The sequence below is a fragment of the uncultured Roseibium sp. genome (genome assembly GCF_947494555.1).
GTDB lineage: Bacteria > Pseudomonadota > Alphaproteobacteria > Rhizobiales > Stappiaceae > Roseibium.
The window spans coordinates 288,230-345,900 of the sequence record NZ_CANLVF010000001.1; the positions used below are offsets into that span (position 1 = coordinate 288,230).

The following is a 57,671-nucleotide window of genomic DNA, read 5'->3' on the forward strand; positions in this document are numbered from 1 at the left end:
AGGGCTTTTCGGCTGAGTTCGAGGGCGTCGTCAATATTTCCGTTTTCGAGATGCTTGCGCGCCGCTCCCACCAGTTCCGTGACGTCTGCCATGTCTTGAAGCCTCGCTTGCTCGAAACGACATTGTTTTGAGATGTTCTATCCGACGTTGACCCGTTCGCCGTTCAGCCGGAGATCGGATTCCGTGTTGATAACCGCCGTCTTCGATTGAACCACCATTCCGCCATTGACCGTCTGGCTGAACTCCGCAGCCTTTTGAACGTCCGACTGATGCACGACAGTCAACCGGCTGCCGGTGGTCTGTGTGGCCGAAGCAGAGGAGCTGCGATCCAAGCCTGCGATCCGGTTGCTTTCCTTGAACAGCGAATGGAAGAGACCGGCCACGAAAGAAATCGCACCGGCAGCCAGTTCGAAGACGGGCGTTTCGAATGATATCCTGGGCGCTTTCATGCGGATCGGGCCCTCGCTGGTGAGAGCGAGAGGCGCCTGGTCAGAGGAGGGTGGACGCTCCAGGATGGCCAGCACATAGGTTGTGCCGGCATTTTCAGCCGTAAGGACGATATCACCCGGTTCCGGATGGGCAAGGCAGCTGAAGGCTTTCACGCTTTTCTGCACGGAGCCGTCTTCACGCCTTGTGAGGATGTCTCGTCCTTCGAGCCGCTCGACGCGCATGCTCGCCGTGGGAAACCCACTTGATATCTGCAAATCCACGGCCGGCAGTGTCTTAAGATCGTGTTCGCTCATTTGCCTTCTTCGCCACCATTTGTGTTCCGACAGCAACAAATCACAGGTCCGCCTAATAGCTCAGCGAGTCATGCCTGATGACATCGATATTTGAAGAGTCGATACTGATCTTTGCGGAGCTCATTTCCGCCTTGTAGTTTCCGAATTCCGCGAGACCGTCGTCGAATTGCGCAGCTTCGACCGCGTTCTTCATAATCAGGAATTCCTCATCGAGAAACGTGCGCTTGTGATACTGGACGTAGTAGGAAATCCTGGAGTTCAAAACGAACGTCCGGGACGTTCCGCCATAGGAGAATGCGACTTCTTTCCAATCAAGCGCAGCGCTGAGATTTGTGCTCAGGCTGAACGTGCTAATTTTGACGTCAAAGCTCAAGTTCACTTCTCGACTGTGTCCCAGCAGTCCCGTGAGCGCAGCACCCAGAACAAACTTGAACTTGTTTCCCTTTGTAATCGAGGTCCTGTCCTCGGTCGTCTCGCTGTCATAGTTTTTCTGGGCAAAACGGACGTTCTTGTTGCCGGCGTCAATCACAAAACTCTCGTTCTCATTACCACCGCGTCCGCTTGCAACAATCAAAACCGCTTTGTCGGATTTGTCGGCCGCTTTCTCGGCCCTGATCAAGACACCGCGCCCGACCTCGACTTCGAGATCGGAGTCTTCGTTCTCATAGACAAAGTCGCCCTGCTTAACCGTTCTGTGCACCGGGCCTGAAACGGTTTCATAATACTTGCCGGTCGCCTTCAGAGTGTAGTGATCCGGGCTGTAGCAATAGAGCCCCTCCGGAGCCTCACTCGCGGTACTTTCCGGTTCATAAACGGGATCATATGCACCCAATCTGAAGAAAAACATGTTATCCTTCAGCTTGGGGTCGCTTTTGTCTTTGGGCAGAAAGTATTCAACAGCTGGCGCCGAAGAGTTTTTCAGGTTTGTCATCACCAATAGTCACTCCAGGAATAGCCGCGCTCCCGCTTTTGCGGAGCAAGTCCGGGAACCGTGGTCAGCAAGCCTCTATAGGTTTGCACAGTCGCTGATTTGAGGCACCATTTGATATTTTTGTACCTATACGTACGTGCCCTTTTGAGGCTCATGCTTGAACCCGTTTTGACGGTCCAGGTGTCAAGTTGAACAGCGCGGTATTCGAGATAAAGGTAACAGTGGAGCGTATCAGTCGACAGGAAGTCCTCGCTCAGACGTGTCCAGTTGAAGGCAAACAAACTCACGGAAATGGGCACGAGTGCCAGGCTCATTGTCATCATGGGATAAAGCCTGACTGACGATATGCTGAGCGAAAACTCAGTTGCGGCAATCATTTTCAGGTTTGCGCCGACGTTTATGTTGGTGTTCGTTCCGCTGACTTCCGTCGACGACTTCGCATGGACTCTTTTGATGTAACTTCCCGTCGTAATCTTGTTTATTTTTTTTGCTCTGGTCACGAGCGTTCCATTCAAGGCCTTCAGCACGACATCGTCTGAAGCGGCCGTGACCTCGAAACTTGAGGTTCCGGTGATATTGATGTCGCCCTTCAAGACGGAAACAGAAATGTTGCCGTCATGGATCGTGGTCCCCAGATCGTTTCCTGTGCCTGTTACGTGCTCACTGATACCGGCACCAAATTCCATGACGCCTTGTTTTTCTGTTTCAACCACGTAGCTGCCGCGCGTCGAAAACAGGATGCCCTCGCTTCCCTCAAGTGCCTGGTCCCTGTCGTCGGTTTTTACGTCCTGAAGATACTCGTACGGGAGCACTACGCGCTCATCCATGTTGAGCCGCGGGTCGTCGGAATAGGTTCCCATACGAAGATAGGTGCCTTTGGATATGTCGAACGCCGACCCGCGATCACGCGGAATACCCCACAGTACATTTGCCATGAAGATCTCCCTACGCGTTGAACACTTTCAAGCCCGCCCATCCCTGCTCAAGCGCGACACTGCGTGCCTCTGCGATACGCGTATCCATTTGTGTCACATCATTGGACAAGCTGAGTTCAGCGCTTCTGGCCTCATTCAAGACTTTGCTTATGTTTACGTGGCAGAACTTGTTAAAAACAAAGGCTCTTTCTGAACTGATCATGTAACAGGATCTGTTTACCAACCCCATGTTCACAGAAAACAGGCTGTAATTATTCTCGAAAGTGAAAGATGTTGCCTCAACCGCTGTGCCGGATATGGATGCCGAGGCAAAGGCCGATATCTCGGTATAGCGGTTCAGTTTAAAGCTCAGTCCATAGTATTCGTTGTTGTTCGTGCCATGGGTCCAGGACAATTCCGCCCCCAAAATGTAGTTTAAATAGTCGCCTTTCGAGACGCTGACTTCACCGTTTTGAGATGTCTTTGTGGAGCCTTTTTCTGCTTTCAAAAAAATGTTCGAGTCCCCGGATCTCAGCGTAATCTTACCGTTTGGATAGGTCGCCTTCGTTGAGATATCGATTGCGCCGTTTTGTGAAATCAATTTCCAGTCGCCATCATCGACCTGAATCTTGTGGTCACCATGGCGGACGGTTTCAGTGAGCGCGGTCCCGAATGTTTCCTTCAACTGCTGATCTGCCTTCAGGACGTATACTCCCTTGGCTGATATCGTTGCCGACTTGAAATCCGTCTCCTTTGCGAGCGCCGGCAGCGGCGTCTTGCCGGAAAAGACAGCTTCAGGAATATGTTGCTTCTCGTCGTGTCCAATTCCTGAATAGAGCCTCAGGTACTGCCCGCTAAAAGGATCCTTCGAGCCCTTGCCCGGAATGGCGAAGTAGAGCCATTTTTTTTGCTCATCTTCCTCCGGTTTCGGCGGGCCATTTTTGTCATCTGACATTGCATGCTCCAGTGCTGGTGTCAGGTTTTTGCTGAAGTTGCCAAGCGAAGGTCAGCCCATCGGGTTGAGCAAAGTTGCCTGAGAGGGTGAGGAGACGCCGATCGAATTCGCCGTCAGACCGTTTTCCTGGGATGGGTCCATCCCCGCGCGTGCCAATTGCTGACCCATCACAATCACATTCGTCGATCCCTTTGCGGAACGACATGCGCTCATCGGCATGCCGGAAACAACGCCGGGTCCAGGACCTGCGGTGCATGTCGGGATCATCGTCATGGAGGTGTGAACGGGAAAACCGGCGTACAAAAAACACATCTGCGTCGGCACGGCGGAAGCCCGCATACCTGTTGCCGGCATCACCGCCGGAACAGGCCCTGCCGGTGTCGGTTGCAGATATGCGTCCAACGGCGAGACGTCCATCGCCGGCGTCGGGCCCGAGCTCAATACGTTTGCCATTCTTCCTCCCAATCATTGGCGCCTGGCGTTCAACAAAGTATCTCATGCCGGGTCCGGGCGCGTTATGTGCACCTTGTCTGGATCATAGGCTTCCGCCAACAGACGTTCCTGATCACTCGCGAGCCTGCTTCCAGTTGAACCAGTGTCGTTGATGCCGTCCGTTTTCGTTCCATGGAACTTGCTCATGTTGAAGTCCGCCTCAACAAAGCCGCCCTCGCGGCAGTCTGCGTGTGTGAAATCCGCCGATTTCAGATCCGCCCTGTCGAAGCGCGCTTGCCTGCAATCAGCGCTGTCGAATACCCCCATCTGTAGCTGTGCGGAAACAAAGGAGGCTTTCGTTGCCGTCGCATTTGCGAATACGGCATTTTGCAGGTTAGCCTGATTGAACCTGGCTTCAGAGACGTTAGATCCCGCAAACATGGCGTAAGGCGCACTTGCTCTCTCAAAAGACGCTGTCTCGAGACTGCAATTCACAAACTGGCTTCGCGCAAGATCCGCTTCGTCAAATCGAACACCGGCAAGTTTGCTGTCAGACAAGGTGTTTCCCTGGAAACGTCCGCCTGAAAAGTCTCTTTGTGACAGGTTGCTTTGTGCGAACAGTACCTCTTCGAACGTGGCAGCGGTGAGGTCCGACGCTCTCAGGTCCGCTTTTGTGAATGTGGACCTGTACCAGGAGGTGCCCGAGAGACCGATCCCGTCAACAGTGCTTTCCAGCAGGGCGCAGCGATCCAAATCGCTGCCTGCAATGCTGGCCTGTTCCAAGGCGGAACCGATCAGGTTGCATCCCGTCATGTCGCAACGTTCGAACGTTGCCTGTTGGAGATTTGTCGTGATGAAATTTGAATCTTCGAAGCTGCAGTTCTGAAAGATGCAAAGAGGTGCCGTGCAGCGCATGAAGATGGTCGATGCAATCCGGCAACCGGCAAATGATGTCTTTTTGAAAACGCATTTGATGAAAGTGCAGTCCGAAATGACGCAGTCACTGAAGTCAGTGCCCTCAAATACGCAATTCACAAATCTGCCTTCCGAGAGGTCACGGGAGGATGCGTGAAGGCCGACGAAGGTCTTGCCTTCGATTGTAAGGCCGCCCTCGATCCTCAGGAGAAGTTCCTCAATCAACATGGCTCGGCAACTCCAAAATGGTCCGGCCGGTGTACGCGCCGGTCAGATCCGCCGCCGCCAGCGTCAATCCCGACAGGTTTGCGCCATAAAGGCTGGCAGACCTGAAATTCGCCGCGGTTGCATCACAACCGTCGAACTGGGCCTCCAGAAGGTTTGCAGCGACAAGGTTGGCGTGCCTGAGATCCACGCCGGTAAACATTGATCGTTTGCCGTCAAACGCACGGCAATCACTGTGGGAGAAGTCACAGTTTAGGAAACTGCATTCGCGCATCTTCGATTTGACAAACCGTCCGCGCCGCAAGGATGTCCCGAAAAAGCAGACATGATGCGCCGATATGCTATCGAATGCAGCACCGCTCAAATCGGTCTTTCCCGCGAAGTTGGATTTGGAGATGGTCATGTTCGACCAGTTCGAGCCAGGTGCTTGAAGGTCAGTGAACAGGACTTTCTCAAGGTGGCTCGAAGACCAGGATGTTTCCGGTGCTGTACATTCAATGAATGTGCAGTCGCGCAGTTTCGAATTGTCGAACTTTCCGCCGGTAAGGTCGCAATTCAGGAACGTGCAGTCTTCAAAGAAACAGTTGCTCAGGTTCGCGCCGGCAAGGTCTGCCCTTGAAAGGATTAATCCGGAAAACCTGGATCCCTCGAAATCCGCGCCTCGGAAGGACGGTTCCAGCCAGTAGCGTTCGGAGAAATTGCAGTGCCGAAAACTGGCATCTGGTGCGGTACATTTCGACAGGTTTGCGCGCGAAAGTTCCGCGTGGTCGAACTGCGCCCCTTCCATTCTCGCATCGGTGAGGGCGCTGGCCGTCAGTATTGCGTGACGGAGATTGGCCTGGGTCAGCAGGGCCGTCTCCAACAAGGTGCCGGAAAAGTCCAGACCGCCCCCAAGATCTCTTCCGCTCAGGTTTGCGCCGGCAATATCCCTGCGCGAAAAGCTCTCCCCTGCCGCAAGTCGCTCAGCGACCAATGCGCCCAACCGCGTACGAACATCTTCAGAATAATCCTCGAGCGGATAGATCGCCTGGGGGAGTTGCGAACGCTCATGATCCTGTCCTGCCAGAAGCTCGCGCTCGTCCTTGTCGAGCTCGGCGTAGAAGTCTTCGACGGTCGTCGTGAGAGCCTTGCTTGTCTCACCGAGCAATGAATGCGCATCGAAAGCTTCCTGATGCTGTCTCGCGAGACGCTCGGCTTCGGCTGCCACAATCTGGTTTGGAGGAGCTTTTTTTCCGGCAGAACCAGGCAGGAGATCGGCGAGCGCCGCGTCTACTTTGTCGAGTACGGCTTTGGTGTCTGCGTTCATATCTTCGATGATTGCCGCAGCGTCCTCAAACGTTTCGGTTTTTTTTGAACCCTGTGAGCTGTCATCTCCGAAAGCATCCAAAGCACCTTGTGGAACAAGGGATTTGGGATCCGGGATCGAAAGGTCAGGTGCATCGAGATTTTCAAGCTGTTGCTTCAGTTTGTAAAACGGGTCGGCTTCCGGCAACGAGAGCGCCCGCGCCCGGGCCCTTTGAAATACCTCGTCGTCACCACCTGATGCTGTTGCGATGTTCAGCTTTTGCAGGATGTCATCAACCGCCTCGCTTACGACGGTCTCCGGCGCGGCCGTTTTTTCTTGTCCTGCCTGCGGTTCTTTCAAACCCGTTTCTGCGGAGGCCATCATTTTCGCATTTGCCGCGAGAAGGGACGGGTCGGTCAGATCCTTCATGGTGGACTTGAAAAGTTCCCCGGTCTGCGGATCTCCGGACTTGATCGCGTCTTCAAGTGCCCTTGCCGGCAGCTGCGGAAAAGAGAGGCCTGATTGCTCGATGAAGGCTTGGGCCGCTGTTCCTCCGTCTGAGGCTGACAACGCGTCCATTGCCTGAAAAGTCTCCTTCAATGCACCGGCCATATCGACACGCCCGGCGACAAGATCATCCGGGTCCGGAAGCGGTATGCGTGGCACATCGGGCAATTTCATGCCAGGAAGCAGAGCCTCGGGCAGACCGCTCTTCGACTTCATGTCCTCAAGGGAGGCATGGAGATGCCGCTCGGTCTTTCGGGCAACCTTTTCCGTGTAGTCCCTGGATCTCGCTTCAACGGCCTGACGCTCCGTTTCGGATAGCACAGGCATGAGCTGTTGTTCGTTCAGCGCGTGGAGCGGTCCGTCGACGGGGTCGGTTCTCAAGCGGAAGACCTCGGCATAGTGCTCCGCCGAGCGCGGCTCTTCGGACAGGCGTTCAAGACCTGCAACAAACCCGGCAAGCGAATGAATCATCGCATCCGTGACTTCCAGCAGGCCTCCGAAGTAAACGCCTGCCAAGGCGTCGGATCCGAAGATCCAGAGTGTGTCGAACTTCAATCCGATTTCAGTAAGGGTTTCTGCTTTATCGTCATGGACGGCAAACAGGCGCGGAACGAGGCCGGGCAAATGGCCTCTTAATTCCGGAACGTCGGCCTGCATTCCTTTCACTACTACTTTCTCATCGCCGGACAGCGGTTCCGCCAATCGCTGGTCCTGGGGTGCCACGTTGAAATAATCGAATTTGAAACCGGGTGGAGGCCCTGGGAACGTTGTATGCATCCAGGCACCGTCAACCTGACCCAGGCAGGACTTTCGAAGCGGGTGCTCAGCGTCGAGCGGACCGAAGAGCACGGGTTCGGGAGCATCGGCCGGATGCAGCACAAGGTCCTTGGGGTTTTCGATATTCGGCAGCGGTGCATAGCCGAATTGCTGCATCACATGGTCAATCTGAAAGCCCTTGCCCAGCTTGTTGACCGCATGGGTTTCGCCGCCAAATGCATGTCTTGGGTCAAGTGGCAGACTTTCAAAGGCTTCGGCATGCGTCAGGGTGAAGTCATCGCGGTGCTGCCGGGTCCAAAAGCGCTTTCCGAAGACCAGTGCTGCCTTGCGAAAGTCGCCGACCGATACGGAAACCTCAACCGACTGTGCCGGAATGCCGCCCGGTGCCTGTGCTTCACCGGCAATGAGGACTTCAGGCTGTCCCTTGGGGAATCCAAGGTCGGCAACGGTTCCTGCCGGCATCCGTCCACTTGAAATCGAGAGATACTGATCCTCTGAAACCAGCGTGTCGGTTTGAGAAAGATCCGCTCCATAATACAAGGTTGCGACAAGGTACTTCGCGCTTCCGAACGTTTGAACGTTCTGAACGCAGGAAAGTTTCGTCGGTTTGATTACCTTCACCATGAGCGAAAACTGGCCGATATCTGTCGCGTCGAAAGACCAACTTAACACCTGATGCGGATTTGTTGAGTTTCAAATGTGTAATGATGGCTTGGGCCACTTTGCGTCTTTTCGTTGAAGCGTGTAGGAAGGCAACTTTCCGGGCGGGTCACAATTGGCCATCAGGAGGGGAGCGCAAATCCCCGGTGGAGCGCACCGCAATCCTTAATGATCAAAACGGATCCTGGCGCGAATTGAACCGGCATGTTTGGTCATGACACGGTCGTTGGCGCTAATCGACCGTGATCAATTCCAGGAATTGCTGCAAGACGGCCGATTGATGGCGGTCGCCACGCCAGATGGCGCAGATCGGCGAAGAATATCGAAAGATATCCGGGCGCAGCTCCTTGAAATCGTAGAGTGCCTGACTGGTGCAATGCGTTGGAAAAAAGCCGAGATAAACGCCGGCACCCACCAAGGCCAGAACGGCTTCGGTTTGAAAAACGATCGTTCCCACTGGGAATTTCTGTTTGAGATTTCGGAGCATGCTGCTTTCAAAATAGCCGCGATAAACCAGCGCGTGCTCTAGTATTTCCGCTTCGCTCAAGGGCTCTCCGGCACTGAGTGCAATCGACATCGGATGTTCGCCGGCGCAAAAAAGTCCGACTTCTTCGTCATAGAGACGACGGTATTTCAAACTCGGGTGGCGCTGGTAATCCGGGACAATTCCGAAATGCAGTTTTCCGTCGATGACAGCCCGCTCCACTTCGGCGGGTGTTCCGGTCATCAGGCTCACGTCAACCTCCGGCGCATCGTCCTTAAAGCGACGTATGGCTGAGACAAGGGGATTGCGTTCATCCGACAAGGTGTAGTCGATCATGCCTATGTCAATCTTGCCGACAAGCTGCCGGTTTATGGACGCGACGCTGGTCGCAAACTCATCAGCCGCAGCAAGCAGACGTTCGATATGTTCCAGTGCAATTTCACCTTGCTGGGTGAGTGAAAAGCCGCTTCGCCCGCGATGACAGAGCCGGATGCCGAGGCGCGTTTCCAGATCGGAAATCTGCCTTGATATCGTTGAGGCCCCGACGCCAAGTTCTGTCTGGGCCGCTGAAAGGCCCGAACACTCTATTACCGTTTTAAAGACCCGCATCAGACGGATATCCGCGCCGCTTACGGTTCCTGAAAAAGCATTCTTTCGCCGGGCCATGGATCAACAACACCTCAAAATTTCGCATGCATGTTTATGCAAGTGTTCTTTGGATTGTTCAACTTTGTGACGATTAAAAACCGCCTTATTCAAGTCCAAACGTGTTTTTGAGGAGCGACATATGGCGGACGCAAAACTCGCGGCCCTTAGGGAAAAATTCGGCAATGCCGATGGCGGAACACTGTTCACACCGAAATATCGGAAGATCGCCTCGAAAATATTTGCCGAAGGTGGAAAACGTCCGGCGCCATATTCCGGGATACCGACACTGCTCGACGCTCCGCAATCGACTTTGGAGAGGGCAGGGGAGTTGCAAGTAGCGCTTTATGGCGCGCCAATGGATCTGGGTGTCACAAATCGCAACGGCGCCCGTTTTGGTCCGCGAGCCTTGCGTTCAATCGAACGCGTAGGGCCTTACAACGATGCGCTTGAGACGGCGCCTTTGCACGAAATGCGCGTTGCGGATCTTGGCGATGTGCCCTTCAGCAGCCGGTTCGATCTTGCGCAGAGCCACAAGGAAATCGAAGACTACGTGGCTCAGATCGTATCGGCGGGTGCGATCCCGATCGGGGTCGGCGGCGATCATTCCATCACCCATCCGATCTTGCGCGCGGTCGGGCGGAAAGAGCCTTTGGGAATGGTGCATATCGATGCCCATTGCGACACCGGCGGCGCCTACGAAAACGAGAAGTTTCACCACGGGGGACCTTTCCGCAACGCCGTTCTCGACGGCGTTCTGGCGCCGGAGCGGACGATCCAGATCGGCATTCGGGGTGCCGCCGGGTACATCTGGGAGTTTTCTGAAATGTCCGGCATGACCGTTGTCGAGGCCAAAGACATCACCGATGCGAGTTTTCCGGGTTTGATCGAAAAGGCCCGTCAGGTCGTGGGAAGCGGCCCGACCTATCTTTCCTTTGACATCGACAGTCTTGATCCGGCTTTCGCGCCCGGTACAGGCACACCGGAAATCGGCGGCCTGACGACCCGGGAGGCGCTACGTCTGATCCGCGGCCTCAAGGGGCTCAATTTTGTCGGCGGCGATGTTGTTGAAGTCGCGCCAGCCTATGACCAAACAACAAATACTGCGCATGCAGGGGCTCAAATGCTCTTTGAAATCTTGAGCCTGATGCAGTTCTCTCCCTCCCTTCCCGAAACAGAAAGTGAAACCAAATGACGATCGAACGCCTCGAAAAAGGCAGCCGCATGAGCCAGGCAGTGGTTCACGGCAACACGGTGTATCTGGCCGGACAGGTTGGCGAGGGCCCGGATATGGAAAGCCAGACCCGATCCATGCTTGCGGAGGTGGATCGTCTGCTGGCATCTGCAGGAAGCAGCAAATCGGACATCTTGTCAGCTCAGATCTGGGTTGCCGACATGGCGGATGTCGGCGCCATGAACACAGTTTGGGACGCATGGATAGATCCGCAAAATCCTCCGGCCCGGGCCTGTGTGGAAAGCAAGCTGGTTCTTCCCGAGTTCCTGGTCGAAGTCATGATCGTCGCAGCCAAGAAATAGTCGATAGATGGCAACTCCAGAACGAGCAATTTGCTGACCTGATGGCGTGGGAACTGTTCAACGCCGCGAGCAATTATCTGAATTGCGGCGTTGAAGAAATGCGTGCGCGCGTGCACCCGCTTTGCCGGGTCCACGCTCCAGAAAGTTTTGAATTTGGGGACGCGCGGAACAGGCAGTCGGAGCGGCATACGAGACGCATGACTGGTTGTCGGGTCAGCGAAACACCTTAACTGGCGGCAAAGACCGAAATGCGCGCTGGATCGACAGTCAGGGTTACCAGGTCGCCCACCTGAAATTCGATTTCATCGGAAGCGGAACCGCGCACCCGGATTTCCTGATCCTCAAAGCTGACCAGCCATTCCTTGAAGGCTCCGAGATCGCGGGCAAAGACGACACGTCCTGCTGCTTCCTGATCGGCTTGAGCTGAGCGCAGCGAGATGTTTTCAGCGCGCACAGCAACGTTGACGGCTGTGCCGGGGTCATGATCAACGGCCATTTCCACGGTATTGCCGAAGAGCACAAGCCGGCCATTCTCACCGACCCTGGTCCGGACGAGATTTGCAGCGCCAATGAAATCTGCAACAAGGCTGTTGGCCGGCTGGCGGTAAACGCTGGTTGGCGTTGCTGCTTGCTGGACCTTGCCGTGATCCAGCACGACAAGTTCGTCAGCCAGCATCATTGCCTCGGTCTGGTCATGCGTGACCAGCACGGTCGTGACGCCGAATTTCTGCTGCAGTCGTCGCAGTTCGATCTGCATATTGTCGCGAAGTTTTGCATCCAGCGCAGACAAGGGTTCGTCCAGAAGAAAAAGCTTCGGTTTGATCGCAAGCGCTCTGGCAATTGCCACCCTTTGACGCTGTCCTCCGGACAAGGCCGATACGGCACGATCCGCAATATCTGGAAGCTCAATCACGGTTAGAAGTTCTTCGACACGTTCGCGTTGTTCTTTTGCCGAAGCCTTGCGAAGCTTCAGCCCGTAGGCGATGTTTTGGGCAACGCTCATGTGCGGGAACAGCGCCAGCGACTGGAAGACCATTCCGAAGCCGCGTTTGTGCGGAGGGATATCCGAGATATCGGCACCATCCAGCAACAGGCGCCCTTTTGTGGGCTTTTCAAATCCCGCGATGATGCGCAGCAATGTGGTCTTGCCGCAGCCGGACGGCCCCAACAGACACACAAAAGAGCCTCGCTCGATCTTCAAGTCGATTTGGGTGAGTGCCGTTACCGGTCCGAAGGACTTTGAAACGGCTTCGATGTTCAAATGCGTGTTGGTCACCATGAGCCTTTGTCAGAACAGATTGCCGCGTCCGGCGATCAGCTTGTCGACAAGCACCACCAGGAAGACATCCACCACAATTATGAAGACGGAAAGCGCGAGGGTCGCGGGATCCAGCGACGACACCGTTCGACTGTACATCCATATCGGCAACGTGCTGAGGTCGATTGTGTACATGAAAAAGGTGACGGTAAATTCGTTGAAGCTGATAATCAGCGCAAAGATCAAACCGGCCAGAATGCCGGCTTTCATCAACGGAATGACGACATCCCAAATCGCGCGCAGCGGTGATGCGCCGAGCGAAATTGCAGCTTCCTCGATTTCCACGCTGATGCCGTTCATGGCGCTCAGACAGTTGCGCAAAACAAACGGCAGAACCAGGGCAATGTGCGGAATTGCAATGCGCCAGATGCCGAGGTCGAATTGCAGACTTTCGGCAATCAACAGGAAGGCGATACCAAGCATAACCAGCGGAAACACCAGTGGCAGCGTGAACAGAAGTTCCATGCCTTCGCGCAAATTCCGGTTGCTGCGTGCCAGCGCATAGGCAAGCGGAATACAGACCAGCGTTGATATGACCATGACCAGGAAGGCAACCAGCAGGCTGGTGAAGGTGCTGTCGACGACCGATTGCGCGCTGGATGGATCTTCACTTGTGAACAGCTGCAGGACTTCAACATACCAGCGGAGCGAAAACTCCGTGGGTGGAAAGCTCGAATACTCCGAAGCGGAAAACGACATGATCGTCACAACGATCACGGGCAGCGAGGATATCAGAATTCCGATTGTTGCAAGAAACAGGATGACGAACCGGTAGGTTCCGCCACCTTCCCTTGGGAGAAGGCCGACCCGCATCACCGCGTCTCCTTCGTTGTTGTCGTCAGACGGACCAGCCAGGAGGAGGCAGCGAGTACGAAGATCGTCAGGGCAATCAGGATCATGCCGGCCGCAGCCGCGCCAGACCAGTTGAACAGTGGAGAAATCATATCCCTGATCACCAGACCCATCATCTGTACGCGGCGTCCGCCAAGAAGCAGGGGAATGGCAAACGCGCTGGCGTTGAACGCAAAGACAATGGAGGCGGCTCCGACAAGGCCCGGCCGCAACAGCGGTACCGTGACATCCCTGAAGGTGCGCCAATGCCCGGCGCCCAGGGAACTTGCCGCTTCCAGGTATTCCGGAGAAATGGCTCTCACGGCGCCGACGATCGGAAAGACCGCAAGCGGCAGGGACGTCTGCACCAGTCCCAGCAAGACACCGGTCTCGTTGAACAGCAGGAACAGAGGTCGTTCGATGATCCCCATTGCCTTCAAGGTCGAGTTCAGGACACCGGACGGGCCAAGCAGCAGGATCCAGCCGTAGGCCTGGACCAAAAGGTTCAGGATAAGCGGTAACAGAATGGAAATTGTGAGCAAGCGCCTGAAGAACGAACTGCGCAGCGACGTCATGACAAACGCCAGCGGAACTGCCAGGACCATAACAATAAGCGTTGCGACAAACGCCAGCTTCAGCGTCAGCCAGACGGACCTGCCGAAGAACGGGGTCATCAAGTCGCGATAGGCCTGGATCGACAATCCTTCGATTGTTCCCTGTTCAGAAGACAGGGAAAAACGCAAGATGAAAAAGCATGCCGCCAAAAACGGCAGAATGGCTATAAAAGCAGGCGCTGCGAACAGCAGCGCCTGTTTCCTTGGAAGAAGCTCAGTCGACACGATCGATTGTCACTTGATCCTTGCCTATCAAGACAGGGTCTGCTGGTAGGTCGCAATCCAGTTTTCGCGAACATCGGCGATAAAGGACTTGTCATGAACGACAGCTTTTTCGCTGAGCTGCTCCGGCTTGATGATAAACGGACTTGCCTTGGCAGCCTCACTCATCACCGCCTGCTGGTTGATCGGCCCGTTCAGAACGGCTTCGGCCATCACGCCCTGGACCTTGTCATCAAGCGTGAAGTCGATGAAAGCATGTACGACATCGTCGTCACCAGGCTTGGATTTCGGCACGATCGTGTACATCAGATCCGCGAAGAAACCTTCGTCAAGATCGTAGGTCGCGCCCATGTTGGACTCTGCAGGGTTGGCAAGTTCCTTCGCGAAAAAGGCCGGAGCATAGACGCCGCCGATGTCGAGTGCGTCGGATCTGAAGAGCTCCGAAATCTGGCCCGGGTTCTCTCCAAAGGTCAAAATACCATTGCGCAGTTCGGCAAGCTTCGCAAAGGCAGCTTCTGAATTGGTTCCGTCGCCGCCGATCATCTTGCCGGTCGCGAAGATCGTGTCCAGCGCGTCCGTCCAGGTTGCCGGCGGCAGGAAGAGACGTCCGGAATGCGCAGCGTCCCACATTTCCGCGTAAGACTTCGGCGGCTCCTTGAATGTCTTGGTGTTGTAGATCATTCCGCCGGTCCAAAGCAGATAGCCGATACCGTGACCTTCCGCGCCCGAGCGGAAGCGCGGATCCACTTTTTCAAGATTGGGCAGCATGTTCAGGTCGGGCTTCGCCAGCAAACCGTCTCCGGCAAGTTCAACCGCGCCAACGCCGGCAAGGGTGATGACATCATATTGGGCCTTTCCACCGGACGCCCTGAGTTTGGCAACCATTTCCGAGGTGGAGCCAGTGCGGTCGGCGATGACCTTGGCGCCGGTCATCTCCTCGAAGGGTTTTGCAATATTTTCCAGGATTGCCAGACCCGTATTGTCGGACCAGGTTAAAAGCCGGATTTCCTTGCCGCTGAAATCGCTTTTACCGGCAGCTGTTACGATTGAAGGCATTGCGAGCGTTGCTGCAGATGCTGCACCAGCCTTCAGGATACCACGTCGGGTCAGTTTGAAAGTCACCGTTCCACCTCTGAATTTCGGCCGAATGCGACCGTTTGGAATTGTCAGGGGTAAGCTCCGGCGTTGTTGTTTGCATTACCACTTCATTGAATCGAATAATTCTTGCAAAAAAATACAAGTTTTACGATTTGGATGAAAAATTATGCATGACTGACCGATTTTTTATCAGTCTGGGTCAGAAGTAGCCATTTGGGCGGGAAATCAGAAGCTTGTTTCAAGGTGAAGTGGTCACCCGAAAACCTGCAGAACCCCAGACAATCAGGCGCTCAGGCAAATGAAATTGGAGATTTTGGTCTGTTGGCACCGGATTTGTTTCATCAACGGAAACCGTTACATTCATATTTATCAATGTTTTGATTGATAAGTATCCATTTTAAGGGGGCTTGAGTGATCTATCGTCGGTTTTTGTGCGTGAACAACAAGTGCGCGCGCGCAAATTTCTCAATGCAAACGTGGCAATTTCGAACTTGAATCCGAACCTCATCGACACGGCCACGCCTCCGATCCCGGAGGCGGAAGATTGGTTGTTGGCCTATGACGGCCGGTTTGGCCCGGCGCTCAATCTTAGCCAGGCGGTTCCTGGTGATCCGCCCCCGTCAGAATTTATGGCGAAGATCGCGTCTTCTGCTGGAACCACAGAAGCAACGCGATACGGCGACATTTTCGGCGACCATGGGCTGCGTGCCGCATACGCCGCTGATTGCTCGGAATTGTTTCAGGCTTCGATTGATCCGGCTGAGATCGCAATCACAGCAGGCTGTAATCAGGCCTTTTTCGTTTCAATCATGGCTCTTGCCGCTGCGGGCGATGCGATCATTTTGCCAGCCCCCTGGTATTTCAATCACAAAATGACCCTCGACATGTTGGGCGTCGAGGCAAGACCGATGCCGCTTCTGGCCGAAAACAGTTTCCTTCCGGATGTAGCCGATACCGCCAAACTGATCGATGACAAGGTCAAGGCAATCGTTCTGGTAACGCCCAACAATCCAACGGGTGCCATCTATCCGCCTGATTTGATTACGTCTTTCTTCGAGCTCGCTCATGAACAGGGCATCAAACTGATCCTGGACGAAACGTATCGCGATTTCCTGCACGAAAAGGCTGCACCCCACGGGCTCTTCAGCGATCCGTGCTGGCAGGATACGGTTATCAGCCTCTACAGCTTTTCAAAAAGCTACGCCATTCCCGGACACCGCCTCGGTGCGGTGACCGCATCGCCGCAGGTTCTGAGTGAATTAGGCAAGGTTCTCGATTGCATCCAGATATGCCCCGCACGCGCCGCGCAACTGGCGCTGCCCTGGGCAATGGCAAATCTGAGTGGCTGGCGAATGGAGACCAATGCTCAGATTTCAGAAAGGGCGGGCGCATTCCGCAAGGCTCTGACGCCGCATCCGGCATGGCGTATTGATCAAATGGGCGCTTACTTCGCCTATGTGCGCCATCCGTTTCCCGGTGTTTCAGCTGTCGCAGTCGCAGAGCGGCTCGCAAGTGATTGCGGGCTGCTTGCTTTGCCGGGCAGTTATTTCGGTCCCGGACAGGAGCAGCATCTGAGATTTGCGTTTGCCAATGTTGGCTGTCATGCCATCGCTCAGGTCACGGACCGGCTTGCGGGTTTTCATGAAGCGTCACTCGAAGCTGCTCGGAAATAGGTGTGCAGCATTCTTTTTCGGAGCGCCAATTTCCGTGTTGTGCCGGGGGACAGGCAGGGCACCCTGTTGGCCGTCAGACCTCAGCGGTTGAAAACTGAAGCAACCAGACTGCTCCCGGCTGTTGCGAACAATCCGGCTACGACGCTGTCAATCCAACGGCGCAGACGCAAATAGGCCGTCATGAAGCCGGGATGCGAAAACGCGAGAGCATGCCCGAAGTAATTGAGAAAGCCGATCATAGCGCACAGGACCAGGGGCGCAGCCAGCTGTTCGATCGGGGCTTCTATATCCAGTCCCACAGAAAGAGCAGCCATCCATGCCACAACTGCTTTGGGATTGGAAAGGTTCAGGACCAGTCCCCGGACGAACCACTTTCCACGCGAAACATTCTCTGTGACGGGTTTTACGGAGGCTGCTGCCGCGCGAGCAGATTGGAACGCGAGCCAAAGCAGATAGCAGCCACCGAAGAACTTGAATATGTAAAGAACTGTCTCTGAGGCCTGCAGTACAGCTCCCAATCCCGACGCTGCAACCATCCCCCAAAACGCCAGCCCGACGCCGAGTCCGAAGCCAAACTGAAGCCCAAGTTTTCGCCCGCTCCGCATTGCCACGGTTGCCACGGCTATGTTTGCGGGCCCAGGTGAAATTGTTACGACCAGGAAGGCCGCAAGGATAGTTGTAAGGTCTGCAATGTCCATCGTGCACCTGCCGCATCGTTTGTGTGCCGGAAAAGATAGCTTCTAACTCAGGGCCAAATGGATCTAAGGTCACGGTGAACCGGGACATGGTGCCCGGAAATTGACCTGATGAGGTGCAGTTTGCCCAGAACACTTGATAAGCTTGATAGGCAAATTCTGGAGCATCTGCAGGCAGGAGGAGCGGCGGCAGCACGCGAAACCGCCGAGGCGGTAGGGTCTTCAAAATCCGTGGTGCAACGGCGCATCAAACGGCTGGAGGAAGAAGGGGTCATCCTGGAGCGGGTTGCGGTTGTCGATCCGCAAAAATGCGGACCGCTCATGACTTTCCTCGTTGAGGTCGAGATCGAACACGAGCGGGTCGATCTTCTCGACGACTTTCGAAAAACAGTTTTGCGGCTGGAAGAAGTTCAGCAATGCTACTATGTGACCGGCGCGACTGATTTCATGCTTGTGGTCGTCACAAAGGACATGGAGAGCTTCGAGGCGCTCAGCCGGCAGGTTTCACCGAAAATCCGAATATCAGACGGTTCGAGACCAAGGTCGTTGTCGGCCAGGTAAAGGCCAGCCTGAGGGTCCCGTTGTTTGCCGATTGACCAGATTTGGAGCCGACTATCATGCCTTGCTGCATCCGGTCTGTTCACCGCATGCCTGCTGGAATGGCAACGCCATAAGTGCAGCGCCTGCGAGTTGATGCCGGCGCGTTCTTTTGAATGCTCGCACATTCGACAGGCGTTGGATTTAAACGGCTAGTGTGCGCCAGTCCGGCAAACAGCATGAAAAAGTGAAAAGCTAAAGCCCAAGCGCGCGCATCTGCTGGGACATTTGCGTGAAGGAACCGGCCACGTGCTTGTTGATTGCGGCCTCCGCCCGGACAGCGTCATGGGTTCGGAATGCTTCCAGCAGCTCTTGATGTTCTTCCATGATTGTCTGGTATCTCACCGGGCTGATGCGAAGTTTCGCGCCGTGAACATTCAGTGCCTTGCGCAGCTTTTTCCAAAGATCGGCGGCGACCTGATTGTAGTGACGGCGGCAGATGGCCCAGTGAAACTCGAAATCCAGCTTTCTGAACTCGATGAGATTACCGGAAGGCACCTCTTCTATCTTGCGCTGGATCTCTTCCATTTCCTCGATCATTTCGGGCTGTGCATAGTCGGCGAACCACGAAACGAAGTAAGGTTCCAGAAGTTGCAGCACCTCGAATATGTTCTGGATCGTATTCGCATCGCCTTGCTTGACGACTGCCCCCCGATTGGGATGGATCTCTACGAAGCCTTCCCCCTGCAGTAGCCTTAGAACTTCCCGGATCGGACTGGTGCTGACGCCGAATCTCGTCGCCAGTTCAGACACTTTCAGTCGCTGCCCCGCTTCCAGACGACCGCTCGAGATTTCCTCCAGGACCGCCTCATATAGGGTTTCTTCCTGATCGTTCGCCTTGTTAAACGCGTTCATACTTTCCTCTCGCGCATTTGCCTGGCGGATCCGTCAGGTTGCCGGGGCATTTCAAAAGCAGAAACCGGGCCGTGATACAGGACCTTTTTTCTGTCGCGATGCGTACCTGCACCACACAAGCTCCCGTTTTCAAAGACTATCTGGTAGCAGTCTCGCACATTCTCCACAATCAATCCTTTTGTTTTTTCATTGGTTTCGTTCGATAATACTCTTATTAAAAAGCATTAAATCAATCAAAAAATCTATAAAAAGAAAAAAATAGTCGACGATCTTGAAAGGATCGTGTAGCTTTTCAAGAGTGCATTCGGAAGGAGCAGGACATGCCGGAGATGTCGGAGACTGTTGCATTGGAGGCGGTGCCGGTCTCGAAAGGGTGGGAAGACAAGGCCGCCCGCATCACAACAATTACCCCTGTTCTGGCGCGCGTTGGAAAGCGCAATCAGCTGCTTGTAAAGCTGGTGACGGAAGACGGGTTGACCGGATGGGGCGAGAGCGGTCTTTCGGGCCGTGAACGCGCGGTTTCGGCGGCCGTGGATCACTTTGCAGCCTTTCTGGAAGGTCAGGATTCAAGAAAGATCGGACGCATTTGGCAGGAATGCTATCGAAGCCAGTATTTCGAAGGCGGGCGCGTCCTGACAGCTGCCATCTCGGCGATCGACATCGCGCTTCACGATGTTCTCGGCAAAAGGCTGGGCGTTCCCGTCTATCAGCTTCTGGGAGGCCGGCAGCGCGATGTAATACCCACTTTCGCAAGCACGATGGGTCAGGATCGGCAGGAGCTGCTTGAGCACACACATAAGCTCATCCATGCCGGTTGGGACTGTGTTCGGATTTATCCGTCGAATTTCGACAGGGGTGAGGTTTACAGTCCCAGGACCAGCCTTCCCGAAATTGCGGACGATCTGAAAGCGATGCGCGAGGCCATCGGGCACACGGTGACGCTTGGCATCGACCTTCATCACCGGCTTAGCGTCGCGGAGGCCGCGAGTTTCTGCAACATGCTTCCGTCCGGGACACTTGATTTCTTAGAGGAGCCCATCAGGAGCGAAGCGCCTGATGCCTATGCCGTATTGCGCGGCATGACCGACATTCCCTTTGCGGTCGGTGAGGAGTTTTCATCCAAGTGGCAGGCGGCGCCGTTTCTGGAAAAGGGCCTTACCCAATTCATGCGCCTGGATATCTGCAACATTGGCGGGTTCACGGAGGCAATGAAAGTTGCCGGATGGTCTGAACGTTTTTACGTCGATCTCATGCCGCACAATCCGCTCGGGCCGGTCTGCACGGCTGCGACCGTTCATCTTGCGGCGGCCACACCCAATTTCAGCTGGCTCGAAACGCGTCAGTCGCCCGTCGAAAATCTTGGTTTCCACGACACCGGAATTTTCCCGGAACAGGTTCAGCTGGAGGGCCCGGTCTATGTGGTGCCGGACAGCCCCGGTCTCGGTGTCGAGGTCGATGAAGATGCCATTACGAAACAGGATCCAACACATGTAGAAGCGCCGCATCTAAGGCGCCCGGACGGCTCGGTCACCAACTGGTGAGCGGGTGACTGTCGTTCAGGAAAGAGGAGGAATGAATGAGCAGCCGGAGAAATCTGAAAGCGTTTCTTGCAAGCGGCGTAGCGGGGACCTGCCTGGCATTGTCCGTCGCTGGAAGCGCTTGGTCCGCCGACTATAACGAGGCTCCAAACCTTGCAGAGCGCGTCAAGGCCGGCGACCTGCCCGCGGTGGATGAGCGCCTTCCAAAATCTCCGATGGTCATGCAGCCGCTGGAAAAGGTTGGTGAATACGGCGGTACGCTCCGGCGCGCCATCCTTGGAGGAGGGGATCAGCACAACATTGTTCGCCTCATCGGTTCGGAGAACCTCATCCGGTGGAGCCCGGACTGGTCCTCGATCGAACCGAACATAGCGGAGAGTTTCGAGGTCTCGGACGACGCAACGACCTTCACGTTCAAGCTGCGCGAGGGAATGCGCTGGTCGGATGGCGAGCCTTTCACCGCTGACGACATTCTGTTCTGGTATGACGTACTTCTCGACGAGCGTCTGACACCTTCGAAACACCCGAATTTCGTGGAAGCGGCCGGACCGGTCAAAGTCACGAAAATCGACGATACGACTGTCGAGTTCAAATTCCAGGAACCCAACGGCCTGTTCCTACAGAACCTGGCCTATGGCTTCGGATACTACGTCGTGAACTATCCGAAGCATTATCTCTCGCAATTCCACATCGAGCATAATCCCGACGTTCAAAAACTCGTGGACGAGGAACCAGCGGCGGCGGACTGGGTTCAACTCTTCAACCTGAAGGCCGGGCCGATGCACACGCCGATTTTCTGGCAGAACCCGGACCGGCCGACACTGCACCCATGGCATCTGACCAATGCCTACGGATCAACGGAGCGGGTCGTCGCCGAACGCAATCCCTATTTCTGGAAGGTCGATCCGGACGGCAATCAGCTGCCCTATATCGACAGGATAACCTGGGATCAGGTTGAGGATGCCGAATCCATTCTCCTGAAGGCCTTCAACGGTGAAATCGACTATATGGCGCGCCATATCGGACGCCCGGTCAACCTGGCTGCGCTGACCGATAACAAGGAACGCGGCAAGTATGATTTTTACCAGGTCGGTGACATTCCAGGTAGCCAGACCACGGTGATGCTCAACCTGAACAACGCCGATCCGGTCAAGAACGAAATCGTCAATAATCTCGATTTCCGCAAAGCCGTCAGCCACATGATCGACCGGGAAGAGATCAACGATATCGTCTACCTGGGCGCCGGCCGGCCCGTGCAGACAGCACCCCATCCTCTGTCGCCGTTTTATAACGAGGAGTGGGCGACGCGGGACACCGAGTTTGATCCGGAGCTTGCAGGCCAACTGCTCGACAGCATTGGCCTCGACAAGAAAGACGCGGACGGATACCGCCTCGGACCGGATGGCGAAAGGTTTACACTGGTCTTTCTCATCGCCGATGTCTTCGGCTGGCAGTATCCGGACGTCATGGAACTCGTTTCCGGTTACGCCAAGGATGTCGGTCTCGATTTCCAGGTGCGTGCAAGCGACAGGTCGCGGTTGTTCGAAATCGTCAGTTCGGGTGAACACGACGCCTATATCTGGAATTGTCCGGGAGGGCTTGTCGACGCATATGCCAACCCGGACTGCTATCTGCCAAGAGGGCAGGCAGTCTTCTGGGCGCCTAAATGGGCAGCCTGGGGAGCGGATCCGAGCACTGGTGAAGAACCACCGGAGCATATCAAGAAACTGTTCGAAATCTACAAGGGTGTGACGTCGACCGCCGATCCTGAATTGCAGGAAAAGGCTCTTGTGGAACTGATCGACAATGCAAGCAAACAGCTGCTGACGGTTGGCCTGATCCAGAGCAACGGGGCGTTCGGTATCGCGCGTCAAAACCTGCACAATTTCGCGGATCCGATGCCAATCGCAGGGCAACTTTGGACACCTGCGCCCTATACCGCACAGTTCTTCTTCGAAGGCGGGGACAACCTTCCCTGACGCGGTTCGTGATCCGGTCTGCTATCCTGTACGGCCGGATACACTCGTCGCGGGGCCCGCCCAGTCCTCCGGGCAGAGCCCCGCGGCTCTTTCTTTTCGTCAACCAGCGCCTTGATCGGCAGTGCAGGTAATGCTCGGTTTTTTATATCGCAGGCTTCTCTACATGATCCCGACCGTCTTTCTGATTTCGGTCGTGACGTTTGCAATCATCCAGCTGCCACCTGGAGACTATCTTGACACCCTGGCTGCCGAATTGAACGATTCCGGCGGGCTTGATGAAGGCACCATGCAGGCCCTGAGGGACCAGTACGGTCTGGGCCAGCCGATGTATGTCCAGTACATCAAATGGATGTCCCAGATTGTTCTGCACGGCGATTTTGGCATCTCCTTTGAAAAGAATGTGCCGGTGAACGATCTGATCTGGGACCGGCTCGCCTGGACCTTCGGTATTTCGCTGATGACGCTTTTGTTCATCTGGATGACCGCCTTGCCGATCGGCATTTATTCCGCTGTTCGCAAATATTCCTTCGGCGACTATGTCGCGACCTTCTTTGGCTTTGTCGGCCTGGCGGTGCCGAATTTTCTGCTTGCCCTGGTGATGATGTATCTTGCGTTCAAATATTTCGGGCAGAGCGTCGGGGGGCTGGTCAGTCCGCAATATCTCGAACAGCCCTGGACCTGGGACAAGTTCATTGATCTGCTGGCGCATATCTGGATGCCGATCGTGGTCGTCGGAACTTCCGGCGCCGCCGCGCTGATCCGCATCATGCGCGCCAACCTGCTGGACGAATTGTACCGCCCCTACGTGGTGACGGCCCGGGCCAAGGGAATGTCGGAGTTTCAACTCCTGCTTAAATACCCTGTCCGGGTTGCGCTCAATCCGTTCATCTCGACGATCGGCTGGATCTTGCCAACGCTTGTGTCCGGAGAAATCATCGTCGCCGTCGTGATGAACCTGCCGACGACGGGACCGCTGCTGCTGCGGGCTCTCCTGGTGCAGGACATGTATCTCGCCGGCTCCCTCATCCTTCTTGTCAGTATCCTGACGGTGTTCGGCACGCTGATTTCCGACCTGTTGCTGGCCTGGATCGATCCGAGGATCCGATATCAATGACTGTAGAAACCGTGAGCCAGCCCGTTGAAAATGCCGAGGAGAGAGCCCCACAGCTTCTGGGGCCATGGGCGCTCATGTGGCGCAAGTTCAAGCGTCACAGGGTTGCTTATGCCAGCTTGTGGGTGACCGGCCTGATCTACTTCATGGCGCTTTTCGGCGATTTTCTTGCGCCCGAGCAGATCGATGAGACCAATCGGCGCGGCATCTTCGTGCCGCCGCAGGGCATACACTTCTTTGTCACCGAAAAGGACGGATCGAGCAGGTTCCTCCTGCATGCCAAGTCGCTCAAGATGCAGGTGGACAGTGCGACCATGCGGCGAAGCTATGTCGAACGTCCGGACAAGGTGATCCCGCTTGGGTTCTTCGTGAAGGGCTACCCTTACAAGATCCTCGAACTGATCCCGGCCGATACCCACTTTTTCGGGCCGGTCGCCGAAAAAGACGTTGTTTATTTCCTCGGTTCCGACCGGCTTGGCAGGGATATACTGAGCCGGATCATCATAGGCACCAAAGTGTCCATGTCCATCGGCCTTGTGGGCATTGCGGTGTCCCTTGTGATTGGCGTGTCTCTGGGGGGGCTGTCGGGGTACTATGGCGGCTGGGTCGACACGCTCATACAGCGCCTTGTCGAGTTTTTGAGATCGATCCCGACCATTCCACTGTGGATGGGGCTAGCAGCTGCGATACCACTCGGCTGGCCTCCGCTCCGGACCTACTTCGTCGTTACCCTGATTGTCTCGATGATTGGCTGGACAAGTCTTGCAAGAGAAGTCCGGGGCAAGTTTCTGTCGCTCAGAAACGAAGACTTCATTGTTGCCGCCAGGCTGGACGGTCTCACGGACTGGGAGATCATTCGCAAGCACATGGTTCCCTCCTTCTCCAGTCACATTATCGCATCGCTTACGCTGGCCGTGCCTCTGATGATCCTGGCCGAGACGTCGCTTTCGTTTCTGGGTATCGGTCTGCAGCCGCCAATCGTTTCCTGGGGCACATTGCTGAAGGAAGCCCAGAATATCCGCACGATTATCGAAGCGCCGTGGCTCCTGATCGCGCCCGGTTCGATGATCATTGTCGCCGTGCTGGCACTCAACTTCCTTGGAGACGGCCTTCGAGATGCCGCAGATCCGCATGCTCACTGATCTTACGGAAAACGATCGCCAGGACGCGTCGCCGCAAGAATTACCGCTTGTGGAGATCCGTGGCCTTAAGACGCACTTTCACACCCATGACGGCATCGTCAAGGCGGTTGAAGGGGTGGATCTCGATATCCACGCGAACAGAACCCTGTGCATTTTAGGGGAATCTGGATGCGGCAAATCCATCATGGCGCGATCGATCCTGAGGATTGTCGACACTCCGGGTAAAATCGTTGAGGGAAGCATTCTCTACCGGCCCGGCGACGGCCGTTCCGTGGACCTGGCAAGGATGCGGGCTGGCTCTCGGGACTTGCGCGACATTCGCGGCCAGGACATCGCAATGATCTTCCAGGAACCGATGTCTTCGCTGGGACCGATCACCAAGGTCGGCAAGCAGATTGTCGAGACGATCCTGCTGCACCGGAAGGTGTCGAAATCCGAGGCAAAGGAGCAGGCAATCGAACTTCTGGACAAGGTCGGCATTCCGCGCCCTTCGGAACGTTTCGAAGCCTATCCTTTCGAGCTTTCCGGCGGCATGCGGCAGCGGGTGATGATTGCAATGGCGCTGTCCTGCCAGCCGCGGCTTCTGATTGCCGACGAACCGACAACGGCACTCGACGTGACGACACAGGCACAGATCCTGGACCTGATTGCGGAACTGAAGGATGAACTCCAGATGGCGGTCCTCCTGATCACACATGATCTCGGAGTGGTGGCGGAAGTCGCCGAAGATGTGGCGGTCATGTATATGGGCAAGATCGTTGAGAAGGGCGATGTGTTTTCAATCTTCGAAAACCCTCTGCATCCCTACACACGCGCCCTCCTGAATTCGGTTCCCAAGATCGGTCAGGCGAAACAGCATCGGCTTCCGGCTATTCGAGGGATGGTTCCGCACCCCCTTGCAAGACCCAGCGGCTGTGCTTTCCGCACGAGGTGTGACGCGAGTATTCCCGGACTTTGCGATGTGAAGGAGCCTTCGCTGGAGCGCTGCGGACCGGCAGAGGTTGCCTGTTTCCTGAAACAGGAGGAGGTCGGAGGTGACTGATACGATCCTGCAAGTCCGTGACCTTGATATGCATTTCCCGATTGGTGGCAGCTTCTTCGGAAAACCGTCCGATATTGTCCGTGCGGTGGACAATGTCAGTTTCGATGTCAAACGTCGGGAGACATTCGGGATCGTCGGTGAAAGCGGCAGCGGCAAGACCACGCTTGGCCGCTGTATCATGCGTGTCCTCAATCCGTCCGGCGGCAGCATCCTTTTAAACCGGAACGAGAGCGCGAGCGTTGAGCTTTGCGCGGCGAGCAGACCGCAGCTGCGCGAAGTGTGGAAAGACATGCGAATGGTTTTTCAGGACCCGCAGTCGTCACTTAATCCACGGCTTCGCGTCTTGGAGCTGGTCGGGCAGTGCATCCGGAAATCCGAGGGTCTGGGCGGCCGGGAGCTTGCCGACCGCGTCGCCGATTTGCTCCGGCAGGTCGGTCTGAGGCCCGAGTTCTTAATGCGGTATCCGAACGCGTTTTCCGGAGGCCAGCGACAGCGATTGGGAATTGCGCGCGCGCTGGCGACAAATCCGGAACTGATCATCGCGGATGAAGCGGTCTCCGCGCTGGATGTCTCCATTCAGGCACAGATCCTCAACCTTCTTCAGGACCTGCAGGATCAGTTCGATCTGACTTATGTTTTCATTGCTCACGATCTTGCTGTGGTGGAACATATCTGCGATCGGATTGCCGTGATGTATCTGGGTCAGATCGTCGAACTGGCCGAGACAGACGAGCTGTTTCGCGCGCCGAAACACCCTTATACACGCGCCCTTTTGAATGCCGTTCCCGTTCCCGACCCCCGGCTGCGGCGGAAGACGAAAGTGTTGGCCGGCAAGCCCGCAGATGACCCGGATGCGCACACTGGGTGCCGGTTTGCCGCGCGCTGCGCGCACGCAACAGACCTTTGCAGAACAAAGACACCGCCCCGCAAAAAACTCGGGACCACCGACGTACTTTGCCACTTTGCGGGAGAGATCTAAGGAGCACCTTTTGCAGGACACCGATCCAAAAACGAAGAAACCGAACGTCATCCTGATTTCAACAGACCAGCAACGCGGTGATTGCATCGGTCTGGACAAGCGGCATGTCAGAACGCCCAATATCGACAGGATCGGCAAGACAGGCGTGATGTTTTCCAAATGCATTACGCCGCATCCCATGTGCCAGCCCGCCCGCGCGTCCATCCTGACCGGCAAGCTGCCCTATTCGCATGGTGTACGCGACAATGGCCGCAATCTGGCGCAGGAGTTCGGTGTTGAGGGCCTAGGCAGCATTTTTCAAAATGCCGGCTACGAAACGCGCTTTATCGGCAAGGCTCATTTTGCAAGCAACGAGACGTTCGCTCCGACCGGTACGCCGGAGTGCTATCACAGCACTGCGGACTTCTCCGCGGACTGGGGAGGGCCTTATTTCGGGTTTCAGCATGTTGAGCTGATGTTGCGGCCCCATCATCATTGTGTGTGGCAAGACGCGCCGTACACCTTGCATTATGAAAACCATCTGGACGGAGACGGATTGGGCCGCGTGCGGTGGGAGCGGGCCAAGAAAACCGTGCCGCCGCAGTCATCCCACTTTCAGGCCTGGCGTTCGGCGCTCGAACAAAAATGGCACTCTTCACCATGGATCGGCGACCGGACCGTCGATATGATCCAGAAGAAGGAAGAAAAACCCGTTTTTGCCTGGGTTTCGTTCCCCGATCCCCATCCTCCCTTTCTTGTGCCGTCTCCCTGGAGCGATCTCCATCATCCTGACGAAGTCGATATTCCGATCCACCGGGACCTCGATCTTGAGAACCGTCCCTGGTGGCATCGTGCATTTCTGGAAAGCCCCGTCCGGCGCAACACCAAGCGGGAGCATGCACAGGATGGCAAGAACTGGGGCGTGACAGAACCTTTGAGCGAACGTCAGCTGAGGGACATTACAGCGATCTATTACGGGATGATCGCCTGGGTCGACGAACAGGTCGGAAGGATCCTAGATGCGCTGGAGGAAACGGGCGAAATGGAAAACACGATTATCGTCTTCATCAGCGATCACGGCGAATGGCTCGGTGACCATGGCCTCCTGCTGAAGGGGCCGATGCTCTATGACGGGTTGCTGCGCGTGCCCTGCCTCATGTGCGGGCCTTCGATTGCTCAGAACCGCCGCATTGACGATCCGGTCTCAACGGTCGATCTCAGGCAGACACTTGCCGATCTGTGCGGGTTTGAGGTTTCCGGCGACAATGGAAAGTCGCTGTGTCCGCTCATGGATGAGAGCGAAAACCGGGACTTTGCCTTGAACGAATGGGAGGTTGATCCGAGTAGAAGCGGCGTCGACATGGACCTGATGACGGTGCGCAGTCATCGCTATCGCATGTCCGTGGACCTGAAATCGGGTGCAGGTGAACTCTATGATTTCGAGTGTGATCCAGCCGAAATGCAAAACCGTTTCGACGACCCGGCCTACAAGGCTGTTCGGCGCGAGCATATGGACATGATCAGATCCCGTCCGGGCGATCAGGTTCCCGTTGCCAGAAGGGTCGGATGGCACTGAAGGCCGCGGTCTTTGCAGTGACGCAATTCGTCAGGTGCCGCGAATTATAAGTTGGGCTTCAAATTCAAACGTTCGTTCAGCGGCGCTGTCGTTGCCATTGTAACGCAGGACTTGAAGGGTCTGTTCCGCAAGGGGGGTGACAGGGACGCTGATTGTGGATATGCCGCCCTCGATCCAGGTATAGAATGACGGATCGCCGTAACCTATGAAGGCGATCGCTTCGCCGGGTTTCTTGCCGGACGTAAGGAGCGCATTCAGAGCGCCGTTGGAAATCTCAAACCCCCCGCACACAATGGCCGTCGCCCTTTCTTTGCGGATCAGCGCGTTGGCCGAGGCGCCTCCCATACTGAATGATGGTGGCGCGGTTTTGACAAGATCCGGATCCATTTCGAGACGGCATTTTTCAAGCCCGCTCAAATAGGCTTTCAACCGGTTCCGCCCCGAGGAAAGGCTGGAATGCGCACCGATATAGGCGATGTGTTTGTGGCCTTGGCCGTAAAGGTGTTCAACGGCATCTGAAATCGCGCGTGTATCATCTACGAGAATGGCACTCTCGCTGCCATTCATCGGCCGTTGCCGGATCAGTTGAATGACGTTGATGCCGTCGAGATGGACCGGTGTTTGAGTTTCCTCCGCCTTTGCGACAGGGGCAGGAACCACAACAACGGCTTTGGCCTGAACCTCGCGAAGTTGCTGTAATGCGTGCTGTTCCGTGACGAAGTCGTCATTTGTCAGATGAATGATAAGCTGAAACGCAAACGTTTCGCAGATGCTGGCAAGTTCGTTGGCAAACCGCGCATAAAACTCGTTGACAATATTGGGTAGCAACAGCCCGATGATCTTGGTGCCGTCGCCGCGCATGGCCATCGCCGCAGCGTTTTTCACATAGCCCAGTTCCGCAGCTCTTTTTCTGACAAGGTCACGCGTTTCCTTCTGGACGTTCGGGTGGTCCGAGAGCGCCCTGGACACGGTCATGTGCGAAATGCCGAGATCCCTGGCAATGGTTTTGATTGTTACCCGAGCCGCCACGGGGAGGTTCTCCATTTTTCTTGGTTGCGCAAACTATGGCTTGACAGAGCCGATAGTGCAATGGCAAATGTTCACGTGAACATTGATTGCTGACGAGGCGACAGAAACGGAAAATGCCGGCAGACCTGCGAAACAGATGCGAACGATTGGCAGCGGAGATCGGTTTGGTGGAACCTTCCGCGATTACCGAGGTGTTGCCGCTGACCGGCGGAGTTGCCTCGGACATCGCGATGGTAGACGCAGGCGACAAACGGTTCTGCATCAAGTTCGCGTTGCCGAAGCTCAAGGTGGCGGAAGACTGGCATGCGCCCGTTCACAGAAACAGGGCGGAATACGAGTGGCTTCGGACGGCAGCACAAATTGCGCCGGAGTGTGCTGTGAAGACGTTTGGCCGTTCCGATGACCTGCACGGTTTCGCCATGGAATTTATCTCAGGAGACGCAGTTTCACTCTGGAAAAAAGATCTCCTGGAAGGAAAGTCGGACAGTGCCAGACCGGCAGCCGTCGGAGGTCTCGTCGGCAGGATACACGCGGCATCCAGCAGGCCGGACTTCGACACCGCGCCCTTCCAGAACAGGGATGACTTTCACGCGCTTCGCATCGAGCCTTATCTTGTGTTCACGGCCGGAAAACATGCTGAAGTTTCTTCCGAGCTGCGGCGGATCGCGGAGAGCCTTTATAAGACTTCCAAGGTTCTCGTGCATGGAGACGTCAGTCCGAAGAATATTCTGTTCAGGGCAGGAAAGCCGATCATTCTGGACGCTGAATGCGCGACCATGGGAGCGCCGGAATTCGATGTTGCTTTCTGCCTGAACCATCTTGTCCTCAAGGCGCAGCACGTTTCCTCCCTTCGCGCCGACCTTGCCACGCACGTAAATGCGCTCTGGTCCGCCTACGCGGAGACAGTCAGCTGGGAGCCGGAAACCGAGCTGGAAGCAAGGGTCAGCCGTCTTTTGCCGGCCCTTTTGCTGGCGCGGGTCGATGGAAAGTCTCCGGTCGAATACCTCGATGAAGGTTCGCAAGGCGTTATCCGCGACGTATCGCTGAGACTTCTGATGACCCCCAAATCCACCATCGTTGGCGTTGTTGACGAACTGCTTGATACATGGAAGGGCGATAATCCGTGACTGCAATTCACTCGGTCAAAGGACGGCGCGTATGGGATTCGCGCGGCAATCCGACAATCGAAGTCGACGTGCGCCTGAAAGACGGTTCTCTCGGCCGGGCGATTGCGCCGGCCGGGGCGAGCAGGGGGACGCGCGAAGCGCTTGACCTGCGCGATGGTGGAAACCGGCTGCAGGGCAAGGGCGTTGCAAACGCATTGCGCGGCCTCAACGAAACAATCGCACCGGTTCTGATCGGAATGAATGCAGCCGACCAGTTGTCGATCGATCAGAAACTCATCGCCCTCGACCCGACGCCGATCAAGCAAAACCTCGGGGGCAACGCAATGGTCGCCACGTCCCTGGCGGTACTTCATGCCGCGGCCGCGAGCGCTGGCAAATCGCTCTGGCAATACGTTGCCGATCACTATGGTTGCGCTGCGTCGCTGCCCCTGCCTGAGATCCAGATTTTCGGTGGCGGTGCGCATGCAGGACGGCGGGTCGACATCCAGGATTTCATGATCATGGTGCCGGGGGCAAAGAGCTTCGACGAGGTCATGGAAGTGACCAACGAGGTTTATTTTGCCGCCGGTGACCTTATGTCGTCGCGTGGCGGTCTTGCCGGCGTGGCGGACGAGGGCGGTTGGTGGCCCGAGTTCAAGAGCAATGAGGAAGCCCTGGAAACGCTGGTTCTTGCCATTGAGAAGGCTGGCGAGAAACCGGGCGATCGTGTGGTGATCTCTCTCGACGTTGCCGCCTCGGAGTTCGGTCGGGAGGGCCGTTACCGTCTGGCGCTCGAAGATCGGGAAATGGACAGCGGAGAGCTGATCGATCTGCTGGGAAACTGGCTTGATACCTATCCGATTGTCTCGATCGAAGACCCGCTTGGCGAGGACGATACGCCGGGCATGGTCGAATTCACGAAGAGGCACGGTGAAAGCGTGCAGATCATCGGAGATGACTACCTGGTCACGAACGCCAATCTCGTCGAACAGGCCAAGGCCGATCGAGCCTGCAATGCCGTTCTGGTCAAGGTGAACCAGGCGGGAACGGTCAGCGAGGCCGTTCAGGCCTTCTCGGCAGCCAAGCAGGCCGGTTGGGGCGCGATTGTGTCGGCTCGTTCCGGCGAGACCGAAGATGTCTCGATCTCTCACCTTGCAACCGGTCTTGGATGCGATCAGCTCAAAGTCGGATCCTTCACGCGATCGGAACGCATGGTGAAATGGAACGAGTGCCTGCGCATACAGGAAGAACTGGGAACGGATACGTTCGCCGCCGGCCGCGCATTGCGTGGAACATGGTGGGGCACGAAGCAAACGGGAATGAATAGATGAAGTTCATGAGACTGGGCGACCCCGGTAAGGAGACCCCTTGCGTTCTGGATAAGGAAGGCGCGGCCAGAGACATTTCGGGCATGGTTCCCGATATTTCGCCCGAAACCATTTCAGGACTGATGGAGGCTGTCTCGCGCTATGATCTGAGCGCACTACCGTCCGTTGGCCAGGACGGTGTCCGGATCGCGGCACCTGTCAGTCAGCCGCGCAATATTTACTGTATCGGGCTGAACTACAGCGACCATGCCCGGGAAGCGGGAATGGATATTCCTGAAGAACCGATCCTGTTCAACAAGGCCTCCGGAACCTATTGCGGCCCCAACGATCCGATCCTCTATTCGCCGAAAATGACCAAACTCGACTGGGAAGTCGAGCTTGGCATCGTAATCGGGCGTCCGACACTCAATGTGTCGAAGACCGAAGCGCTTGATTGCATACTGGGTTACACGCTCGTCAATGATGTGTCGGAGCGTTCCTGGCAGCTTGAGCGCGGCGGTCAGTGGGCCAAGGGCAAGAGTTTCCCGAATTTCTGTCCGACAGGCCCCTGGATCGTCAGCGGAGACGAGGTCGGCGATGCGCGTGAACTGCCGATGTGGCTGGATGTCAACGGCACCAGAATGCAGAGCGGCAACACGGCAACGATGATTTTTGATCCGGCAACGATCGTCAGTTACCTGAGCGAGTTCCTGCGTCTGGAACCGGGAGACCTCATTTGCACGGGGACGCCGCCTGGTGTCGGGGCAGGCATGAAACCGCCTGTCTGGCTGAAAGTTGGCGACACGGTTTCTCTCGGGATCGAGGGGCTGGGAAGCCAGCAACAGTCAGTCGAGGAGCTTTAGGAGAAGGCGATGACGGGCAGGTTGAATGGCAAAATGGCGGTTGTCACAGCAGCAGGGCAGGGCATAGGCCGCGCGGTCGCCGAGCGTCTGCACGCTGATGGCGCAACCGTCTTTGCCAGTGATCTTGACGAAGCACTGCTGAAAAGCCTGTCCTGTGCCGGGACCAGGCAGCTTGACGCGACCGATGGTGCCGCTGTCGAGGCGTATTTCGAAGACTTCGACCGCGTCGATATTCTGGTTCACTGTGTCGGCTATGTGCACCAGGGAACAATCGAGGAGTGTGCTGAAGAAGAGTGGGTGCACTCCTGCGACATTTCCCTGACCAGTGCCTACAGGGTGTTGCGTGCGGCCATTCCTAAAATGAAGGAAGGCGGCGGCAGCATCATCACGATTGGTTCTGTGGCTAGCTCGATCAAGGGGTTCCCGAAACGGGCTGCCTATTCGGCTGCCAAGGGCGGCGTGATCGGCCTGACAAAATCTGTGGCAGCAGATTATCTGAGCTGCGGCATTCGCTGCAATTCGGTTTGTCCGGGGACTGTCGACAGCCCGTCCTTGCGTCAAAGAATTGAAGAGCTTTCGGATGAATTGGGTGGCCGGGAGGCCGCCCGGAAATTCTTCACAGACCGCCAACCCTCAGGGCGGTTCGGAACGGTGGAGGAGATTGCCGCCCTGTGTGCATATCTGGCGTCGGACGAAAGCGCCTTTGTGACCGGGCAAGCGATCAACATAGACGGGGGGATCACCATCTAGGCGGGCTCGCGCGAGCTCACCAGGAAGTGCCGCACACTCAATTTATCGGCAAGAAATGTTCACGTGAACGTTTGTGTGCGGCTAAGTCGAACAAGGGTCATTTTCGAGGAGGAAAGACCGATGACGATCTTGCGTAGGAAATTGATGATGCCGGCTGCTGCTGCGATGGTGGCATCAGGCGTTCTGGCCAGTGGCGCCTTGGCTGAACCAAAGACAAACCTGCTTCATCAATGGCATTCAGGTTCGAATGCCGAAGCCATCAACGTACTTGGCGAGATGTTCGAGGCGCAGGGTGGAAGCTGGAACCAGACGGCTATTCCAGGGCACACCTCGAACACGATTGCACGCCTGCGCGCAGACGTTATTTCCGGAAACCCGCCATCCGCCGTTCAGCTCAAAGGACCGGAGATCGGAGAATGGGCCAAGACCGGCCTGACGGCAGATCTGAATGCACTGGCGGAAGAGGAAAAATGGGAAGACGTTGTCGCGCCTGAACTCGTCAGCGTGATGAAACCGCACGGCCAATGGGTGGCATCTCCGATGAACATCCACCGGATCGACTGGATGTGGGCATCGAAATCGGCCATGGACGCGATTGGCGCTGAAGAACTGCCGAAGACCTGGGATGAGTTCAATGTTCTGGCCGAACAGATGGCGGAAAAAGGCATCATTCCGGTCGCCCATGGCGGACAGGACTGGATCGACGGGACGCTGTTTGAAATCGTGGCTCAGGGCATCAGCACCGACCTGTTCAGACGCGCCTTTATCGACCTGGATCTCGAAGCGCTGAACAGCCCCGAAATGGTGGCGGCCTTTGATCAGTTGCGCAAAATGGTCGGCTGGATGGATCCGGCGTTTCCCGGGCGCGGCTGGGAAGAGCCACTGAACATGATGGCAAAGGGTGAAGCCGGGTTCTATTTCCACGGCGACTGGGCCATCGGTACAATGAATGCGGCCGGGTATGAATACGGCAAGGACTATCTTTGCGCCGGTGCACCGATGAACAGCGGTGATCCGGGATACATCCTCAACTCGGATTCCGTCGTTTTCTTCAAGCAATCCGATCCTGACTTTATCGAAGGCCAGAAGATGATGGCATCGCTGGTCATGTCCCCGGATTTCCAGAAGGTGTTCAATGTTGCCAAGGGCTCCATCCCGGCGCGTATGGATATTGAGCTCGGAGATGAGTTCAATCCCTGCCAGCAACTCAATCTCGTCGATCTGCGTAATGCCGCCGAAGCCGGCACTGTCGTGCGGTCGATGGCGCACAACATGGCTGTTCCGGAGAAATTCCGCAAAGCGATGTTCACCGTCATTTCGGAATTTATCACCAGCGACATGAGCTCTGAGGACGCGGCGCAGAAAATGGCTGAAGCCGCGATCAACGAATACTGATCGCATCAAATCGGGGAAGGGCTTTGTGAAAGCCCTTCCTGCATCCTATCAACCACTCGGGCACGTCATGCAGTCTGTTGCGCTTACGCCGGAGTTCAGGACAAGGCCGGTCAGTCGCGCCGCAAGATTGGCGCAACTGGTCCCGACGCTTGTACTGCTCCCGACACTCGTTACCACGGGCATCTACATCTTCGTTTTTGTCTGCTGGAACATTTACCTGTCGCTTTCCAGTTCGACGCTTCTGCCGGTCTACGACTTTGCCGGGTTTGACGCCTATACAAGGCTTTGGCGAAACCCGCGCTGGACAACAGGCGTGCAGAACCTTGCCGTGTTCGGAACGCTGTACATCGTGTTTTCCGTTCTTGTCGGTGTCACGCTCGCCATACTGATGGACCAGCGGGTTAAGGGTGAGAACTTCCTCCGTTCGATCTTTCTTTATCCAATCGCGATTTCGTTTGTTGTCACCGGCACCACCTGGCAGTGGATCCTGAACCCGTCGACCGGACTTGAAAAGTTCTTCCATGATCTCGGGTGGACGGGATTTGAATTCAGCCTGATCACGAACCGGGAAACCGCGCTTTATGCAGTGGTTTTGGCCGCTGTCTGGCACGCGTCGGGTTTTGTGATGGTGATGGTTCTGGCTGCCCTGCGCGGGGTTGATCAGGACGTGGTCAAGGCAGGGCGTATCGACGGCGCCAGCATGATCAAGATCTACCGGAGGATCATCCTGCCCTCAATCTGGCCGGTGATGATTTCGGTGCTGATCATCCTGCTGCAGTTCGCGATCAAGACTTTCGACCTCGTTCTGGCACTCACCCATGGCGGCCCGGGCATTTCAACGACATTTCCGGCAATCTTTGTCTACGACCGGCTGTTTGCAGCCGGAGAACTCGCGCAGGGTGCAGCCGCCGCGGTCTGGCTGTTGATCGGCCTGATCGTCGTGCTTTTGCCGGTCATCGCGCTCGGCTGGGTTTACCGCAAGCATAAAACGGGAGGCGGACATGGCTGACGCGCAAACCCTGCCTGATTTCAACCGGAAACGGCCTTTCAATGCACGTCTGCTTGCGTCCAGAGTGCTGGTCTATGCGACCCTGATTGTGGTTGGCCTGTTCGCGATCATGCCGCTTGCTGTCATCTTCCTGAATTCGCTTCGCTACAACGAGGACATACTCAGGGAAAGCTTCATTGGCTGGCCGACCAGGACCACCCTGGAAAACTGGGACGTTGCCTGGAGTTCTGCCTGCATCAACGCCAGTTGCACAGGCGTGGAACCCTATTTCTGGGCCTCCATGCTGATGGTCGTTCCGGCAACCATGATCTCCACCGCGATAGGTCTGCTGAACGGCTTCGCGCTCACCAAATGGAAGATGCCGTTTGCAAGTGTCGTGTTCGTAGCGATCACGATCGGTGTGTTCCTGCCCCCGCAGGTGGTCCTGCTTCCCTGGGCCATCGCACTGTCCTGGCTGGGTCTTTCCAAGTCGCTGGCAGGACTTGCGCTTGTGCACATCATTCAGGGGACCTGTTTCACCACACTCTTTTGCCGTAACTACCTGATCAATCTGCCGGATGATCTGATCAAGGCGGCGCGCATCGATGGTGCGGGCTTCTTCAGGACGTTCTGGAAGATCGTTGTGCCTTTGTCTCCGCCAATCATCATCGTGACGGTGATCTGGCAGTTCACCTTCATATGGAACGAGTTCCTCTTTGCCGTGACGTTCAGTTCCTCCGACTTCCGGCCGATTACGGCCGCGCTCATGTCACTCAACGCGGACGATACCGGTGTCAGCGAATACGGCTTCGGATCTGCCGCCGTTCTGATCGCGGCGATACCGCCTCTCCTGATCTACTTCTTCGGCGGCCGCTATTTCGTCCGCGGTCTTACACAGGGAGCTGTCAAATAATGGCAAGCCTCACTATCAGCAACGCCTGGAAAAAATACGGCGACTTTCTGGCTCTTCGCGATATCAATCTGGACATCGAGGACGGAGAGTTTGTCGTTCTTGTAGGCCCCTCCGGGTGTGGGAAATCCACGCTCCTCTCGATCATCGCCGGACTTGAGGAAATCTCCTATGGGACGCTGAACATGGGCAGCCGGGATGTGACCGACCTGTCGGCCAAGGACCGGAATATCGCAATGGTGTTCCAGTCCTACGCGCTTTATCCAACCATGTCCGTGCGCGAGAACATCACGTTCGGCATGGAAAACAGGAAGACCCCCAAGGACCAGCAGAAAAAGGCGGTCGCGGACGTTGCAAAGCTTCTGCAGATCGAAGCGCTCCTGGAGCGGAAACCGTCGCAACTCTCCGGCGGACAACGCCAGCGCGTTGCCATGGGGCGGGCGCTCGTGCGGGACCCTCAATTGTTCCTGTTTGACGAACCTCTTTCCAATCTCGATGCAAAGCTCCGCGTCGAGATGCGCACCGAAATCAAGAAGCTGCACAAACGGCTGGGCCAGACGATCGTTTACGTCACGCATGACCAGATCGAGGCGATGACGCTGTCGGATCGCATCGTGGTCATGAATGGCGGGATCGTTCAGCAATTCGCGGATCCGGACACCATCTACCGGGAGCCGGCGAACAGGTTCGTTGCCGGTTTCATGGGATCGCCTTCCATGAATTTCATTGACGCGGTGGTCGAAGGTGAACCCGGGGACATAACCCTGGTTCGACGGTCCGGCGATGGCGAACTGACGATCCCCCTGAAAGACCGTCATAACGAACTTGCCGCTTTTGCCGGCAGGACCGTTACCATAGGGGCGCGCCCGGAGCATTTCGTCCTGACCAGTACAGGTGAAGATGAGTTCGTGCCGATTTCGGCCCGTGTCGATGTGGTTGAGCCGACCGGTCCTGACACGATGTTGGTGTTCTCGTCTGCGGATCTCTCTCTCGTGGCAGTTTTGCCGGCGAATTTCCGCCCGGAGGAAGACGCCCGGATTGACCTCTTTCTCGACCTCGAGAACATCTGCTTTTTCGATCCAGAGACAACCAATCGGATCCCAAGGACTTGAAGAATGACGGACTTCGCACATTACCCGAGCCTTCAGGGCCTGAACGCATTCGTGACGGGAGGTGCGACCGGTATCGGGGCTGCGATCGTTTCGGCTTATGCAGCACAAGGCGTTCGGGTGGGGTTTGTCGATGTCAACGAAAGCGCAGGGACAGCGCTTCGCAAACGGCTTGAAGAGCAAGGAGCGGAGGTCTGGTTCCGCGCCATGGACGTAACTGAGACGCGGGAGCTGCAGTCGACCATTAAGATGTTTTCGGAGAGTGGAGGGCCGGTCGATCTTCTCGTCAACAACGTTGCCAACGATACGCGCCATGCGTGGAGCGACGTGACGCCGGAGATGTGGGAAAAGTCGCTCGCAGTCAATCTTAACCCGGTGTTCTTCGCGATACAGGCCGTCGCTGCCAGCATGATGGAAAGGCAACGCGGTTCGATCATCAATTTCGGCTCTATCTCCTGGAAGGCAAAACACGGCGGCATGCCCGCCTATACGACCGCAAAGGCGGCCATTCACGGGCTGACGCGTTCATTTGTGCGGGAGTTCGGTGCACACGGCGTGCGCATAAACACCGTGCTTCCGGGCTGGGTGCTGACCGATCGTCAGCTGACAGAGCATTTCGGTGATGACGGCAAGTCGATCCTCGATCAGAACCAGCCTTTGCGCGGCACGATCAACGAAAGGGATGTGGCGGCACTTGTGATGTTCTTGAGCGCCGACGACAGTTCCATGTGCACGGGCCAGGAATTCACGCTCGATGGCGGCTGGATCTGATTACTTAATAACCGGAGACTTTTCATGAACAGAATAGATCTAGACGGACGTGTCGCGATCGTGACGGGAGCCGCGCGGGGCATGGGCTTTGCAATTGCGCAACGGTTTTTGCAGTCAGGGGCGGCCGTTATGCTTTGGGACCTGAAAGAGGACACTCTGCGCGAAGCGCAGAAAAAACTCAGCGCATTTGGCGATGTGCAGGCCGAGCAGCTTGATGTCGTCGACTTTCAGGTGGTCCGGGCCGCCGCCGACCGCGTCAAGGAAAAGCATGGCAGGATAGACATCCTGGTCAATTCCGCCGGGATTGCCGGCGTGAATACACCGCTTGCTGATTATCCGCTGGACGTCTGGAACCAGGTCATGAGCGTCAACCTCAATGGTATCTTTCATACCTGCAAGGCCGTTGTGCCGCATATGCAATCCGGTGGTTACGGCAGGATCGTCAATATAGCCTCAATGGCGGGGAAGGACGGAAATCCCAACGCGTCCGCATACTCGGTTTCAAAGGGTGCCGTCATCACGCTGACCAAGAGCCTCGGCAAGGAACTCGCGCAGCAAGGCATTGCGGTGAATGTCGTTGCACCTGCCGTCGTGGGGACTGAAATGCTTCAGGACGTTACTGAAGAACAGCTCGGTTACATGCTTGCAAAGATCCCGATGGGGCGCATGGGAACGGTCGGAGAGACTTCGGGCCTCGTGAGCTGGCTTGCGTCCGAAGAGTGTTCCTATTCCACCGGTGCCGTTTACGATCTCTCCGGCGGGCGGGCAACTTACTAGGCTGGATCACCCGCTATCCATCCATAAGACACATGACACGGCGGCCGTGGTTCTCTGCCGAGCGGAGCGATTGCGTTGACCGATCGCTTTTCTCGCAGATGTCGAAAGTGGCATTATTCTCTAAAAAACATCGTGACGGTTCTAGTCTACGGACCTCGGCATGATTATAAGTGAGCATGTGTTCATTAATGGCAAGCAAGAGGTGTTCCATTGCGCAACCAAATCGCTCAACTTTTCGCGGTATTCTTCTGCCTGTCGACGATGCCAGTCTTTGCTCAAATGCCGCAAGCAGAGATACGTTCCGGTTTTCGAGAACATGCGGCGATGGCGCAGTATTTTCGTTGGTATCAGTTCTATGAACGTCCGGAAGGGGGTATCGAGAATGCTCTCAACATCCTTTCGGATGATGTCACCGTGGTTTCGGGTCTCGGTACCGCCAATGGGCTTGGTGAATATGAAGCCCGGGTTTCGCAGCTTCCGCGCACGTGGAAGAACGCGCACCACGTGAACTCTGTCGACATTGATCACGCCGAAGGCGGCGTCATGAAGCTGACAGCTCAAATTATCTATCAGAACACCGGAATGCTCCCGAATGGCGCCGTGAGGTCGGCCAACTTGAACTATACGATAGAGCTTGTTCCTGGCAGTACCGTATTGCCGCTTCTTTCTGACGTAAAAATCGAGCAGGCCGGGGAAATTGAGAACGCCGCCTATAAAGATGCTTATGCAGACAATCGAATGCGAAGCCTGGTGCATTATTGGCTTGCTTTGGTCGAAGACCCTGTGCGCAATGCCGCGCCGTTCAAGGAAATTCTAGCGGATGAATTTGTATTGAACTTTTCAAGTGGTGCGATCACCGGGTTCGAAGGTCTTGAAGCTTGGCTTGCCGGCCCCGGATCGCAAGTCGAGGCAAGTACTCACATCATTGAGAACTTCTCGGTTAAAGAGACGACCGAGGAAACTTATGAAGTCTCGGTCGATTTTGACTGGATCGGGATCTTGCCGGGTGGCGTAGAGATGGTCGCCAAAACACGCCATCGATGGGCTGTCGAAAACGACGTCGGTGAACGGTTTGCACGCATCAAATCAATGGATGTCGAAGTTCTGGAAAAGTTTCGGCCCCGCAACCAGTAAACATCTGCGTTCTGTAACGTTGCCCGCCATTCAACCAAAGCGGCGCAAGACATATTATGTCGAACTTGCAACGAGAAACCCGTGAAGGAGGCGTGCTGAGTCTGAATTGAGAAGACTTTCGTCATTTGAAGCCGGTGCTTTTTTCAAACTCAGCGTTTCTTCCGGCTGGTACTGGGAGACATCGCATAGCGAGCCCGATACATTTTGGAAAAGTGGGCCTGATTGACGAAACCGGTTGCGTGCGCGACTTCGATCAAAGGCAATTTTGTCTTCAGCACCAGTTCGTGCGCTTTGCGAAGCCGGATGTCCAGATAACATTGCATTACGCTGACGCCCATTTCCCTCTCGAACCTGCGCTGCAATTGTCGTGATCCCATGTCGGACAAAAGCGAAATTTGCCTAAGAGACAAGGGGTCCGCGATGTGATTTTCCATGAGTTCCAGTGCCGTTTCCACCAACGCTGAAAGTTGCTGACCATCTTTTGCGTGCCGCGTTTGCTGAGGTTCCTCGGCTGTGCGAACCCCTGTGTGAATGAACCAGTTGCTGACGGCCCTTGCCAGCTGCGTCCCGTGATCGGCCTGAATGAGCGCATACATCATGTCAATCGGTGCAATACCGCCTGCACAGGTGAAGCGGTCACGGTCGATGACAAACAGTCGCCTTTCCATGAGCAGGGAATCGGACGTTGCCCGAAGCGCTTCGAAATGCTCCCAGTGCACCGTGAACCGGTATCTTTTCAGAACACCGGCTTTGGCTAGGAGCACGGATCCCCCCGATATGCCTCCTAGCGGCGTTCCCCGCGCAGCAAGCATCCTCAGCTGAGCGAACACGTTTTTGTCGTTGAACGACATTGGGTCGCCGCCGGCCACGACGAAGAGAATATCCACGCGTGATAGCGCGCCGTCCATGGAAAGCGTTTCAAACCCGACACCGCTCGACGAAGGCACCAAACCACCGGAACTTGAAAAGAATACAAAATCGTACAAAGACCGGCCGGACAGCAGATTGGCAGCGCGCAGCGGTTCCACAGCAGATGCAGCCGACATAAGCGCAAACTCATCGATCAGAAGGAAGCCGAACGTGCGGCACGTATGTTCATCGCTCATGAGATTGGAATAGCCCAGACGGGTTTTGAGCACAATATGTCCCGTTCAGAATAGAAAATCTCGCCCCTTCAGGCAGACTGAGCCTTCCACAAAAGTGAGAGAGTACCGTGGCCTATTCAGGTTTCAGATTGATCAGGGAAGCTCTTACCGGGCACAAGGGTTGGAAACCTGCATGGCGGGACCCTGAGCCGCAGGCACACTATGACGTTGTCGTGGTCGGCGGCGGCGGGCATGGGCTTGCTACAGCTCATTATCTGGCAAAAAATTTTGGCAAGACGCGGATCGCCGTCCTGGAAAAAGGCTGGATCGGTGGCGGCAATGTGGGTCGGAATACGACAATCATTCGATCGAACTATCTGCTGCCCGGCAATGAGCCGTTCTACGAACTATCACTCCAGCTCTGGGAAGGGCTCGAACAGGATCTGAACTACAACGCGATGGTCAGCCAGCGCGGTATCATGAACCTGTTTCACACAGATGCCCAGCGCGATGCGTTCCGCCGCCGGGGCAACTCAATGATCCTGCACGGGTCCGATGCTGAACTTCTGGATAGAGAAGGCGTCAAAAGGGAAGCCCCGTTCCTGAATTTCGACAATGCGCGCTTTCCGATCAAGGGAGCGTTGATGCACCGCCGGGGTGGCACGGTCCGGCATGACGCCGTTGCGTGGGGATACGCCCGTTCTGCTGACCGGTATGGGGTCGATATTATTCAAAACTGTGAGGTAACCGGTTTCAAGATTGAAAACGGCAAGATCCGTGGTGTCGAGACATCGCGCGGAACTATCGGCGCGGAAAAGGTCGGCGTTGCAGTTGCCGGCTCTTCCGGAAAAGTAATGTCCTATGCAGGTCTGCGGCTGCCGATTGAAAGTCATGTTTTGCAGGCCTTTGTATCGGAAGGTTTGAAGCCCATGATACCCGGCGTCATCACCTTTGGTGCGGGACATTTTTACGTCAGCCAGTCGGACAAGGGTGGTCTCGTTTTTGGGGGGGACATCGATGGCTACAACACTTACGCCCAACGCGGCAATCTTCCGGTTGTGGAAGATGTCTGTGAGGGCGGCATGGCGATCATGCCGATGATTGGCCGTACGCGTTTGTTGCGTATGTGGGGCGGGATCATGGACATGTCCATGGATGGCTCTCCAATAATAGACCGAACGCCGATCGAAGGTCTCTATTTCAATGGGGGCTGGTGCTATGGCGGCTTCAAGGCAACGCCGGCATCCGGGTTGACCTTCGCCCACCTGTTGGCGACCGGCGGCCCCCACGCGACCGCCGAGGCCCTAAGGTTCGACCGGTTTGAAAAAGGCCTCATGATTGATGAAAAGGGCGCCGGTGCCCAACCGAACCTTCACTGAGGTTGAGCCAAATGATCACAAATCAAGCCCGACATATCATAGAGACCTGGCGTCTGGGATTTGTCGCGACGTCGAACCTCAATGGTGACGTAAGTCTCTCTCCAAAAGGTACTTTTCTCATTCTCGATGAGACATCGCTCGCCTTTGCCGAAATGCGCTCGCCAAACACCCTGCGCAACATCGCTGAGAAGCCTGAAGTCGAGATCAATTTCATCGATATCCTGTCAAGAAAAGGCGTTCGGATTGCCGGCAGGGCTCACAATGAGCCGAGAGGCTCGCAAAGGTATGCCGAACTGCTTCCGCAATTTCTCGCAGGCTGGCCGGAACTCGAAGAACTCTTCAACGGTTTCATCATCATCGACGTAACGGCTTGCAGACCGCTGTCGACGCCTCTCTACGAGCTGGGAGTTGAGGAAACGGCCTTGCGTCAACATTGGAAATCCAAGATCCGGGACATGTCAGATTGATTATTCCGCACCCTCTCCTGGGGCCGAGGGATGCCCAGGAATTCGTTTATCTCGGGGACGCATCCTTGTTGGACCGCCCTGATTGGCAGCATCCAGAAGCTGGCTCTGCCTACTATGAATATCTCTACCTTCGGGACAACCCGGCGGGGGTTCACCGGGAACTCTGGTTCCATGAGCAAGGTGACCGGTCCTGGCTGGTTGTCACGCGTGACACCACGACGCACGAAATCCTGAGCGCTGAGCTGGCATCACAAGTGGCTTTGTCGAAGGAGCCTGTGAGATGACTCAACTCAACCGTTTGTCCGGCGGCATCGTAGACCGCACCTCCCAGGTGACATTCTCCTTTGATGGCAGGACATTCACCGGTTTCAGAGGCGACACGCTTGCTTCGGCTCTCTTGGCAAACAATGTCAAACTGATGGGACGGAGTTTTAAGTACCATCGTCCCCGCGGGGTAATCGCTTCCGGCTCAGAAGAGCCAAACGCGCTGGTCGAATTGCGGACCGGTGCCCACCGGGAACCCAATACCAGAGCGACAGTTGCCGAACTTTTCGAGGGTCTGCAAGCCTGCAGCCAGAACCGCTGGCCCTCACTCGCATTCGACGCAATGGGCATAAACGACTTGTTTTCCAACGTGCTGACCGCGGGGTTTTACTACAAGACGTTCATGTGGCCGAAGATCTTTTGGGAAAAGGTCTATGAGCCCGTCATCCGCCGCGCCGCGGGCCTTGGAACGGCTGCAACGGAACCGGATCCGGATGTCTACGACAAAGGTTACCTTCATTGCGATGTGTTGATTGTCGGCTCTGGTCCGGCGGGGCTGTCAGCTGCATTGACATCTGCAAGATCCGGCGCCCGTGTCATTCTTGCGGATGAGGACTTCGAGCTGGGTGGTCGGTTGAACGCGGAGGACGAAGAACTCGATCGCAAACCGGCTCGCGAATGGCTGGCGAGGGCACTCGATGAGCTTCGAAATGCCGATAATGTCCGCATCCTTTCGCGAACGACAGTCTTTGGTGCCTATGATCATGGTGTTTATGGAGCGCTCGAGCGGGTGAGCGATCACCTCGCGGAACCGGCGCCCTGCCTGCCGAGGCAAATTCTCTGGCGGATCTATTCCAAAAAGGCAATCGTCTGCGCTGGTGCGACGGAACGCCCTATCGCCTTTGAGAACAATGACAGGCCCGGGATCATGCTTGCCGGTGCAATGCGCGCGTATGCGAACCGTTGGGCGGTTGCCGCGGATCTGAAAACCGCGATCTTCACAAACAACGACGACGGCCACCGAACAGCACGCGATCTTCTGAGAAAGGGTGTCGAAATTGCTGCGGTCATCGATGTACGCCCTGAAGCGCAAAAAATCGCTGATTACGAACTCCTGCATGGAGCTAAAGTTGTTGATGCGGCGGGAAAACTGGGTCTTCGGGAGATCAGTGTCAGATTGAGCGACAACAGCTTGAAGACCATCTCCTGCGGTGCCCTGGGAGTTTCTGGGGGCTGGAATCCGAATGTTTCGCTTTCTTGCCACCAACGGGGTCGTCCGGTCTGGGATCCTTCGATCGCAGCGTTTGTTCCCGGAAGAAACCAGCCACATGGAATGTTGGTCGCAGGCGCAGCAAACGGCAATTTGGCGACAGGAAGCGCACTTGCAGAGGGGTATAAAAAAGCGGCCGATGCACTCTCACAGATCGGGATTGAGCCCAACGTTGTCGACCTTCCCGAAACACAGGATTCGTTTCTGGGCATGTCGGCATTCTGGCACACCGGCGAAGGCAAAGGTCGTGCGTGGCTGGATCTGCAAAATGACGTGACGGTAAAGGACGTCAAACTTGCGCATCAGGAAGGTTTCCGCTCAGTCGAGCACATGAAGCGCTATACCACGCTGGGCATGGCGACCGATCAAGGCAAAACCGCCAATATGGGTGCGCTTGCGATCATGGCGGAACTATGCGGCAAAACCATTCCCGAAACCGGAACAACGATTTTCCGTCCACCCTACACGCCGGTTGCAATCGGTGCGCTGGCAGGGCGGTCTCGTGACGAGAATTTTCGCCCGACCCGGCTCACTCCAAGCCACTGGTGGGCAGAAGAACAGGGCGCCGTTTTTGTAGAAGCGGGAAGTTGGCTTCGAGCTCAGTGGTTCCCTCAAAAAGACGATACGCACTGGCGCCAGAGCGTCGACCGCGAAGTTCTTGCGGTTCGTCGCTCCGTTGGGATCTGCGATGTGACCACGCTCGGCAAGATCGACGTGCAAGGCAAGGATGCGGCCACATTCCTCAACATGGTCTACTGCAATGGTTTTGCAAAGCTGGCGGTCGGAAAAGTCCGGTACGGCCTGATGTTGCGAGAGGACGGCATCGTCATGGACGACGGAACCGCTGCGAGATTTGCAGAAGACCATTTCGTCGTCACAACGACGACCGCAAATGCTGTTGGGGTTTATCGTCATATGGAATTTGTCCGGCAGTGCCTTCGCCCGGATCTGGATGTACAGCTGATTTCCACCACGGAAGCCTGGGCGCAATATGCTGTTGCCGGTCCGAATTCCAGGGCATTGCTGCAAAAGATCGTTGATCCGGATTTTGACCTGACCAACGAGGCGTTCCCGTTCATGGGGTGTCGGGAAATCACCGTTTGCGGCGGCGTTCGCGCGCGGCTCTTCCGCATCTCGTTTTCCGGAGAACTTGCTTACGAACTCGCCGTGCCGACGCGATCCGGCGACAGCCTGATGCGCATACTCATGGAAGCCGGTAAGGAGTTCGACGTCGTTCCATACGGGACAGAGGCACTCGGCGTTCTGAGAATCGAAAAAGGGCACGTGACCGGCAATGAGTTGAACGGCCAGACCTCTGCGATACAACTGGGTATGGGCCGCCTGATCTCAACGAAGAAGGACAGTATCGGCACTGTGCTCTCTCGCCGTGAAGGGCTGTCACGAAATGACGGTTTGCGCCTTGTCGGTTTTCAGGGGCTCGAAGATGATGTCAGTCTGCCTGCAGGTGCTCACCTTTTTGCGGCAGGTACAGAACACGTTCCGGCAAATGACCAAGGTTGGCTCACTTCGTCAGCTTTCTCGCCCCACTTGCAGGCGCCTATTGCGCTTGGTTTCCTGGAAAAAGGCAACGATCGCCTGGGTGAGTTGATCGAGGTGGCGAACCCTATCGAAGGCTTGACGGTCAAAGCGAAAGTCGTCAGTCCGCACTTCATCGATCCGGAAGGAGAACGTCTTCGTGCCTGACTACAGACTGACTCCCACACCCGCGCTTGGCCCTGGAAAAGCGGGGCGATTTGAGGTTGACGGCTATTGCATCGCAGAAAATACCGGCTTCGCCATGACCTCTATCTCCGCCAGGACCGGTTCGCAGGAAATAGTCATGAAGAAACTGAAGGCGGGCTTGGCGACCGACCTGCCATCTGCTGGAAGTTTCAAGTCCAATCAAGGTCGTACGGCATTCTGGACGGGGCCGGGTCAGTGGATGATGCTCGCCTCACATGATGATCATGAGCTGCAAGCTGTTGATCTGGCCAAGAGACTCAATGGTGATGCTTCAGTGACTGAGCAAAACGACGGGTGGGTCTGTTTCGACGTGACCGGGCCTGATCTGGAAGCGGTATTCGAACGGCTCGCGGCAATGGACGTTCGACAGTTCACGACGGGGATGGCAACCAGAACGGTCATCGAGCGCGTCGCTTGTTTTCTGCTCTGCATGGAAACGAGGACGCATTTCAGGGTCTTTGCCGGCAGGTCGTTCGCACACTCGCTGTTGCATGCGGTGAAAACAGCCCTTGAATCGACGTCTGCTCTTACCGCCATCAAGACGATCTAGTCCCCTTATGTCCAGGCGGCCTTATCGCTCTGAACAAGGTGCTCGAAACTCGTTTCACTTGCTAAACAGGAGCCCCCCGCTGTTTCGAAACACTGGCATTGCCTCCAGATCCGCATGGCCGTTGACATAATCAATGACAACATCGAAAGCCCGGTCTCGCCCAGTGATTTGGCGGGAATTGTTGGCGTCAGCCGCCGTACACTTCAACGGCTGTTTTTGAAGCATACGGGTATTCAGCTTCAGGCCTGCACGCTTGATAGATTTATCGCTAAAGGCGACAGACTCCATTCAAGGGTTGGAGAAATCAAATCCAAGACTGGAACTCCAGATCTCGCCAGGAGCAAGCGTTGTTCCAGCTGTGCTTGTGCCGTCAGCGGCGCGATCGCAATTCACGGGTTCAATCGCCAATACGTTTCGCCGTGGTCGCGGATCTCGCCAGAACTGCGCGTAGGGAAGTGCACGTGCGTTTCCTGACACCGCCATGGTGATGCCGGGCCACGGACCAGAGCAGTCACGATGAACTTCGATCATAAATCGCCCGTTTTCATCTGACGATGAATGGCATTCAGGATTGAGTTCGCTTTGCCTGATTGCGGAGCCGACCGGTTCCTTGAATGGTATCGTTTTGCCGTTCAAGAAAATGCGTGTTCCGGGGGCAACTAACGGAAAGCCGAAGTTCATATGATAAAGAACCATGAGTTCCGCCGGATCCGGACCGATGTTTTCGACCCAGTCGCTGATTGTCAGCGTTGAACCGGCAATCGGCGCTTCGATGCGGCGGCGCATTCGGAAACTGGCCCTGCCCATATGCGACGAAACAATTTCCCCTTCGGCGACAAGCACCGGTACTGGCGACGACCAGTCTTCGTGACAAGTCAGGAGCCGGGCGGGGGTGACCGGCAGAGAACCGTGAAGCGGCAGGTCACCTCTCGGTTGGCGGACATTGTCCAAACCGCAGGTGACTAGAAATCCGCCGAGCGTTCGTTGAACGCCGCGTCCGGCATCGGCAAAGGACGGGCGAAGAGCCGGAGCGGCAAATCCGTCCGGATGCTGCCATGCGATAGGCGTTCCCCGCCAACTCAACAAACCGATATCCATGCTGCGATCCTGGAAAACCCAGAAGTCCAGTCCGCCGCCGGTTGAAAAAACGAGCGCTCGAACACCGCATTCCGCTCCGTCGCGAAGTTCCACTTGGCGGATCGAGGCCAGTTGGCGCATGTCTCCAACGAGGGACTCAATGCGAGCGCGTTCCGAAAGGGGAGAGCCGAGTGTCATGCTCATGCACTCGCTTCTTGGTTCAAGGACAATCGTTCAAAAGCCTCCGGCGGTGCGTTCAGTCCACTCATCAGCCGGGTCATTGCATCGGCCAGCTTTTGTTCGGCAACGGGGTCTGTCAGCGGATTTTGCTGGCCAGGATCGGTTTTCAGGTCGTAGAGACGTGTGTCGTCTTCAATGAAACAACCGGGACCGTATGCCCTGGACATTGCAGTTCCCGGCTTTACGGGAATGCGCAAAAGGGGTGTCCCCTTTGTAAAGGAAAACGGTTCGGCGAGTGTCGCCTCCTGCAGTTCCTCGATTGCGAACGGTTCATAGATGTGGCTTGGCATCAATGTGTACTGATAGATTTCCTGCGTCTGCAGGTCTGGCGGATACCGGTGATAGGTGTAACGGCCGTCGGTAATGTTCACCGCGCCGCCGAAGTAGCCGTAGAGGATGCAATCGTGCGCGGAGGGCCGGCCCTCCAACATCGGCAACAGGGATTGAGCGCTGACTTCCGCCGGCAGGGTCGCCCCGTAGGCTTCCAGGAACGTTGGGGCCAGGTCGCTGGTCTGTGTTAGGCCCTCGACGCGCTGTCCGTGGCTTTCGGGCCGCCTGGGATCGTGAACGAACAGGGGAATGTGGGCGATTTCCTCATAGATGTTCATGCGGTTCTTGGCCCAGAAATCGTGTTCACCAAGAAGAAATCCATGATCTGTGGTGACTACCAGGAGCGTGTCACGCCACAGGTTTTCGCGGTCGAACTGGTCGAGCAGACGCCCAAGCAAGGCATCGCAGAGCGCGATGGTGGCATAGTAGTTTGCGCGCAACTCTTCGCACTCTTCGGGTAGTTCATCCACGCGGCCATACCTTGGCCAGTCGAGTATGGGTCCCGTCCAGCCGGTGTCGAAAGGCTTCTTATAGGTTTCAGGTGCGTGAAAAGGTTCGTGCGGATCGAAGGTTTCAATCTGCAACAGCCAATTGTCAGCGTCCTTGTTTCGGTCGATAAAGTCGATCCCGGCATCAAAAACCCGCACGGAGGGGAAGTCTTTTTCCTCTTTGATAAATTCCCGGTTGATGATGTTCTGGGCCTTATAGGTCCGGCGGTCGGTCTTGAACTGGGCCGCGGCATATTTTTCTTTCAGGCGGTCCCAATGGGGTTGAACCATCGCCTTCCAGCGGTCGCCTTCCTGGCCCCGGACAAAGTCATACGTGTCGTACTTTGTGTGATAGGTCGCGCCGCCGTCTTCAAAATAATGGAAATGATCTGTCACCAGGTGGCTGTAGACCCCTTTTTCCTTCGCCAGCAACTCGGGAAACGAATTGTCGAACGGCTCAATCGGCCCCCAGCTCCTATGCAGGAAGCTGAGACGGCCCGTGAGCAGGTCGCGCCGCGCGGGCATGCATGGCATTGAGCCAACATAATGTTTTTCAAAGGTTGCGGATCTGGCCGCCAGCCGGTCGAAGTTTGGCGTCGGGACCCTTCTGCCGCCGTATGGTGAGAGCATGTGCCGGTTGAGGGAGTCGAAAAGCACGAAAACCGTTTTCATAAGATCACCTGAGTCACTGGGCCGCTCGCAACACCGCAATCGTCACACTGACGGGTGCAGAGCCAAACCGAAGGTTCCGCGAACATGCGTGATTTTCGTCTGTGCGCCCGGCGTCGTCTTGCGTCATGTAAAGTCCCTAGTCGAAGAGATGCCTGAGACAGACCGCCTGCGAACGCGGGCACTGACGGTCGCATTCGATTCGGAACGATTTCTTACAGATCAAGGACAACCCTGAACCCCTGGTGGGCCAAACTCGTATCAGGCGAAGCCCCGCTGCGGGCTGGAATCCGGTATCGCCAACAATAGCTTCGATGGCAAAGAAACGAGCCGCCCTTGAGCAGTTTGTATCCCTTCATTGCCGCAAGTTTTTCCCGGACGGCTTTTCTCAGCGAATGGATTTTGTAGGGTTCGCAGGTCCATTCCCAGACATTTCCAACCATGTTGTAGAGCCCGAAGTCATTTGGTTTGAAGGATTTTGCCGGAGCCGTTGCCCGGTATCCGTCGAGCGCCAGGTCGTTTGCGGGAAATTGTCCTTGCCAGATGTTGCAGGGCTGGAAGTCTTCATCGTCCGGCTCTCTTGAGCCCCAGGGGTAGGGCACGTCGCCGAGATTTCCGCGTGCTGCATGTTCCCACTCGGCTTCTGTCGGAAGACGTCCTCCGGCCCACCGGGCGAAGGCCATGGCATCATTCCAGGAAACGTGCACGACCGGGTGATCGGGGTCCCAAAGTGTCTGCGTTCCGGTGCCGGCGATGTTGCGCCAGTCCGCACCATGAACCTTGCGCCACCAGTCCGCTGAGGCGACAGCCAGCGTCGCACCGGTGTTTTGCGGAACGAGCGACCAGAACACGAAAGACCAGCCATAACGCTCCGCGTCGGTTACGTAGCCTGTCGAGTCGACAAATTTTTTGAACTGGGCATTGGTGATCGTGGTCTCGGTCATTCGAAAGCCGGCCAGCGGCGCTGACTTGCGAAGCTCTTCACCATCGTTGGGAATACGCGGATGACCTGTCCCGAGAACGGGCAGGCCGGCGGGAATGACGACCGTTTCCAACCTGATGCCGGTATCTAAGTTTCCTGCAGGCTGGCTCTGCGCGGGCTCCCCCGGCAGAGCATCATCCCTGCAAGGAGTACAACATGCCGCTTTTGGAGCCGGTCCGACAGTCATCATTCAGGCCTGGGCAACTCGTGCCGATTTCATCGGTTCCGAACTCTGGACGCCCTGCATCATCCGCAAGAGCATTTGTGATTTCACAGACTGGTTCGCCGGATCGTGCCAAAGATTTTTGGTTTCGGAGGGGTCCATGTGAAGATCGAATAATTCCCCATGCTCTTCCGTTCGATAAACCGAGATCTTGTAACGCTCCTCGACATATGTCGTAACGTGGGGCATGACCGGATTATGCCGATTTTCACATATGGCAAATTTTCTCGCCGGGGGTCCGGTTTCCTGCCAAGTCGAGAGCTGGGAAACACCTTGCAGCTCCGGTGCGGGCCCAAGGCCTGCAACTTCGAGAAATGTTGGTGTCAGATCAAGCAGACTTTGGATCGCATTGCTCACCCTGTCTGACGGCACACACGAGGGCCAGCTGACGATGAACGGAACCCGCAGCATGTCCTCGTAGTGAAACGGGCCTTTCGCCACCAGGCCATGTTGACCCAGAAAGTGTCCATGGTCGGTCGTGAATACGATCAGCGTGTCTTCAGTCATACCCTCGGCGTCGAGATAGTCCAGGATCCGGCCCACTTCCCGGTCAAGGAAACTCATCATGCCGTAATACGTGGCCATGTCTTTCCTGAGGTCCTCTTGCGGATAAAGATGGCTGTCGCAGCCGTGCGCTTCGTGCGGTTCATGCCAACCGTCAAAATCCGGGTTTTTCTCCTGCGTCTTTGCGAAATGCGGCGCGTTGAGCTCGTGTTCACCGGGAACCACTTCTCCAGGTTCCATATCAGCCGGATCGTACATGGACGCCCAAGGTTCAGGCACGGTGTAGGGCGGGTGCGGATCGGGAAAACTCGTCCATAGAAAGAATGGCTTTCGGTCCTGTTGTGCCTTCTTGATGAAGGCGAGCGAACGCTCGCCAATCCAGGGCGTATAATGCAGGTCTTCAGGCAGCTGCCAGTGCCGGTCTTTCCGCGCCCAGTAGGGTGCGTCGGGTGCACGCTCGGGAGCCTTTGGTGCTGCCTCGCCCGGAAGCGGCTGAAAGTAGTCTTTCCAATCGCTCAGGCCCTGATCTTCCAACCAGGCGGCATAGTGCTGACCGACATGGCTTTCATCGGTGTGATTGCGCACCAGTTCCACATGTTCAAAGCCATAGTAGGGGCCATTGAAATCCCGCCAGAAGGGCAGGTCACGCAAAGTGGGCTGCTTTTCCAGGCTGTCACCCGCAAGCGGCTGAAAATGTGCCTTGCCGATCAATCCGGTCGCGTAGCCGGCCTTCGACAGGAGACTTCCGACCGTGGGAATATTCTCATCCAGTCTGCACCCGATGGTCCAGGCGCCGTGCTGGGAAGGATAAAGGCCGGTGATAATGCTTGACCTTGAAGGCGTGCAGGTGGGAGCGGGGCAGTAAGCCTTGTCAAAACGCGTGCCGGATTTGCATAGGCGGTCGAGGTTCGGCGTCTTGATCTTCGGATTAACGGCACCGAGCGCGCTGAAGTGTTGCTGATCGGTCGTAATGAGTAGGATGTTGGTGCGTTTGGTCAATTTGCCTCACCCTTTAACGGCACCGGCAAGGCCGTTTATGAAGTAGCGTTGAAGAAGGATAAAGAGGATCACAACAGGGACGATCGAGATCGTTGCGGCCGCCGACATGCCAGTCCAGTCGATGGACTGCTCACCCTTGAACGCATATATGCCGACCGACAGCGTTCGAATTGCCGGATTGGCAAGAGTGATCACCAGCGGCAGCAGAAAATCATTCCATGCGTGAAGCACCTGCATGATGATGACCGTGACCACCATGGGCCGCGCAAGTGGCAACATCACGTACCAGAAAATCTTGAAAAAGCTGACGCCTTCGACACGCGCGGCTTCTTCCAGCTCTTTCGGCAATTGGCTGAAATACCCGGCGAAAAGAACGACAAACACGACCATCGCGTGGCCTGATGTCGCCAGCGTCAGACCGAAGAGATTTGCCGACAATCCCATCATGCTGAGCAGTTCGAAGACGGGTATGATGGTGAAACCCTGCGGTATGAAGACGGTTGCCACAAACGCGACGAAAAAGACTTTGCGGCCAGGAAAACTGTAACGGCCGAGCACGTATCCGAGCATCGCCGTGCTTATGGTCACGAGAAAGACGGAACCCGCCGTTACGATGAGCGTATTGAAGAAATACCGTCCCATATTCGCTTCGACCCAGGCACGTCTGTAGTTGTCCAGCATGAGTTCCTGCGGGATCAGTCCGGGATTGGCAAACATCTCCATGTTCGACTTCAGAGACGTCGAAACCATCCACAGAAACGGGTAGATCCAGATAAGGCACAAGAATGCGAGAATGGCTGACGTCAGAGCTATTTTCGCTGTTGGAGCATGATCGCCAAACATGATCCGCTTGGGTGACAAAAGCCCGATCACATTGCACCTCCCGCATTGGACTTGCGGGCGCGCCTGGTTGCGAGCGCCTGCAAAATCGTCAGGGATAGTAGAACGGCGCCGAAGAGTACCCCTGCAGCGGCAGCGTAGCCGAGCTGAGGGATGCTGCCATCGTCTGCAGCAAACGCGTTACGGTATATGAAAATCTCCATAACTTCCGAGCCGAAGAACGGACCGCCGTTTGTCATCGACATGATCAGCGGAAACACGTTCAAAGCGGCCACTGATGAAATCAGAAGGATTGCCAGCGCAAATGGCTTGATGATCGGCAGGACTACGTGGATCGCAAGACGGTATCCTCTGCAGTTGTCGAGGCGGGCGGCATCGTAGACATCATCGGGGACTGTCTGTAGCGCGGCCAGCCAATAGATCAGAGTGATGCCCAGCCATTTCCAGATATAGACACCGATAACAGACGGCATCACCGTTTCGGTGGACCCGAGAAAATCGATCGGCCGGCTCGTCAGTCCCAGATCCAGGAGAAGCCCGTTCACGGGGCCGTTGAACGGACTGAGCAGAAAGGTCCAGACAATGCCGATCACGGCGACAGGCGTTACCACAGGCAGGAAAATCATCGTGCGGAAGAAGGTCGACAGTTTGAGCAGCTGCATGTTCAGAACCATCGCCAGTACGAGAGAAATCGTCATCTGCAGGGGGACAGTTCCAGCCAGAAACAACAGGGATCGGCCGAAGGCATTCCAGAAAATCGGGTCCTGAAACAGCTTTGTGAAGTTTCCAAAACCGACGAAGATCTTCGTTGCCGTAAACCCGGTCCAGTCATGCATTGCGTAAAACACGGCGGCGAAAATCGGGTAAAAGACGAACATACCCGCGAGTACCAGACCCGGTAGCATCATAAGGTAATGGAAGCGGTAGGTCCGGAGCGTACCGAGTATGTTCATGAGGTTGCTTGTGCTGTGGCCGGTTGAAGCATGTGAACAGGTTAGTCTGTCTAAAGGTTGAATGAGACGTGCGCTTTGAGTTTGTTTGTACATTTGCACAAGCCTTCAATACTTCCGCAAGCGGTGGTCCGGTCCGTTATGCATTGTCTGACAATCACTGTTCGGTTGCGCGGGCAGTAGCGGCACGCGTCTGGTGGCAGTGCGTTTGAACACCACAAAACCCCGCATGAATAGCGAAACCGTGGCTCATGCGAGACAACGGAAAAGGGGCCGCTTGTGGGGAGCGACCCCCGATTGGAAACCGTCTTCAGTAGTCAGCCGCACCAAAATCGGCTTCGGGGTTCCAATTGGAGAAAACAAGCTCAGACCGGTCAACTTCGGCTCCGTCCGCTTTTGCCTTGGCAAAGGCTGCGTCCAGCGCCGTATTGTAGCGGTCCTTGAGCGCCACCATCTGTTCTTTCGGGCCTGAAAGCTGGCCGGCAACAAGACCTTGCACGGTGCGGGCGAAGTTCACGTCCGGCGCGACATAGGAGGCGACCACCTTGGACAGATCGCCATTGCGCACCAGCGGGTTGGGGCCGACACGAATCTGGTCATTGAACAGGTTGAGGATCTGTTTTGACCGCGGCGACATTTCAGCCTTGGCGACAGCCTCCGGCATGATCGGCGGATCGCCGGCGCCAACAACATTGGCCCACTCTACCTGGCCTTCCAGTGTGCCAAGATAATGGAATATCTCTCCGGCGATCGCGCCGTTTTGCGAGCCCGACCATAAACTGATCGTGTTGGGTTTTGCCCCACCCTGGCTGATTGTCAGTTTGCCCTGTTCGCCGCTTTCCGGAACCGGTGCGGAAGACAGGCCGAAATCGAATTCGGGGTTCTGGGCTTCCCACGACGGAATGTTCCACGGTCCCTGGAGGATCATACCGGCGGCGCCTTGCGGCATATATGCCCTGGCCTGAGGGGCATTCAAGTTCATGAGGCCGGGGAACATGCTTCCATCGGACTGCATGGCAAGCAGTAATTCGATCGCCGCAATGTACTCGTCGCTGTCAAAGACATATTCACCTGTCCGCAGATCGATGTCTGCATCCAGAATGCCATCGCCGCCTGCACTTGCGCCTCCAATCCTGCCAATGTTGCGTACAACATCAGCCCAACGGTTGAGCTGTGAGCCACCGATGATAAATCCGAAGTAACGGCCCTGACCGGCTTCCGTGATCTTGCGCGCAGCTTCCCTGAATTGCGCATGTGTCAGCGGTTTCGATTCTGGATCGTACCCGGCTGCCTCCATATAGGCCTTATTGTAAAGCAGGTGCGATGCGTAACGCTTGTTGGATGTAAATGGCAATCCGTAGGTCTTGCCGTCAAACTCGTTGATGCCGGGCAAAAAGGCTCCAGCCGGGAACCCGGCCTTCCATTCATCGATATTCGGGATGAACTCATCATAGGGTTGAACCCAACCCTGGCTGACGGCATCGGCCAGGCTGAAGTTTCGAGGCAGCACGAAAACGTCGTGAGCCGTGTTGTTGCGTACCCCGAGCGGAACCACTTTGGCGATTTCATTCCAGGGCAGCGGGTCGTAGATGATGTCGATTTCCCGCGCTTTTGCATAGTCCGCAAAGAATTTCTTGAAGAAGACCGCCTTCTGATCGCCACTGTCGATCCAGCGAAACGTTGCCCCGTTGGGCACATCATTCAACGGTGCAGGTACCGTTTGCGCGAAGGACACGCCAGATCCGAACGTTGCTGCTGCCGCACCTGCGCCGGCCAGAAATGAACGACGTGAAAGACGATTAAAACCCATGATTTCCCTCCCAATCGATGCAATGCATCAGGATTTTGAGCAAGGTAGAGCGTTTGAAATGATAACGCATTTGAAAATTTTCTTCTTTTTGATTAAAAAAGTTGATCAATGACCTATGATCCCGAATCTTTGCGCCGGCTTGTTGCAATCGTTGAAACGAGCAACATGCGTGCGGCGGCCGAAACGGTTGGGGTGACGCAACCGGCACTCACACGCAGCCTCAAACTTCTTGAAACGGCAGCCGGAGGCGCGCTGTTCGAGCGTCGTGACAGGGGCATGCATCTGACGGCATTGGGGAAACTGGTTCACGCTCATGCCCGTCATCTTCTGCGCGAGCATCAGCTTGCAGAGGCCGAGCTGCGCGCTCTGCAAGACGGCGAACAGGGCCAGTTGCGTATCGCCGCTGCTCCGGTCTGGATGACGACCATCTTGCCGTCTGCGGTCGCCAGAGTGCACAGGATTTATCCCAAGCTGCTGATCAAGCTGAAATCCGCAAACTACAGCGAAGCCGTCATGGGGTTGAAAGAGGGGGAGTTCGACGTTTTCTTCGGCGGGTTTCAGCGTCGTGAGTCGTTGCCGTCGTTCCTTGTTCGCAAACCGCTCTTCAGCGCGAAGCTTGTCATTGTCGCCCACCAGGATCATCCGATCCATAAGCGTAGCGTTCGGGCAGAAGATCTGATCGAGCAAATGTGGCTGTCTTACCAAAGCGAGATTGCTTATCTCGACACGATCAACACAATGCTGGAAGACACCAGTGAAGTCAGCATCGGTGCGAGCCTTCAATGTGACTCCATGCTCACCGCGCTGGAGTTGCTGAGACAGGGTGACTACCTCGCCGTCCTACCCAGCAGCTTCCTGAATTCCGCAAACGGGGAGGGGTTGAAAGTGGTCTCAACCGATCTGCCTGCAATCCGGTATGCCTCGGGCCCGATTTACAGGCGCAGTCTTGAGGCCAATCGTGCCATGCGGATGCTACTTGAAATTGCCGAGGCCCAGGTATCTTCTTTTTCGAATTGGGAGCTTGGCCCGTCTTGACGAAAGCTCCTCAGGACGTGCCCTTCTGACATCGGATATGCGGTTTGCAAAAAAGCAGACAGGCCGCATGCTGCTTGGCGGCACAGCGGACCTTTGCCCGGTTGGCGGCAATCTGAACCAATCAGGCTGGAATTGAAGGATGTAATTTTTGCTTGAACTGTTAGAACGGGATTCTGGAGCAAAAATAATCGGAACGCACATGGTTCAGCGAACGTACGAGCGGGTTCTTTCACTGATCAAAGACAAGATTGAGAGTGGCGAGTACAAGCCGCTGAGCCGGCTTCCTGCTGAACGGGAACTGGCCGCACTTTTTGATGTAAGCAGAACTACCGTGCGCGAAGCATTGCTTGCACTTGAAGCAGCACGGCT

Annotated in this window: 53 protein-coding genes (2 of these 53 running past the window's edge); 29 read left to right on the plus strand and 24 right to left on the minus strand. The window is 55.9% G+C overall.

Annotated elements, in window-relative coordinates:
- The 9 genes from Q0915_RS01215 to Q0915_RS01255 all read right to left on the minus strand — a co-directional run.
- Nucleotides 1-92, minus strand: the start of a protein-coding gene (locus Q0915_RS01215; RefSeq protein WP_299472574.1) for a tetratricopeptide repeat protein. 1,756 nt of this gene lie to the left of the window's left edge; only the first 92 of its 1,848 coding nucleotides appear in the window; its start codon is at nucleotides 90-92; the stop codon falls past the left edge of the window.
- 45 nt (nucleotides 93-137) lie between these two features.
- Nucleotides 138-743: a DUF3540 domain-containing protein gene (locus tag Q0915_RS01220; protein WP_299472575.1), complete on the minus strand. Its 606-nt coding sequence runs from the start codon at nucleotides 741-743 to the stop codon at nucleotides 138-140.
- Nucleotides 744-795: 52 nt separating this feature from the next.
- Complete coding sequence (locus Q0915_RS01225; RefSeq protein WP_299472576.1) at nucleotides 796-1,674, minus strand: hypothetical protein; 879 nt, start codon at nucleotides 1,672-1,674, stop codon at nucleotides 796-798.
- Nucleotides 1,674-2,609, minus strand: a complete 936-nt coding sequence (locus Q0915_RS01230; RefSeq protein ID WP_299472577.1) for a hypothetical protein — start codon at nucleotides 2,607-2,609, stop codon at nucleotides 1,674-1,676. Before Q0915_RS01230 ends, Q0915_RS01225 begins: the two co-directional genes overlap by 1 nt.
- A gap of 10 nt (nucleotides 2,610-2,619) precedes the next feature.
- Entirely contained in the window at nucleotides 2,620-3,543 is a 924-nt protein-coding gene (locus tag Q0915_RS01235) for a hypothetical protein (protein WP_299472578.1), read from the minus strand.
- A 51-nt stretch (nucleotides 3,544-3,594) separates the two neighbouring features.
- On the minus strand, nucleotides 3,595-3,996 hold the full coding sequence (locus Q0915_RS01240; RefSeq protein ID WP_299472579.1) for a PAAR-like domain-containing protein: 402 nt from the start codon (nucleotides 3,994-3,996) through the stop codon (nucleotides 3,595-3,597).
- Nucleotides 3,997-4,038: 42 nt separating this feature from the next.
- Nucleotides 4,039-5,118 carry a pentapeptide repeat-containing protein gene (locus Q0915_RS01245; protein ID WP_299472580.1) on the minus strand — a complete coding sequence of 360 codons (1,080 nt, stop codon included), beginning with the start codon at nucleotides 5,116-5,118 and terminating at the stop codon, nucleotides 4,039-4,041.
- Nucleotides 5,108-8,308 (minus strand): DUF2169 domain-containing protein, encoded by a 3,201-nt coding sequence (locus tag Q0915_RS01250; RefSeq protein WP_299472581.1) that lies wholly within the window; start codon nucleotides 8,306-8,308, stop codon nucleotides 5,108-5,110. Before Q0915_RS01250 ends, Q0915_RS01245 begins: the two co-directional genes overlap by 11 nt.
- Before the next feature lie 268 nt (nucleotides 8,309-8,576).
- Nucleotides 8,577-9,494, minus strand: a complete 918-nt coding sequence (locus Q0915_RS01255) for a LysR family transcriptional regulator (protein ID WP_299472582.1) — start codon at nucleotides 9,492-9,494, stop codon at nucleotides 8,577-8,579.
- Nucleotides 9,495-9,615: 121 nt separating this feature from the next.
- On the opposite strand from Q0915_RS01255, the gene speB reads away from it, so the two are divergent.
- The gene (speB, locus tag Q0915_RS01260; protein WP_299472583.1) at nucleotides 9,616-10,668 is read left to right on the plus strand and encodes an agmatinase; all 1,053 of its coding nucleotides are present in this window, start codon (nucleotides 9,616-9,618) and stop codon (nucleotides 10,666-10,668) included.
- Nucleotides 10,665-11,009 carry a RidA family protein gene (locus tag Q0915_RS01265; protein ID WP_299472584.1) on the plus strand — a complete coding sequence of 115 codons (345 nt, stop codon included), beginning with the start codon at nucleotides 10,665-10,667 and terminating at the stop codon, nucleotides 11,007-11,009. Before speB ends, Q0915_RS01265 begins: the two co-directional genes overlap by 4 nt.
- Nucleotides 11,010-11,235: 226 nt before the next feature.
- Here Q0915_RS01265 and Q0915_RS01270 read toward each other — a convergent pair whose 3' ends face one another.
- The 4 genes from Q0915_RS01270 to Q0915_RS01285 are packed head-to-tail and all read right to left on the minus strand — an operon-like array spanning nucleotide 11,236 to nucleotide 15,116.
- Entirely contained in the window at nucleotides 11,236-12,288 is a 1,053-nt protein-coding gene (locus Q0915_RS01270; protein WP_299472585.1) for an ABC transporter ATP-binding protein, read from the minus strand.
- A gap of 9 nt (nucleotides 12,289-12,297) precedes the next feature.
- Nucleotides 12,298-13,140: an ABC transporter permease gene (locus Q0915_RS01275; protein WP_299472586.1), complete on the minus strand. Its 843-nt coding sequence runs from the start codon at nucleotides 13,138-13,140 to the stop codon at nucleotides 12,298-12,300.
- Nucleotides 13,140-13,997, minus strand: coding sequence for an ABC transporter permease (locus Q0915_RS01280; protein WP_299472587.1), 858 nt, complete (start codon nucleotides 13,995-13,997; stop codon nucleotides 13,140-13,142). Before Q0915_RS01280 ends, Q0915_RS01275 begins: the two co-directional genes overlap by 1 nt.
- A gap of 27 nt (nucleotides 13,998-14,024) precedes the next feature.
- Nucleotides 14,025-15,116 carry an extracellular solute-binding protein gene (locus Q0915_RS01285; protein WP_299472588.1) on the minus strand — a complete coding sequence of 364 codons (1,092 nt, stop codon included), beginning with the start codon at nucleotides 15,114-15,116 and terminating at the stop codon, nucleotides 14,025-14,027.
- A gap of 422 nt (nucleotides 15,117-15,538) precedes the next feature.
- Between Q0915_RS01285 and Q0915_RS01290 the strand changes: the two genes are divergently transcribed.
- On the plus strand, nucleotides 15,539-16,765 hold the full coding sequence (locus Q0915_RS01290) for an aminotransferase (RefSeq protein WP_299472589.1): 1,227 nt from the start codon (nucleotides 15,539-15,541) through the stop codon (nucleotides 16,763-16,765).
- Nucleotides 16,766-16,845: 80 nt separating this feature from the next.
- On the opposite strand, the gene Q0915_RS01295 is transcribed toward Q0915_RS01290, so the two are convergent.
- Complete coding sequence (locus tag Q0915_RS01295) at nucleotides 16,846-17,463, minus strand: LysE family translocator (protein WP_299472590.1); 618 nt, start codon at nucleotides 17,461-17,463, stop codon at nucleotides 16,846-16,848.
- A 120-nt stretch (nucleotides 17,464-17,583) separates the two neighbouring features.
- Between Q0915_RS01295 and Q0915_RS01300 the strand changes: the two genes are divergently transcribed.
- The gene (locus Q0915_RS01300; protein WP_299472591.1) at nucleotides 17,584-18,021 is read left to right on the plus strand and encodes an Lrp/AsnC family transcriptional regulator; all 438 of its coding nucleotides are present in this window, start codon (nucleotides 17,584-17,586) and stop codon (nucleotides 18,019-18,021) included.
- Between the two features lie 231 nt (nucleotides 18,022-18,252).
- Here the strand turns inward: Q0915_RS01300 and Q0915_RS01305 are convergent, their stop codons facing one another.
- Nucleotides 18,253-18,912 (minus strand): GntR family transcriptional regulator, encoded by a 660-nt coding sequence (locus tag Q0915_RS01305; protein ID WP_299472592.1) that lies wholly within the window; start codon nucleotides 18,910-18,912, stop codon nucleotides 18,253-18,255.
- 320 nt (nucleotides 18,913-19,232) lie between these two features.
- Here Q0915_RS01305 and Q0915_RS01310 point away from each other — a divergent pair, with 320 nt between their 5' ends.
- From Q0915_RS01310 to Q0915_RS01340, 7 genes are all read left to right on the plus strand, one after another.
- A complete protein-coding gene (locus Q0915_RS01310) occupies nucleotides 19,233-20,453 on the plus strand; it encodes a mandelate racemase/muconate lactonizing enzyme family protein (RefSeq protein ID WP_299472593.1) in 1,221 nt (406 codons plus the stop codon).
- 35 nt (nucleotides 20,454-20,488) lie between these two features.
- The gene (locus Q0915_RS01315; protein WP_299472594.1) at nucleotides 20,489-22,429 is read left to right on the plus strand and encodes an ABC transporter substrate-binding protein; all 1,941 of its coding nucleotides are present in this window, start codon (nucleotides 20,489-20,491) and stop codon (nucleotides 22,427-22,429) included.
- Nucleotides 22,430-22,559: 130 nt separating this feature from the next.
- Nucleotides 22,560-23,543 carry an ABC transporter permease gene (locus Q0915_RS01320; protein WP_299472595.1) on the plus strand — a complete coding sequence of 328 codons (984 nt, stop codon included), beginning with the start codon at nucleotides 22,560-22,562 and terminating at the stop codon, nucleotides 23,541-23,543.
- The gene (locus Q0915_RS01325; protein ID WP_299472596.1) at nucleotides 23,540-24,682 is read left to right on the plus strand and encodes an ABC transporter permease; all 1,143 of its coding nucleotides are present in this window, start codon (nucleotides 23,540-23,542) and stop codon (nucleotides 24,680-24,682) included. The genes Q0915_RS01320 and Q0915_RS01325 overlap by 4 nt, the downstream gene beginning before the upstream one ends.
- The gene (locus tag Q0915_RS01330) at nucleotides 24,672-25,724 is read left to right on the plus strand and encodes an ABC transporter ATP-binding protein (protein WP_299472597.1); all 1,053 of its coding nucleotides are present in this window, start codon (nucleotides 24,672-24,674) and stop codon (nucleotides 25,722-25,724) included. The genes Q0915_RS01325 and Q0915_RS01330 overlap by 11 nt, the downstream gene beginning before the upstream one ends.
- On the plus strand, nucleotides 25,717-26,703 hold the full coding sequence (locus Q0915_RS01335) for an ABC transporter ATP-binding protein (RefSeq protein ID WP_299472598.1): 987 nt from the start codon (nucleotides 25,717-25,719) through the stop codon (nucleotides 26,701-26,703). The genes Q0915_RS01330 and Q0915_RS01335 overlap by 8 nt, the downstream gene beginning before the upstream one ends.
- A gap of 10 nt (nucleotides 26,704-26,713) precedes the next feature.
- Nucleotides 26,714-28,258, plus strand: coding sequence for a sulfatase-like hydrolase/transferase (locus Q0915_RS01340; protein WP_299472599.1), 1,545 nt, complete (start codon nucleotides 26,714-26,716; stop codon nucleotides 28,256-28,258).
- Between the two features lie 30 nt (nucleotides 28,259-28,288).
- Here Q0915_RS01340 and Q0915_RS01345 read toward each other — a convergent pair whose 3' ends face one another.
- A complete protein-coding gene (locus Q0915_RS01345) occupies nucleotides 28,289-29,287 on the minus strand; it encodes a LacI family DNA-binding transcriptional regulator (protein ID WP_299472600.1) in 999 nt (332 codons plus the stop codon).
- A gap of 167 nt (nucleotides 29,288-29,454) precedes the next feature.
- Between Q0915_RS01345 and Q0915_RS01350 the strand changes: the two genes are divergently transcribed.
- The 11 genes from Q0915_RS01350 (at nucleotide 29,455) to Q0915_RS01400 (ending at nucleotide 40,397) form a co-directional block, all read left to right on the plus strand.
- On the plus strand, nucleotides 29,455-30,414 hold the full coding sequence (locus Q0915_RS01350) for an aminoglycoside phosphotransferase family protein (protein ID WP_299474635.1): 960 nt from the start codon (nucleotides 29,455-29,457) through the stop codon (nucleotides 30,412-30,414).
- Entirely contained in the window at nucleotides 30,411-31,724 is a 1,314-nt protein-coding gene (eno, locus tag Q0915_RS01355; protein WP_299472601.1) for a phosphopyruvate hydratase, read from the plus strand. The genes Q0915_RS01350 and eno overlap by 4 nt, the downstream gene beginning before the upstream one ends.
- Nucleotides 31,721-32,563 carry a fumarylacetoacetate hydrolase family protein gene (locus Q0915_RS01360; protein WP_299472602.1) on the plus strand — a complete coding sequence of 281 codons (843 nt, stop codon included), beginning with the start codon at nucleotides 31,721-31,723 and terminating at the stop codon, nucleotides 32,561-32,563. Before eno ends, Q0915_RS01360 begins: the two co-directional genes overlap by 4 nt.
- 9 nt (nucleotides 32,564-32,572) lie before the next feature.
- The gene (locus Q0915_RS01365) at nucleotides 32,573-33,313 is read left to right on the plus strand and encodes an SDR family oxidoreductase (protein WP_299472603.1); all 741 of its coding nucleotides are present in this window, start codon (nucleotides 32,573-32,575) and stop codon (nucleotides 33,311-33,313) included.
- 120 nt (nucleotides 33,314-33,433) lie between these two features.
- Nucleotides 33,434-34,708: an ABC transporter substrate-binding protein gene (locus Q0915_RS01370; protein WP_299472604.1), complete on the plus strand. Its 1,275-nt coding sequence runs from the start codon at nucleotides 33,434-33,436 to the stop codon at nucleotides 34,706-34,708.
- Between the two features lie 25 nt (nucleotides 34,709-34,733).
- Nucleotides 34,734-35,717: a sugar ABC transporter permease gene (locus Q0915_RS01375; protein ID WP_299472605.1), complete on the plus strand. Its 984-nt coding sequence runs from the start codon at nucleotides 34,734-34,736 to the stop codon at nucleotides 35,715-35,717.
- Nucleotides 35,710-36,609 (plus strand): carbohydrate ABC transporter permease, encoded by a 900-nt coding sequence (locus tag Q0915_RS01380; protein ID WP_299472606.1) that lies wholly within the window; start codon nucleotides 35,710-35,712, stop codon nucleotides 36,607-36,609. Before Q0915_RS01375 ends, Q0915_RS01380 begins: the two co-directional genes overlap by 8 nt.
- Entirely contained in the window at nucleotides 36,609-37,718 is a 1,110-nt protein-coding gene (ugpC, locus tag Q0915_RS01385) for a sn-glycerol-3-phosphate ABC transporter ATP-binding protein UgpC (RefSeq protein WP_299472607.1), read from the plus strand. Before Q0915_RS01380 ends, ugpC begins: the two co-directional genes overlap by 1 nt.
- 3 nt (nucleotides 37,719-37,721) lie before the next feature.
- Nucleotides 37,722-38,486 carry an SDR family oxidoreductase gene (locus Q0915_RS01390; protein ID WP_299472608.1) on the plus strand — a complete coding sequence of 255 codons (765 nt, stop codon included), beginning with the start codon at nucleotides 37,722-37,724 and terminating at the stop codon, nucleotides 38,484-38,486.
- A 24-nt stretch (nucleotides 38,487-38,510) separates the two neighbouring features.
- The gene (locus Q0915_RS01395) at nucleotides 38,511-39,263 is read left to right on the plus strand and encodes an SDR family NAD(P)-dependent oxidoreductase (protein ID WP_299472609.1); all 753 of its coding nucleotides are present in this window, start codon (nucleotides 38,511-38,513) and stop codon (nucleotides 39,261-39,263) included.
- Nucleotides 39,264-39,587: 324 nt separating this feature from the next.
- Entirely contained in the window at nucleotides 39,588-40,397 is an 810-nt protein-coding gene (locus Q0915_RS01400; RefSeq protein WP_299472610.1) for a hypothetical protein, read from the plus strand.
- A gap of 149 nt (nucleotides 40,398-40,546) precedes the next feature.
- Here the strand turns inward: Q0915_RS01400 and Q0915_RS01405 are convergent, their stop codons facing one another.
- Nucleotides 40,547-41,536 carry a GlxA family transcriptional regulator gene (locus tag Q0915_RS01405; RefSeq protein WP_299472611.1) on the minus strand — a complete coding sequence of 330 codons (990 nt, stop codon included), beginning with the start codon at nucleotides 41,534-41,536 and terminating at the stop codon, nucleotides 40,547-40,549.
- 74 nt (nucleotides 41,537-41,610) lie between these two features.
- On the opposite strand from Q0915_RS01405, the gene Q0915_RS01410 reads away from it, so the two are divergent.
- The 5 genes from Q0915_RS01410 to Q0915_RS01430 are packed head-to-tail and all read left to right on the plus strand — an operon-like array spanning nucleotide 41,611 to nucleotide 47,155.
- Nucleotides 41,611-42,861 carry a sarcosine oxidase subunit beta family protein gene (locus tag Q0915_RS01410; protein ID WP_299472612.1) on the plus strand — a complete coding sequence of 417 codons (1,251 nt, stop codon included), beginning with the start codon at nucleotides 41,611-41,613 and terminating at the stop codon, nucleotides 42,859-42,861.
- Between the two features lie 11 nt (nucleotides 42,862-42,872).
- A complete protein-coding gene (locus Q0915_RS01415; protein ID WP_299472613.1) occupies nucleotides 42,873-43,328 on the plus strand; it encodes a pyridoxamine 5'-phosphate oxidase family protein in 456 nt (151 codons plus the stop codon).
- Nucleotides 43,325-43,612 carry a sarcosine oxidase subunit delta gene (locus Q0915_RS01420; RefSeq protein ID WP_299472614.1) on the plus strand — a complete coding sequence of 96 codons (288 nt, stop codon included), beginning with the start codon at nucleotides 43,325-43,327 and terminating at the stop codon, nucleotides 43,610-43,612. Before Q0915_RS01415 ends, Q0915_RS01420 begins: the two co-directional genes overlap by 4 nt.
- On the plus strand, nucleotides 43,609-46,566 hold the full coding sequence (locus Q0915_RS01425) for a sarcosine oxidase subunit alpha family protein (RefSeq protein ID WP_299472615.1): 2,958 nt from the start codon (nucleotides 43,609-43,611) through the stop codon (nucleotides 46,564-46,566). The genes Q0915_RS01420 and Q0915_RS01425 overlap by 4 nt, the downstream gene beginning before the upstream one ends.
- A complete protein-coding gene (locus Q0915_RS01430; RefSeq protein WP_299472616.1) occupies nucleotides 46,559-47,155 on the plus strand; it encodes a sarcosine oxidase subunit gamma in 597 nt (198 codons plus the stop codon). Before Q0915_RS01425 ends, Q0915_RS01430 begins: the two co-directional genes overlap by 8 nt.
- Before the next feature lie 288 nt (nucleotides 47,156-47,443).
- Here the strand turns inward: Q0915_RS01430 and Q0915_RS01435 are convergent, their stop codons facing one another.
- From Q0915_RS01435 to Q0915_RS01465, 7 genes are all read right to left on the minus strand, one after another.
- Entirely contained in the window at nucleotides 47,444-48,436 is a 993-nt protein-coding gene (locus Q0915_RS01435) for a DUF4432 family protein (RefSeq protein ID WP_299472617.1), read from the minus strand.
- Complete coding sequence (locus tag Q0915_RS01440; protein ID WP_299472618.1) at nucleotides 48,433-49,962, minus strand: sulfatase; 1,530 nt, start codon at nucleotides 49,960-49,962, stop codon at nucleotides 48,433-48,435. The genes Q0915_RS01435 and Q0915_RS01440 overlap by 4 nt, the downstream gene beginning before the upstream one ends.
- Nucleotides 49,963-50,174: 212 nt before the next feature.
- Entirely contained in the window at nucleotides 50,175-51,128 is a 954-nt protein-coding gene (locus Q0915_RS01445) for a formylglycine-generating enzyme family protein (protein ID WP_299472619.1), read from the minus strand.
- Nucleotides 51,129-51,131: 3 nt separating this feature from the next.
- Nucleotides 51,132-52,667, minus strand: a complete 1,536-nt coding sequence (locus Q0915_RS01450; RefSeq protein ID WP_299472620.1) for a sulfatase-like hydrolase/transferase — start codon at nucleotides 52,665-52,667, stop codon at nucleotides 51,132-51,134.
- A gap of 6 nt (nucleotides 52,668-52,673) precedes the next feature.
- On the minus strand, nucleotides 52,674-53,540 hold the full coding sequence (locus Q0915_RS01455; RefSeq protein WP_299472621.1) for a carbohydrate ABC transporter permease: 867 nt from the start codon (nucleotides 53,538-53,540) through the stop codon (nucleotides 52,674-52,676).
- On the minus strand, nucleotides 53,537-54,460 hold the full coding sequence (locus Q0915_RS01460; protein WP_299472622.1) for a sugar ABC transporter permease: 924 nt from the start codon (nucleotides 54,458-54,460) through the stop codon (nucleotides 53,537-53,539). Before Q0915_RS01460 ends, Q0915_RS01455 begins: the two co-directional genes overlap by 4 nt.
- 307 nt (nucleotides 54,461-54,767) lie before the next feature.
- Entirely contained in the window at nucleotides 54,768-56,267 is a 1,500-nt protein-coding gene (locus tag Q0915_RS01465) for an extracellular solute-binding protein (protein ID WP_299472623.1), read from the minus strand.
- A gap of 108 nt (nucleotides 56,268-56,375) precedes the next feature.
- Here Q0915_RS01465 and Q0915_RS01470 point away from each other — a divergent pair, with 108 nt between their 5' ends.
- Together Q0915_RS01470 and Q0915_RS01475 are read left to right on the plus strand one after the other, a co-directional pair.
- Nucleotides 56,376-57,302, plus strand: a complete 927-nt coding sequence (locus tag Q0915_RS01470) for a LysR family transcriptional regulator (RefSeq protein WP_299472624.1) — start codon at nucleotides 56,376-56,378, stop codon at nucleotides 57,300-57,302.
- A 199-nt stretch (nucleotides 57,303-57,501) separates the two neighbouring features.
- A protein-coding gene (locus Q0915_RS01475; RefSeq protein WP_299472625.1) for a GntR family transcriptional regulator crosses the window boundary here: on the plus strand, nucleotides 57,502-57,671 show its beginning. It continues 508 nt past the right edge of the window; 170 of the gene's 678 nt are visible here — the first part of the coding sequence; it begins with the start codon at nucleotides 57,502-57,504; the stop codon falls past the right edge of the window.

Coding starts and splice junctions, on each gene's coding strand:
- Q0915_RS01220 (WP_299472575.1), bottom strand. CDS start 743: ATGAGCGAACACGATCTTAAGACACTGCCGGCCGTGGATTTGCAGATA.
- Q0915_RS01225 (WP_299472576.1), bottom strand. CDS start 1,674: ATGACAAACCTGAAAAACTCTTCGGCGCCAGCTGTTGAATACTTTCTG.
- Q0915_RS01230 (WP_299472577.1), bottom strand. CDS start 2,609: ATGGCAAATGTACTGTGGGGTATTCCGCGTGATCGCGGGTCGGCGTTC.
- Q0915_RS01235 (WP_299472578.1), bottom strand. CDS start 3,543: ATGTCAGATGACAAAAATGGCCCGCCGAAACCGGAGGAAGATGAGCAA.
- Q0915_RS01240 (WP_299472579.1), bottom strand. CDS start 3,996: ATGGCAAACGTATTGAGCTCGGGCCCGACGCCGGCGATGGACGTCTCG.
- Q0915_RS01245 (WP_299472580.1), bottom strand. CDS start 5,118: ATGTTGATTGAGGAACTTCTCCTGAGGATCGAGGGCGGCCTTACAATC.
- Q0915_RS01250 (WP_299472581.1), bottom strand. CDS start 8,308: ATGGTGAAGGTAATCAAACCGACGAAACTTTCCTGCGTTCAGAACGTT.
- Q0915_RS01255 (WP_299472582.1), bottom strand. CDS start 9,494: ATGGCCCGGCGAAAGAATGCTTTTTCAGGAACCGTAAGCGGCGCGGAT.
- speB (WP_299472583.1), top strand. CDS start 9,616: ATGGCGGACGCAAAACTCGCGGCCCTTAGGGAAAAATTCGGCAATGCC.
- Q0915_RS01265 (WP_299472584.1), top strand. CDS start 10,665: ATGACGATCGAACGCCTCGAAAAAGGCAGCCGCATGAGCCAGGCAGTG.
- Q0915_RS01270 (WP_299472585.1), bottom strand. CDS start 12,288: ATGGTGACCAACACGCATTTGAACATCGAAGCCGTTTCAAAGTCCTTC.
- Q0915_RS01275 (WP_299472586.1), bottom strand. CDS start 13,140: ATGCGGGTCGGCCTTCTCCCAAGGGAAGGTGGCGGAACCTACCGGTTC.
- Q0915_RS01295 (WP_299472590.1), bottom strand. CDS start 17,463: ATGGACATTGCAGACCTTACAACTATCCTTGCGGCCTTCCTGGTCGTA.
- Q0915_RS01305 (WP_299472592.1), bottom strand. CDS start 18,912: ATGAACGCGTTTAACAAGGCGAACGATCAGGAAGAAACCCTATATGAG.
- Q0915_RS01310 (WP_299472593.1), top strand. CDS start 19,233: ATGCCGGAGATGTCGGAGACTGTTGCATTGGAGGCGGTGCCGGTCTCG.
- Q0915_RS01315 (WP_299472594.1), top strand. CDS start 20,489: ATGAGCAGCCGGAGAAATCTGAAAGCGTTTCTTGCAAGCGGCGTAGCG.
- Q0915_RS01320 (WP_299472595.1), top strand. CDS start 22,560: ATGCTCGGTTTTTTATATCGCAGGCTTCTCTACATGATCCCGACCGTC.
- Q0915_RS01325 (WP_299472596.1), top strand. CDS start 23,540: ATGACTGTAGAAACCGTGAGCCAGCCCGTTGAAAATGCCGAGGAGAGA.
- Q0915_RS01330 (WP_299472597.1), top strand. CDS start 24,672: ATGCTCACTGATCTTACGGAAAACGATCGCCAGGACGCGTCGCCGCAA.
- Q0915_RS01360 (WP_299472602.1), top strand. CDS start 31,721: ATGAAGTTCATGAGACTGGGCGACCCCGGTAAGGAGACCCCTTGCGTT.
- Q0915_RS01365 (WP_299472603.1), top strand. CDS start 32,573: ATGACGGGCAGGTTGAATGGCAAAATGGCGGTTGTCACAGCAGCAGGG.
- Q0915_RS01370 (WP_299472604.1), top strand. CDS start 33,434: ATGACGATCTTGCGTAGGAAATTGATGATGCCGGCTGCTGCTGCGATG.
- Q0915_RS01380 (WP_299472606.1), top strand. CDS start 35,710: ATGGCTGACGCGCAAACCCTGCCTGATTTCAACCGGAAACGGCCTTTC.
- ugpC (WP_299472607.1), top strand. CDS start 36,609: ATGGCAAGCCTCACTATCAGCAACGCCTGGAAAAAATACGGCGACTTT.
- Q0915_RS01390 (WP_299472608.1), top strand. CDS start 37,722: ATGACGGACTTCGCACATTACCCGAGCCTTCAGGGCCTGAACGCATTC.
- Q0915_RS01395 (WP_299472609.1), top strand. CDS start 38,511: ATGAACAGAATAGATCTAGACGGACGTGTCGCGATCGTGACGGGAGCC.
- Q0915_RS01400 (WP_299472610.1), top strand. CDS start 39,588: ATGGCGCAGTATTTTCGTTGGTATCAGTTCTATGAACGTCCGGAAGGG.
- Q0915_RS01415 (WP_299472613.1), top strand. CDS start 42,873: ATGATCACAAATCAAGCCCGACATATCATAGAGACCTGGCGTCTGGGA.
- Q0915_RS01425 (WP_299472615.1), top strand. CDS start 43,609: ATGACTCAACTCAACCGTTTGTCCGGCGGCATCGTAGACCGCACCTCC.
- Q0915_RS01435 (WP_299472617.1), bottom strand. CDS start 48,436: ATGAGCATGACACTCGGCTCTCCCCTTTCGGAACGCGCTCGCATTGAG.
- Q0915_RS01440 (WP_299472618.1), bottom strand. CDS start 49,962: ATGAAAACGGTTTTCGTGCTTTTCGACTCCCTCAACCGGCACATGCTC.
- Q0915_RS01445 (WP_299472619.1), bottom strand. CDS start 51,128: ATGACTGTCGGACCGGCTCCAAAAGCGGCATGTTGTACTCCTTGCAGG.
- Q0915_RS01460 (WP_299472622.1), bottom strand. CDS start 54,460: ATGAACATACTCGGTACGCTCCGGACCTACCGCTTCCATTACCTTATG.
- Q0915_RS01465 (WP_299472623.1), bottom strand. CDS start 56,267: ATGGGTTTTAATCGTCTTTCACGTCGTTCATTTCTGGCCGGCGCAGGT.
- Q0915_RS01470 (WP_299472624.1), top strand. CDS start 56,376: ATGACCTATGATCCCGAATCTTTGCGCCGGCTTGTTGCAATCGTTGAA.